Annotated in this window: 42 protein-coding genes and 1 pseudogene (1 of these 43 running past the window's edge); 23 read left to right on the forward strand and 20 right to left on the reverse strand. The window is 68.4% G+C overall.

What is annotated here, in order from left to right; all coding sequences use genetic code 11:
• Window positions 1-44: 44 nt before the first annotated feature.
• Window positions 45-1,718, reverse strand: coding sequence for a PucR family transcriptional regulator ligand-binding domain-containing protein (locus tag AB0N66_RS01555; RefSeq protein WP_365426853.1), 1,674 nt, complete (start codon window positions 1,716-1,718; stop codon window positions 45-47).
• A gap of 363 nt (window positions 1,719-2,081) precedes the next feature.
• On the opposite strand from AB0N66_RS01555, the gene AB0N66_RS01560 reads away from it, so the two are divergent.
• The 5 genes from AB0N66_RS01560 to AB0N66_RS01580 all read left to right on the forward strand — a co-directional run bounded on the left by AB0N66_RS01560 (window position 2,082) and on the right by AB0N66_RS01580 (window position 8,877).
• Window positions 2,082-2,972 (forward strand): xanthine dehydrogenase family protein subunit M, encoded by an 891-nt coding sequence (locus AB0N66_RS01560; RefSeq protein ID WP_365426856.1) that lies wholly within the window; start codon window positions 2,082-2,084, stop codon window positions 2,970-2,972.
• On the forward strand, window positions 2,972-3,553 hold the full coding sequence (locus AB0N66_RS01565; protein WP_266473784.1) for a (2Fe-2S)-binding protein: 582 nt from the start codon (window positions 2,972-2,974) through the stop codon (window positions 3,551-3,553). The genes AB0N66_RS01560 and AB0N66_RS01565 overlap by 1 nt, the downstream gene beginning before the upstream one ends.
• Window positions 3,554-3,555: 2 nt before the next feature.
• Entirely contained in the window at window positions 3,556-5,943 is a 2,388-nt protein-coding gene (locus AB0N66_RS01570; RefSeq protein ID WP_365426860.1) for a molybdopterin cofactor-binding domain-containing protein, read from the forward strand.
• 250 nt (window positions 5,944-6,193) lie between these two features.
• Window positions 6,194-7,651: an NCS2 family permease gene (locus AB0N66_RS01575; RefSeq protein ID WP_365426863.1), complete on the forward strand. Its 1,458-nt coding sequence runs from the start codon at window positions 6,194-6,196 to the stop codon at window positions 7,649-7,651.
• A gap of 62 nt (window positions 7,652-7,713) precedes the next feature.
• Window positions 7,714-8,877, forward strand: coding sequence for an XdhC/CoxI family protein (locus AB0N66_RS01580; RefSeq protein WP_365426866.1), 1,164 nt, complete (start codon window positions 7,714-7,716; stop codon window positions 8,875-8,877).
• On the opposite strand, the gene eccCb is transcribed toward AB0N66_RS01580, so the two are convergent.
• Both eccCb and AB0N66_RS01590 read right to left on the reverse strand, forming a co-directional pair.
• Window positions 8,817-13,154 (reverse strand): type VII secretion protein EccCb, encoded by a 4,338-nt coding sequence (gene eccCb, locus AB0N66_RS01585; protein ID WP_365426869.1) that lies wholly within the window; start codon window positions 13,152-13,154, stop codon window positions 8,817-8,819. The two genes, AB0N66_RS01580 and eccCb, sit on opposite strands and share 61 nt — an antisense overlap.
• Window positions 13,117-13,587 carry a hypothetical protein gene (locus AB0N66_RS01590; RefSeq protein ID WP_365426872.1) on the reverse strand — a complete coding sequence of 157 codons (471 nt, stop codon included), beginning with the start codon at window positions 13,585-13,587 and terminating at the stop codon, window positions 13,117-13,119. Before AB0N66_RS01590 ends, eccCb begins: the two co-directional genes overlap by 38 nt.
• Before the next feature lie 248 nt (window positions 13,588-13,835).
• Here AB0N66_RS01590 and AB0N66_RS01595 point away from each other — a divergent pair, with 248 nt between their 5' ends.
• Entirely contained in the window at window positions 13,836-14,975 is a 1,140-nt protein-coding gene (locus AB0N66_RS01595) for a glycoside hydrolase family 6 protein (RefSeq protein WP_365426875.1), read from the forward strand.
• A 69-nt stretch (window positions 14,976-15,044) separates the two neighbouring features.
• On the opposite strand, the gene AB0N66_RS01600 is transcribed toward AB0N66_RS01595, so the two are convergent.
• Entirely contained in the window at window positions 15,045-15,485 is a 441-nt protein-coding gene (locus tag AB0N66_RS01600; protein WP_365426878.1) for an SRPBCC family protein, read from the reverse strand.
• 244 nt (window positions 15,486-15,729) lie between these two features.
• On the opposite strand from AB0N66_RS01600, the gene AB0N66_RS01605 reads away from it, so the two are divergent.
• Window positions 15,730-15,879, forward strand: a complete 150-nt coding sequence (locus tag AB0N66_RS01605) for a hypothetical protein (protein ID WP_365426881.1) — start codon at window positions 15,730-15,732, stop codon at window positions 15,877-15,879.
• Between the two features lie 98 nt (window positions 15,880-15,977).
• Window positions 15,978-16,106, forward strand: coding sequence for a hypothetical protein (locus AB0N66_RS01610; RefSeq protein ID WP_365426884.1), 129 nt, complete (start codon window positions 15,978-15,980; stop codon window positions 16,104-16,106).
• 70 nt (window positions 16,107-16,176) lie between these two features.
• Here AB0N66_RS01610 and AB0N66_RS01615 read toward each other — a convergent pair whose 3' ends face one another.
• The 3 genes from AB0N66_RS01615 to AB0N66_RS01625 are packed head-to-tail and all read right to left on the reverse strand — an operon-like array spanning window position 16,177 to window position 18,722.
• A complete protein-coding gene (locus AB0N66_RS01615; protein WP_365426887.1) occupies window positions 16,177-16,917 on the reverse strand; it encodes an FAD:protein FMN transferase in 741 nt (246 codons plus the stop codon).
• A 1-nt stretch (window position 16,918) separates the two neighbouring features.
• Window positions 16,919-17,374 (reverse strand): FMN-binding protein, encoded by a 456-nt coding sequence (locus AB0N66_RS01620; protein WP_365426890.1) that lies wholly within the window; start codon window positions 17,372-17,374, stop codon window positions 16,919-16,921.
• Between the two features lie 10 nt (window positions 17,375-17,384).
• Window positions 17,385-18,722, reverse strand: coding sequence for a ferredoxin reductase family protein (locus AB0N66_RS01625; protein ID WP_365426893.1), 1,338 nt, complete (start codon window positions 18,720-18,722; stop codon window positions 17,385-17,387).
• Between the two features lie 151 nt (window positions 18,723-18,873).
• Between AB0N66_RS01625 and AB0N66_RS01630 the strand changes: the two genes are divergently transcribed.
• Complete coding sequence (locus tag AB0N66_RS01630) at window positions 18,874-19,572, forward strand: response regulator transcription factor (protein WP_365426896.1); 699 nt, start codon at window positions 18,874-18,876, stop codon at window positions 19,570-19,572.
• On the forward strand, window positions 19,569-20,993 hold the full coding sequence (locus AB0N66_RS01635) for a HAMP domain-containing sensor histidine kinase (protein WP_365426899.1): 1,425 nt from the start codon (window positions 19,569-19,571) through the stop codon (window positions 20,991-20,993). Before AB0N66_RS01630 ends, AB0N66_RS01635 begins: the two co-directional genes overlap by 4 nt.
• A gap of 58 nt (window positions 20,994-21,051) precedes the next feature.
• Here the strand turns inward: AB0N66_RS01635 and AB0N66_RS01640 are convergent, their stop codons facing one another.
• Both AB0N66_RS01640 and AB0N66_RS01645 read right to left on the reverse strand, forming a co-directional pair.
• Window positions 21,052-23,364 carry an ABC transporter permease gene (locus tag AB0N66_RS01640; RefSeq protein WP_365426902.1) on the reverse strand — a complete coding sequence of 771 codons (2,313 nt, stop codon included), beginning with the start codon at window positions 23,362-23,364 and terminating at the stop codon, window positions 21,052-21,054.
• The gene (locus AB0N66_RS01645) at window positions 23,361-24,074 is read right to left on the reverse strand and encodes an ABC transporter ATP-binding protein (protein ID WP_365426905.1); all 714 of its coding nucleotides are present in this window, start codon (window positions 24,072-24,074) and stop codon (window positions 23,361-23,363) included. Before AB0N66_RS01645 ends, AB0N66_RS01640 begins: the two co-directional genes overlap by 4 nt.
• Before the next feature lie 139 nt (window positions 24,075-24,213).
• On the opposite strand from AB0N66_RS01645, the gene AB0N66_RS01650 reads away from it, so the two are divergent.
• Window positions 24,214-25,170 (forward strand): histidine kinase, encoded by a 957-nt coding sequence (locus tag AB0N66_RS01650; protein WP_365426908.1) that lies wholly within the window; start codon window positions 24,214-24,216, stop codon window positions 25,168-25,170.
• Between the two features lie 95 nt (window positions 25,171-25,265).
• A complete protein-coding gene (locus AB0N66_RS01655; protein WP_365427299.1) occupies window positions 25,266-25,970 on the forward strand; it encodes a response regulator transcription factor in 705 nt (234 codons plus the stop codon).
• 54 nt (window positions 25,971-26,024) lie between these two features.
• On the opposite strand, the gene AB0N66_RS01660 is transcribed toward AB0N66_RS01655, so the two are convergent.
• On the reverse strand, window positions 26,025-27,200 hold the full coding sequence (locus AB0N66_RS01660; protein ID WP_365426911.1) for a helix-turn-helix domain-containing protein: 1,176 nt from the start codon (window positions 27,198-27,200) through the stop codon (window positions 26,025-26,027).
• 185 nt (window positions 27,201-27,385) lie between these two features.
• On the opposite strand from AB0N66_RS01660, the gene AB0N66_RS01665 reads away from it, so the two are divergent.
• Window positions 27,386-29,185, forward strand: coding sequence for an FAD-binding dehydrogenase (locus AB0N66_RS01665; protein ID WP_365426914.1), 1,800 nt, complete (start codon window positions 27,386-27,388; stop codon window positions 29,183-29,185).
• A 243-nt stretch (window positions 29,186-29,428) separates the two neighbouring features.
• Here the strand turns inward: AB0N66_RS01665 and AB0N66_RS01670 are convergent, their stop codons facing one another.
• Entirely contained in the window at window positions 29,429-31,153 is a 1,725-nt protein-coding gene (locus AB0N66_RS01670; RefSeq protein ID WP_365426916.1) for a protein kinase, read from the reverse strand.
• 339 nt (window positions 31,154-31,492) lie between these two features.
• On the opposite strand from AB0N66_RS01670, the gene AB0N66_RS01675 reads away from it, so the two are divergent.
• Window positions 31,493-32,089, forward strand: a complete 597-nt coding sequence (locus AB0N66_RS01675) for a hypothetical protein (protein ID WP_365426919.1) — start codon at window positions 31,493-31,495, stop codon at window positions 32,087-32,089.
• Window positions 32,090-32,262: 173 nt separating this feature from the next.
• Window positions 32,263-32,634: a hypothetical protein gene (locus AB0N66_RS01680; protein WP_365426922.1), complete on the forward strand. Its 372-nt coding sequence runs from the start codon at window positions 32,263-32,265 to the stop codon at window positions 32,632-32,634.
• A gap of 395 nt (window positions 32,635-33,029) precedes the next feature.
• Here AB0N66_RS01680 and AB0N66_RS01685 read toward each other — a convergent pair whose 3' ends face one another.
• Window positions 33,030-33,965, reverse strand: coding sequence for an alpha/beta hydrolase (locus AB0N66_RS01685; RefSeq protein WP_365426925.1), 936 nt, complete (start codon window positions 33,963-33,965; stop codon window positions 33,030-33,032).
• 199 nt (window positions 33,966-34,164) lie between these two features.
• Entirely contained in the window at window positions 34,165-35,616 is a 1,452-nt protein-coding gene (locus tag AB0N66_RS01690) for an amidase (protein WP_365426928.1), read from the reverse strand.
• Between the two features lie 123 nt (window positions 35,617-35,739).
• Between AB0N66_RS01690 and AB0N66_RS01695 the strand changes: the two genes are divergently transcribed.
• From AB0N66_RS01695 to AB0N66_RS01705, 3 genes are all read left to right on the forward strand, one after another.
• Window positions 35,740-36,363, forward strand: a complete 624-nt coding sequence (locus tag AB0N66_RS01695) for a TetR/AcrR family transcriptional regulator (RefSeq protein WP_365426931.1) — start codon at window positions 35,740-35,742, stop codon at window positions 36,361-36,363.
• A 255-nt stretch (window positions 36,364-36,618) separates the two neighbouring features.
• On the forward strand, window positions 36,619-37,299 hold the full coding sequence (locus tag AB0N66_RS01700) for a transposase (RefSeq protein WP_365426934.1): 681 nt from the start codon (window positions 36,619-36,621) through the stop codon (window positions 37,297-37,299).
• Window positions 37,254-37,931: a transposase gene (locus AB0N66_RS01705; RefSeq protein ID WP_365426937.1), complete on the forward strand. Its 678-nt coding sequence runs from the start codon at window positions 37,254-37,256 to the stop codon at window positions 37,929-37,931. Before AB0N66_RS01700 ends, AB0N66_RS01705 begins: the two co-directional genes overlap by 46 nt.
• Window positions 37,932-38,091: 160 nt before the next feature.
• Here the strand turns inward: AB0N66_RS01705 and AB0N66_RS01710 are convergent.
• Window positions 38,092-38,277, reverse strand: a pseudogene (locus AB0N66_RS01710) (CorA family divalent cation transporter); the annotation flags it as partial.
• 448 nt (window positions 38,278-38,725) lie between these two features.
• On the opposite strand from AB0N66_RS01710, the gene AB0N66_RS01715 reads away from it, so the two are divergent.
• Complete coding sequence (locus AB0N66_RS01715) at window positions 38,726-39,103, forward strand: hypothetical protein (protein WP_365426940.1); 378 nt, start codon at window positions 38,726-38,728, stop codon at window positions 39,101-39,103.
• A 6-nt stretch (window positions 39,104-39,109) separates the two neighbouring features.
• Here AB0N66_RS01715 and AB0N66_RS01720 read toward each other — a convergent pair whose 3' ends face one another.
• The 6 genes from AB0N66_RS01720 to AB0N66_RS01745 form a co-directional block, all read right to left on the reverse strand.
• Complete coding sequence (locus AB0N66_RS01720) at window positions 39,110-39,268, reverse strand: hypothetical protein (RefSeq protein ID WP_365426943.1); 159 nt, start codon at window positions 39,266-39,268, stop codon at window positions 39,110-39,112.
• A 61-nt stretch (window positions 39,269-39,329) separates the two neighbouring features.
• Window positions 39,330-39,779, reverse strand: a complete 450-nt coding sequence (locus AB0N66_RS01725) for a hypothetical protein (protein WP_365426947.1) — start codon at window positions 39,777-39,779, stop codon at window positions 39,330-39,332.
• Window positions 39,780-39,797: 18 nt separating this feature from the next.
• Window positions 39,798-40,880, reverse strand: a complete 1,083-nt coding sequence (locus AB0N66_RS01730; RefSeq protein ID WP_365426950.1) for a hypothetical protein — start codon at window positions 40,878-40,880, stop codon at window positions 39,798-39,800.
• Window positions 40,877-42,871, reverse strand: coding sequence for a hypothetical protein (locus AB0N66_RS01735; protein WP_365426953.1), 1,995 nt, complete (start codon window positions 42,869-42,871; stop codon window positions 40,877-40,879). Before AB0N66_RS01735 ends, AB0N66_RS01730 begins: the two co-directional genes overlap by 4 nt.
• Window positions 42,868-43,623 (reverse strand): toll/interleukin-1 receptor domain-containing protein, encoded by a 756-nt coding sequence (locus tag AB0N66_RS01740; RefSeq protein WP_365426955.1) that lies wholly within the window; start codon window positions 43,621-43,623, stop codon window positions 42,868-42,870. The genes AB0N66_RS01735 and AB0N66_RS01740 overlap by 4 nt, the downstream gene beginning before the upstream one ends.
• A gap of 13 nt (window positions 43,624-43,636) precedes the next feature.
• Window positions 43,637-44,821, reverse strand: coding sequence for a transcriptional regulator (locus AB0N66_RS01745; protein WP_365426958.1), 1,185 nt, complete (start codon window positions 44,819-44,821; stop codon window positions 43,637-43,639).
• Between the two features lie 1,434 nt (window positions 44,822-46,255).
• On the opposite strand from AB0N66_RS01745, the gene AB0N66_RS01750 reads away from it, so the two are divergent.
• The 4 genes from AB0N66_RS01750 to AB0N66_RS01765 form a co-directional block, all read left to right on the forward strand.
• Window positions 46,256-49,798: a LamG-like jellyroll fold domain-containing protein gene (locus tag AB0N66_RS01750; protein WP_365427302.1), complete on the forward strand. Its 3,543-nt coding sequence runs from the start codon at window positions 46,256-46,258 to the stop codon at window positions 49,796-49,798.
• Between the two features lie 174 nt (window positions 49,799-49,972).
• Entirely contained in the window at window positions 49,973-56,488 is a 6,516-nt protein-coding gene (locus tag AB0N66_RS01755; protein ID WP_365426961.1) for an RHS repeat-associated core domain-containing protein, read from the forward strand.
• 5 nt (window positions 56,489-56,493) lie between these two features.
• Window positions 56,494-56,985 carry a hypothetical protein gene (locus tag AB0N66_RS01760; protein WP_365426964.1) on the forward strand — a complete coding sequence of 164 codons (492 nt, stop codon included), beginning with the start codon at window positions 56,494-56,496 and terminating at the stop codon, window positions 56,983-56,985.
• A gap of 309 nt (window positions 56,986-57,294) precedes the next feature.
• Window positions 57,295-57,671, forward strand: partial view of a hypothetical protein gene (locus tag AB0N66_RS01765; RefSeq protein ID WP_365426967.1) — the 5' portion only. 13 nt of this gene lie beyond the right edge of the window; 377 of the gene's 390 nt are visible here — the first part of the coding sequence; the start codon lies at window positions 57,295-57,297; the stop codon falls past the right edge of the window.

Genomic DNA, 57,671 nt, shown 5'->3' on the forward strand with positions numbered 1-57,671 from the left:
CACAAAGTCATGGCTGTCACTCGGCGCATCCGAGGAGCCAGAAATCAGCTCATTCGCAGTGCCAGGAAGAAGTCCAGCTTGTCCTCCAGGCGCGAAAGATCACGACTCGTCAACTGCTCGATACGCCCCACGCGATAGCGCAGCGTGTTGACGTGCAGGTGGAGACGGGTGGCGCAGCGCGTCCAGGAGCCGTCGCAGTCGAGGAACGCCTCCAGGGTGGGAATCAGCTCGGCGCGATGGCGACGGTCGTAATCCCGCAGCGGATCGAGCAGCCGGGCCGTGAACGCCCGGCGCACGTCGTCCGGCACGAAGGGCAGCAGCAGCACGTGCGAGGCCAGTTCCTGGTGCCCGGCCGCGCACACCCGCCCGGGGCGCGCCGCGGCGACCCGACGGGCGTGCCGGGCCTCCTCCAGCGCGCCGCGCAGCCCCTCCGCCGAGTGCACGGAGGCGCTGACGCCGAGTGTGAGCCGCCCGTCGTCGTTCAGGCCGGCCGTCAGTGGGTCCCGTACGGCCTCAAGAAGCGTGTCGGCCACCAGCCCGGACTCCGAGCCGTCGTGCTCCGAGGACACCGCGGGGAGCGCCAGCAGGGCGATCGCCTCCTCGCCGGTGTGCGCGACGGCGATGCGGTCGGAGTGCTCGGGGCCCGCCGACCGCGGGTTGACGAGGATCTCCTCCAGGAGGGCCTGGGCGACCGGGCCGCCCGCGATGTCGCCGCCGTCCCACTCGACGCGGGCCACCACCACCTGCCAGTGCGGGGCCGCGCCGAGCCCCGGCAGCAGCACCGGAGCGGCGACCCGCAGCCGCGCCGCGATCTCGGCGGGCGCGGCGCCCGTCTGCACCAGCTCCAGGACCTCCTGCGCGAGCCGCCGCCGCACCGTGCGCGCCGCGTCCCGCCGCTCCCGCTCCACCGAGATCAGCTGGGTGACGCCCTGGAGCAGATCGAGCCGCTCGTCGGGCCAGTCCCCGGCGTCCGCCTCGACCGCGAGCAGCCAGTCGGAGAGCACCGTCTCGCGCACGTCCCGGGACGCACCCGCGGAGCGGCCCGAGGAGGGGACCGGGAAGAGCGAGTACGTCGTCGTGCCGACCGCGACCCGGTGCGGCCCCCGGCGCCCGGTGCGCGCCGCCGCCAGATGCGCGGCGGCCAGCTCGGCGCAGACGTCCGCGGGCAGCGCGGCCCCCGCGAGCTTCGAGCCCGCTATGGGCCGTCCGGTGGGGGAGAGCACCCACGCCCGCAGATCCAGGTCGGAGCCGAGCAGGTCCAGGACCACATCGGGTCCGCCGCCCGCGGGGCCGGACGTCATCATCCGCCGGTGCCGGTCCACCACGGCCGCCAGATCCCCGGCCCGCTCGCCCGACACCTGCCGTACGACGTGCTCGGTGATCGTCGCGAAGGCCACCGACTCGTTCACCCCGAACAGCGGCAGCCGGTGCCGTGCGCAGGCCTGGATCAGATCGTCCGGGACGTCGCCGAGCTCCGCCTCACCCGCGGCGAGGGCCGCGACCCCGGCGCCCGCGAGGATGCGTGCGAAGGGCTCGGAGTCGGCGGCGTCGTGCCGCCAGGCGAGACCGGTGAGGACCAGCTCGCCGCCCGAGAGATAGCGGCTGGGGTCCTTGAGGTCCGTGGTCATCACACCGCGTACGGTGCGGTCCAGCTCGTTCTCGCCGCCGAGCAGCCGCAGGCCCAGCGCGTCGGTGTCCAGCAGTGCGCGCAGCCGCATTCTCGTCGCCGCCGATCTTTGTCTCGAAATCTACGATGGATCTGTATGGCTCTGGGGTGAAGACCCCGCGGGAGGATTCACCACCCGCCTGAGCCTGTGTCCTGGGCTTTCGAGAGCTGTGCTCACTGTTTCCAGGGAAGAACAGGGAGGTTACTGACGGCCTCCGTTCATACGAATCTACAAGATGCGCACCCTGGCCAGCCAACTCCTTCATGGTTTCAGTGACTGACCCCCATGGAGCACGGCGCTGTGTACTGGCCCCACTCCGCGTAAACAACTCATGAACGAGCCGGGCCCGCCGCACCCGATCTGGCTTGATCAGAACCACCGCGACCACCACGATACGAATGAAGAGAGCCACTCATGGACTTCCTTCGCCCCGCCAGCTGGGAGGAGGCGCTCGCCGCCAAGGCTGAGCACCCCACCGCTGTGCCGATTGCGGGTGGCACCGATGTGATGGTCGAGATCAACTTCGACCACCGCAGGCCCGGGTACCTCCTCGATCTGAACCGCATCGGCGAGCTGAGCGACTGGGAGGTCGGCGAGGAGAGCGTGCGCCTGGGCGCCTCCGTTCCCTACACCAAGATCATGGAGCAGCTGCGCGGCGAGCTGCCCGGCCTTGCCCTCGCCTCCCACACGGTGGCCTCCCCGCAGATCCGCAACCGCGGCGGCGTCGGCGGCAACCTCGGCACCGCCTCCCCGGCCGGCGACGCCCACCCCGCCCTTCTCGCGGCGGGCGCCGAGGTCGAGGCCGAGTCCGTCCGCGGCACCCGCCTGATCCCGATCGACGCGTTCTACACGGGCGTGAAGCGCAACGCGCTCGCTCCCGACGAGCTCATCAGGGCCGTACACATCAAGAAGGCCGACGGCCCGCAGCAGTACTCCAAGGTCGGCACCCGCAACGCCATGGTCATCGCGGTCTGCGCCTTCGGTCTAGCCCTGCACCCGACCTCGCGCACGGTCCGCACCGGCATCGGTTCCGCCGCGCCCACGCCCGTCCGCGCCAAGGCCGCCGAGGAGTTCCTGAACGCGGCGCTCGAAGAGGGCGGCTTCTGGGACAACGGCAGGATCATCACCCCGTCGGTCGCCAAGCAGTTCGCGGACCTCTGCTCCGCAGCCTGCAACCCGATCGACGACGTCCGTGGCACGGCGAGCTACCGCCGCCACGCGGTCGGCATCATGGCCCGCCGCACGCTCACCTGGACCTGGGAGTCGTACCGCGGCGCCGCCGCCAGCACGGAGGGAGTCGCGTAATGCGCGTCAATTTCACGGTCAACGGCCGTCAGCAGGAAGCAGACGACGTGTGGGAGGGCGAGTCCCTTCTGTACGTGCTGCGCGAGCGGATGGGACTGCCGGGTTCCAAGAACGCCTGCGAGCAGGGCGAGTGCGGCTCCTGCACGGTCCGCCTCGACGGCGTACCGGTGTGTTCGTGTCTCGTCGCGGCCGGTCAGGTCGAGGGGCGCGAGGTCGTCACGGTGGAGGGGCTCGCGGAGTACGCGAAGCAGCGCTCCTGCGGTACGGGCGCCTGCGGTACGTCGGGCACGTCGCTCCAGGACGCCCAGCAGTGGAACTCCAAGCCACAGGACTCCCACACCGGCGAAGGCGGCGAACTCGCCCCCATCCAGCAGGCGTTCATCGACGCGGGCGCCGTCCAGTGCGGCTTCTGCACCCCGGGCCTGCTGGTCGCGGCCGACGAGATGCTGGAGCACAACCCGACGCCGACCGACGCGGACATCCGCGAGGCGCTCTCGGGCAACCTGTGCCGCTGCACCGGCTACGAGAAGATCATGGACGCGGTCCGTCTGGCGGCCGCCCGGCAGTCTGAGGCGGTCTGACCATGGGAACGACCGGTACACCCACCAACATCACCCAGGGCTCCAAGACCAAGGGCGGCATCGGCGAGTCGACGCTGCGCCCGGACGGCACGCTCAAGGTCACCGGCGAGTTCGCGTACTCGTCGGACATGTGGCACGAGGACATGCTCTGGGGCCAGATCCTGCGCTCCACGGTCGCGCACGCCGAGATCGTGTCGATCGACACCTCCGAGGCGCTCGCACAGGCCGGCGTCTACGCCGTCCTGACGTACGACGACCTGCCGACAGCGGTGAAGAACTACGGCCTGGAGATCCAGGACACCCCGGTCCTCGCCCACGGCAAGGTCCGCCACCACGGCGAGCCGGTCGCGATCGTCGCCGCCGACCACCCGGAGACCGCGCGCCGCGCCGCCGCCAAGATCAAGGTCGAGTACCGCGACCTGCCGGTCATCAGGGACGAGGCGTCCGCGACCGCGCCGGACGCGATCCTCATCCACGAGGGCCGCGACGACCACCACATCGGCCATGTCCCGCACCCGAACATCGTGCACCGTCAGCCGATCATCCGCGGCGATGTCGCGGCGGCCCGGGAGCGCGCCGACTTCATCGTCGAGGGCGACTACACCTTCGGCATGCAGGACCAGGCGTTCCTCGGCCCGGAGTCCGGCCTCGCCGTGCCGTCCGAGGACGGCGGCGTCGAGCTCTACATCGCGACCCAGTGGCTGCACTCCGACCTCAAGCAGATCGCCCCTGTCCTCGGCCTGCCCGAGGACAAGGTCCGGATGACGCTCTCCGGCGTCGGCGGCGCGTTCGGCGGCCGCGAGGACCTGTCGATGCAGATCCACGCCTGCCTGCTCGCCCTGCGCACCGGCAAGCCCGTCAAGATCGTCTACAACCGCTTCGAGTCCTTCTTCGGGCATGTCCACCGCCACCCCGCCAAGCTCCACTACGAGCACGGGGCGACCAAGGACGGCAAGCTCACGCACCTGAAGGCCCGGATCGTCCTGGACGGCGGCGCGTACGCCTCCGCCTCCCCGGCCGTCGTCGGCAACGCCGCGTCGCTGGGCGCGGGCCCGTACGTCATCGAGGACGTCGACATCGAGGCCATCGCGCTCTACACCAACAACCCGCCCTGCGGCGCCATGCGCGGCTTCGGCGCGGTGCAGGCGTGCTTCGCGTACGAGGCCCAGATGGACAAGCTCGCCGACAAGGTGGGCATGGACCGGGTCGCGTTCCGGCAGCTCAACGCGATGGAGCAGGGGACGGTCATGCCGACCGGGCAGCCGGTCGACTCCCCGGCGCCGGTCGCCGAACTCCTGCGCCGCGTCAAGGCGATGCCGATGCCGCCGGAGCAGCAGTGGCTCGCGGCCGGCGAGGCCGCCGACGTACGCCAGCTCCCGGGCGGCCTCTCCAACACCACGCACGGCGAAGGCGTCGTACGCGGCGTCGGCTACGCGGTCGGCATCAAGAACGTCGGCTTCTCCGAGGGCTTCGACGACTACTCGACCGCTCGCGTGCGGATGGAGGTCGTCGGCGGGGAGCCGGTGGCCACCGTGCACACGGCCATGGCGGAGGTCGGCCAGGGCGGTGTCACCGTCCACGCGCAGATCGCCCGTACCGAGCTGGGTGTCACGCAGGTGACGATCCACCCGGCCGACACACAGGTGGGCAGCGCCGGTTCGACGTCCGCGTCGCGCCAGACGTACGTCACCGGTGGCGCCGTCAAGAACTCCTGCGAGCTCGTCCGCGAGAAGGTCCTGGAGCTCGGCCGCCGCAAGTTCGGTACCTACCACCCGGCTTGGGCCACCGCCGAACTGCTCCTGGAGGGCGGCAAGGTCGTCACCGACGGCGGTGAGGTCCTCGCCGACCTGGCGGACGTCCTGGAGGACGAGGCCGTCGAGATCGAGGCGGAGTGGCGGCACCGTCCGACGGCGGCCTTCGACCTGCGCACCGGGCAGGGCTTCGGCCATGTCCAGTACACCTTCGCCGCGCACCGTGCCGTCGTCGAGGTGGACACCGAACTCGGTCTGGTCAAGGTCATCGAACTGGCCTGCGCCCAGGACGTCGGCAAGGCGCTCAACCCGCTGTCCGTCATCGGCCAGATCCAGGGTGGCACCGTCCAGGGCCTGGGCGTGGCGGTCATGGAGGAGATCATCGTCGACCCGGTCACCGCGAAGGTGCGCAACCCCTCCTTCACGGACTACCTGATCCCCACCATCCTCGACACGCCGACCATCCCGGTCGACGTGCTCGAACTCGCCGACGCCCACGCCCCGTACGGGCTCCGTGGCATCGGCGAGGCACCGACCCTGTCGTCCACCCCGGCCGTCCTCGCGGCGATCCGGAACGCGACGGGCCTGGAGCTCAACCGGACGCCGGTACGGCCCGAGCACCTCACCGGCACCGCCTAGCACTCTCCGGGCGGCGCGGGGAACGTCACACTTCGCCGCGTCGCCCGGAGTACTCAAGTACCGCACCGCTCGCGGAACTTGATGCACCACCACGTGTCACACCATCACATGTCAAGAAACGTTCGTCTCGGGCCGTCCCCCGGGTCGTGCGGCCGAAGCACTTTCCCAAATCCCGCAGCCACCCAAGTGGTTGAGCGGCCGTCAGGGCGGCTTGCGCGGGTGTCCCTTTGAACCTTGGGAGCAGGCCCACATGACCCAGCAGTCACTGGAGCCGAAGACCGTCGCGGACGACGCGGGCGCGGGTAGCCGCGTCCCGGCCGGACGGTCCTGGCTCGACCGGTACTTCCACATATCCCAGCGGGGTAGCTCCGTCGCGCGTGAGGTGCGCGGCGGCGTCACGACCTTCATGGCGATGGCGTACATCCTGCTGCTCAACCCGCTGATCCTGTCCGGCAAGGACGTCGCCGGGAACACGCTCGGCCAGCAGGCACTGATCACCGCGACCGCGTTCGCGGCGGCCTTCAGCACGCTCCTCATGGGCTTCTTCGGCAAGGTGCCGCTCGCCCTCGCCGCCGGACTCTCCGTCTCCGGTGTGCTCTCCTCGCAGGTAGCCCCGCAGATGACCTGGCCGCAGGCCATGGGCATGTGCGTGATGTACGGCGTCGTCATCATGCTCCTGGTCGTCACCGGCCTGCGCGAGATGATCATGAACGCCATCCCGCTGGCGCTGAAGCACGCGATCACCATGGGCATCGGCCTGTTCGTCGCGCTGATCGGCCTGGTGAAGGCGGGCTTCGTCCACCAGGGCGAGGCGACCCCGGTCTCCCTCGGCCCGGCCGGTGAACTCGCCGGCTGGCCCGTGCTGCTCTTCGCGGCGACGCTCCTGCTGATCTTCATGCTCCAGGCCCGCGCCATCCCTGGCGCGATCCTGATCGGCATCGTCGTGGGCACGATCCTGTCCGTCGTACTGAACGCCCTCGGTGTCATCGACCCCAAGCAGTGGGCGAGCGGCGCCCCCGAACTGCACGGCAGCGCGGTCTCGATGCCGGACTTCTCGCTCTTCGGCGACGTCGAGTTCGGCGGCTGGGGCCAGGTCGGCGCGATGACGGTCGGCATGATCGTCTTCACGCTGGTGCTCGCCGGGTTCTTCGACGCGATGGCCACGATCATCGGCGTCGGCACGGAGGCCAAGCTGGCCGACGCGCAGGGCCGGATGCCGGGTCTGTCCAAGGCACTGTTCATCGACGGCGCGGGCGGAGCGGTCGGCGGTGTCGCCGGCGCCTCGGGCCAGACGGTCTTCGTCGAGTCGGCGACGGGCGTCGGGGAGGGCGCCCGTACGGGCCTGTCCTCGGTGATCACCGGTCTGTTCTTCGCGGCCTGCCTGTTCTTCACACCGCTCACCGCGATCGTCCCCGGTGAGGTCGCGGCGGCTGCTCTGGTCGTCATCGGCGCCATGATGATGATGAACGCCCGGCACGTGGACTGGGCCGACCGCGCCACCGCGATCCCGGTCTTCCTGACCGTCGTGATCATGCCGTTCACGTACTCCATCACCGCGGGGGTCGCGGCCGGAGTCATCAGCTATGTCGCCATCAAGATCGCCCAGGGCAAGGCCCGGGAGATCGGGGCGTTCATGTGGGGCCTGACGGTGATCTTCGTCGTCTTCTTCGCCCTCAACCCGATCGAGAGCTGGATGGGCGTGCACTGACACGCACGCCCTTCTGGATCCCTCCGCGCAACCGCTGCTACATCGTCCAAGGAGACCGAGACATGCTGGACATCGCCGAAGAGCTGCACCGGTGGGTCGAGCGGGGACGCGACTTCGCCGTGGCCACCGTGGTGGCCGTCGGCGGCAGCGCACCCCGCCAGCCGGGAGCCGCACTAGCCGTCGACTCCGACGGCACGGCGATCGGCTCGGTCTCCGGCGGCTGCGTGGAGGGTGCGGTCTACGAACTGTGCCAACAGGCGTTGGAGGACGGGGAGTCGGCCCTCGAACGCTTCGGCTACAGCGACGACGACGCGTTCGCGGTGGGGCTGACGTGCGGCGGCGTCATCGACATCCTGGTGACGCCGGTCCGCTCCGGCGATAGCGCCCGGCCGGTGCTCGCGGCCGCGCTGGCCGCCGCGGCGGGCGGGGAGGCGGCCGCGGTCGCGCGGATCGTGACCGGCCCCGCCGAACTGCTGGGGCGCGCCGTTGTCGTGCGCCCCGACGGCTCGTACGAGGGGGGCTTCGGCGCCCATCCCGAGCTGGACCGGACCGTGGTGGGCGAGGCGGCCGCCTTCCTGGACGCGGGCCGTACCGGCACCCTGGAGATCGGGGAGCAGGGCTCTCGTTGTGGAGCACCGCTCACGGTTCTGGTGGAGTCGTCGGTACCGCCGCCCCGCATGATCGTCTTCGGTGCGATCGACTTCGCGTCGGCGCTGGTACGCATCGGCAGGTTCCTGGGGTACCGCGTGACGGTGTGCGACGCCCGCCCGGTCTTCGCGACGGCCGCCCGCTTCCCCGACGCCGACGAGATCGTCGTCGACTGGCCGCACCGGTACCTGGCCCGCACGGAGGTGGACGCCCGGACGGTGCTGTGCGTACTCACCCACGACGCCAAGTTCGACGTCCCGCTCCTCCAGCTCGCGCTACGGCTTCCGGTCGCGTACGTGGGGGCGATGGGCTCACGGCGAACCCACCTCGACCGGAACGAACGCTTGCGGGAAGTGGGCGTGAGCGAGCTGGAGTTGACGCGGCTCCGCTCTCCGATCGGGCTGGACCTGGGCGCCCGTACGCCTGAGGAGACGGCGCTGTCGATCGCCGCGGAGATCGTGGCCAACCGGCGTGGGGGGAGCGGGGTTTCGCTCACCGGGGCGCACACGCCGATTCATCATGATGCGGCTTCGGCTTCGGTGTCCGCTTCGGTGGGGCGGATCGGGTCGGTGGCCTGAGCGTACTTCGAGGGGGCATAAGCGAGCTGTATGCCCCGAGGAGCGGAGTGCCGGCTGACCAGGGTCCCGCGCCCGGGCGGCTGCCTGCTCGGCCTGACCGACCCCAGCAGCGTGCCTTCGGACGGATCGCCGGAGAGTACGACGCCCTGCGCACTGAGTTCCCCCATGCGGTGCAGGAACACCTCGTACGTCGACCTCGCGGCCCCGTACGTGCTGCGGGCCACCACCACGCGCAGACCGAGGTCGCGGGCGTACGGCAGATGTTCCAGGAGAGGTACGAGGGGATTGGTGCCGCTGGCGGCCACCAGGTCGTAGTCGTCTACGAGTACGTACACGTCCGGCAGATCGTGCCAGCTGCGGCTGCGGAGTTGCTCGGGCGTCACGTCGGGCCCGGGCATGCGCCGGGTGAGGGAGTCGGACAGTCTTTCCAGCACTTCGAGAAGTGCAGGCCCTGTCGTGCAGTGCTCGCGTACGTGCTCGCTCGGCAGTTCCCCGAGCAGGGACCGGCGGTAGTCGGCCACGATCAGCATGGCCTGCTTCGGTGTATGCGTCGATGCGATCTGACGCGCCAGCAGCCGCAGGAACGAGGACTTGCCGGATTCGTGGTCGCCGAAGGCGATGAACAGGGGGTCGGCCTCGAAGTTGAGGAACACCGGGGACAGCCTGGCGTCGTCGATGCCGATGGCGAGGTGGTGGTCGGGGACGTTCGCGTCGCGGGGCCTGGGCAGCTCGGCGGCGGGCAGCAGTTCCGGGAGGGTACGCACCGGGCGGGCTACCGGGCCCGACCAGTTGTCGCGCACCGAGGCGACCAGTTGGGCCGTCGCCTCGGACAGGTCATACCCGACCTCCAGCGCGTGGGAGTGGGTGGGAAGCGCTGTCAGGAAGTGCAGCTTGTCCTTGGACAGCCCGCGGCCCGGGACGCCCATGGGAACGCGAGCGGCCTGCCCGCGGTCGACTTCCGACTCCGTCGGGTCGCCGAGCCGCAGCTCGACCCTGCTGAGCAGCTGATCCCGCAGCATGGGGCGGACTTCCGAGTACCGTGAGGCGCTGATCAGGAGATGCACCCCGAAGCCCAGGCCTCGCGAGGCGATCTCGGCGATGACGGGTTCGAGGGCCTCGTAGTCATTGCGGAAGGTCGACAGGCCGTCGATGACCAGAAAGACATCGCCCCAGTGCTGGTCCTGCCACTCACCGGCCGCGCGCCCGAGCCGGTACTGCGCCATGGAGTCGATGCCGTGGGCGTGGAAGAACCTCTCCCTTTCTTCGAGGATGCCCGCCACATCGGCCACGGTGCGCCGCACCCGTTCTGTGGCCAGCCGGGTGGCGACGCCCCCGACATGGGGCAGTCCGGCCACCGCACCCAGTCTGCCGCCACCGAAGTCGAGGCAGTAGAACTGCACTTCGAGCGGGGTGTGGGTGAGGGCGAACGCGGCCACCAGCGTGGTGAGCAGGGTGGACTTCCCGGACTGCGGGCCCCCGATGATCAGGCCGTGGCCGCCGGCCCCCGAGAAGTCCAGGCCGACGCCGTCCTGGCGCTGCTCGAACGGCTTGTCGGCCAGGGCGAAGGGCACCCGCAGACCGCCGGCGGTTGCCTCTGCGGCCGGTGCCAACAACCCCTCCACGGAAGGCGATTCGGCCAGCGGAGGCAGCCAGATCCGGTGCGCGGGAGGGCCCGTCGCCGCCAGTTGGCCGACGATGACATCCAGCAGGGTGCCGCCCCCGTCTGCCTTGTCCGCATCGGGGCGCGGGCCGGAGACGTACGCGGCCTTGAAGCGGACCAGTTCCGTGCCGGCCTTGAGGTATCCGGCGCCGGGGTCCGCCGGCAGATGGTACGCGTCGGGGTAACCGAGCACCGCCCGTGACTCGGCGGCGGAGAACGTTCGCAGTCCGATGCGGTAGGAGAGATGGGCGTCGAACCCTCGGAGTCCGCCCTCTTCGAGGCGCTGTGTGGCGAGCAGCAGATGAACTCCGAGCGCCCGGCCGACACGGCCGATCTGAATGAACAGGTCGATGAAGTCCGGTTGCGCGGACATGAGTTCCGAGAACTCGTCGATCACCAGGAGAAGTGTGGGCAGCGGGGGCCGACCGGAGCTCGGGTCGCTCCTCCGGTACTCATGGAGGCTCGTGTATCCCCCTGCGTTCCGCAGCAGTTGCTGGCGCCGGTGGAGTTCGCCGTCGATCGCTTCACGCATCCGCTCGACGAGGGTCAGATCGTCGGCGAGGTTGGTGATGAGGGCCGAGACATGCGGCAGGCCCGCCATGCCGGCGAAGGTCGCGCCTCCCTTGAAGTCGACCAGGACGAAGTTGAGTTCCTCGGAGGAGTGGGTGGCGGCGAGGCCGAGTACCAGCGTGCGCAGCAGCTCGGACTTGCCCGATCCGGTCGCCCCCACGACCAGGCCGTGCGGGCCCATTCCGTGCTGCGAGCTGTCCTTGATGTCGAGCCGCACGGGCCGGCCGTTCTCACCCACCCCGATCGGCACGTCCAGCGGGCCAAGGGCCAGCTGCCGGTGCAGCAGGGCCGGCATGTCCAGCGCCGCGGCATGGTCGATGCCCAGCAGTCCGGTGAACGACGCCGCCCTGGAACTTGCCGGACGAACGACGCCTCGGCCTTCCCGAAGCGGCATCCACCCCTCCCGCACCCGTTCCGCGGTCTCGGTCAGGGACTGGCGCGCCGCGACGGGCCCGGTGCCGTCGTCGAACCGCGGGACCGCGACACGGAAACGCCGGCGCCGGAACAGCGCCCAGCCGACGGTGACGCCCGACGACAGCGCCGGGTCGACGTGGGACTCCTCCGGGTCGTCCAGGGCGAGTTCCACGCGGGTACCGAGGAGACCGAGCAGGTCGGTGGAGAAGTCGCTCCAGCGCCGGGCGGTGACCAGGAGATGGACTCCGTAGTTCAGTCCGGTGTTGGCCAGGCGGTGCACCTCGTCCGCGAACGCGGGGTTCTCCCAGCAGAAGTCGAGCCAGCCGTCGACCACGAGAAAGACGTCGCTCGCCGCGCCCGCCTCGATCCGCTCCGTGGAGCGCAGGGCGCGAAAGGCCTCGATGGAGTCGATGTCCAGATCGCGGAACAAGGTGCGCCGCGTGGAGATGACGGCCTTGACCGCGGTCAAGGCCCCCTCGACGGCGCTGTGTTCATGAGGGGCGGCGAACATCCGTACATGCGGCAGCGAACGCAGCACCCCGAGCCGGTTGACCGCGCCCTCCAGCAGGTAGAACTCGGCTTCGTGCGGGGTGTGTGTGAGGGCCAGCGACATGACCACCGAGCGCAGCGTCGTGGTCTTGCCGCTGCCCAGCTTTCCGACGACTGCCGCGTTCCCGTCCCTGTTGGAGAAGTCGACGCACATCAACTCGCCACCGGAGCCGGTCTCCAGGCGGCCGACAGGCGCCATCAGCCTGGACGCGCCCTCCCACGCGTCGCAGATGAAACCCCGGTCGACGGTCTCCACTGGCGGCGGGAGGATGGAGCCGAGCGTGAGTTCATCCGCCACGGCCGCCCGGGCGGCGGGTCCGGCCGCCGCGTCGATCCAGGGTGCGTACGCCAGCGGAACGTTCCCCTCGCACTGGCCCGACTTGGTCGGTGTCTGCTCGGGCCCGGCCTGGTTGATCACGGTGTCGTGCACATAGGTGTAGAGCTCTTCCGGGGTGATCACTCCGTCGCGGTTCTGGTCCGCAAGGCCGGTGCTCAGCCCCTCGATGACGGCGGAGGTGAACCGAGGCGCCGACAGGCTGTTGTCCAGGGCCAGGTGCTCGCCCTCGTACGCGTACTCCAGCGCGGTCGACGCCGTGATGACGAACGTGCCGCGTCCGACGAGCGCTTTCTCCACGTCGACCGGGGCGGCGGACATGGGGGTGCCACGATGGAAGAGCCCGCTGTAGCAGCAGTCCAGCAGCACGATCTTGGTACGGGCCTGGCACTCGTCCAGCAGTTGGTGGATGAACGCGGCCGGGACGGCGGTGGTGTGCGGCCGCCTGAGCTGGGTCCCCAGGGTGGCGAAGAAGAGCCGGTCCGCGTCGTTCCGGATGCCATGACAGGCGAAGTAGAGCAGGACGAGATCGTCGGGGGAGCGGTCGCTGAGGACTTCCTCGATCGCGCTCTCGATCTCCTCCTTGGGCCGGTTCAGCAGCTCGCGCACGAAGTCGAATCGGCCGACCGCGGGGTCCTCGAGCAGCGCCTTGAGGTCGGAGGCTCCGCGGGCCGGGGCTCTGAGCTGGTTGAGACCGGGGTCCTGGTAGCCGTCAGTCGCGACCAGCAGTGCGATCCGGCGTCCCGCCATCGCCAACTCCCGACTGGCCGCTGATGTTCTGGCTCGGCGTGCCGACCGTTTCGGCGGTGATCCGCGAGGACACCGCCTCGACCAGCGCGTGCTGGTCCTTGGTGGACAGGGCACTGAACGAGCCCTTGTTCCCGTCGAACTCCCACTCGACGGACCGCGCCTTCGAGCGTTGCACAAAGGCCACCAGGACATTGCTCACGGCCTTGAGCGCGGCCGCGGAGAAGGCACCGCTGAGCACCAGCACCCCGAGGTCGTACCCCACACCCGCCATCGAGTCGGCAGGGGCCGCCTCGGTCTTGCGCTCGACTCGCAGCACGCCCAGTGTGCGCAGATCCCGGTACAGGCTGCTGACCTGATGGCTGGTCTGATCGGTGGTTGCCTCGGGACCCGAGTCGATCCGGAGCTCCAACTGGTGCACGGTCACCCCTTTCACCGGTGCTCCCGTGGCACCGGCCCGCAGGGTGATCGTATCCGCATCGCGTGAAAGGTGACCCGAGTTCGGCGTGAGGCATGTGTGCGGGCGACCACGTGGGCGGAGCCCTGAATCGTGGGTGTGCAGTTGTCTTGACGGGCGTGCGATACGCGACCACGCTCAGGTGGGAGCGCTCCCGCAAGTCCCTGGCGACCGTTGCGACCCAGGAGTGACCCGTGATGAGACGTGCCTCAACGTGCCTTGCTGCCATGTCGCTGGGACTGGCGGCCCTCACCCTCGCCCCGACCGGAACACAAGCCGCGGACCCCCTCGACCGTGGCCCCTCCCTGTACGTCCCCGACGCCAACCCGGCGGCATACCGGCAGGCCTTCGACCTGGCCCGCGCGGGCCAACTCCTGGACGCCGCGGGCATCGTGGCCATGGTGAACACCCCGCAGGCCGTCTGGTACGGCGACCAGACGCCGGCCCAGGTGGAACGGCTGATCCGGGAGGTGACGCGGGACGCGGACCGGGAGGGGGCGATCCCGGTGTTCGCGCTGTACAACATCCCCGGACGCGACTGCTCCAACTACTCGGGGGGCGGGGCCTCCAACACGGCGGAGTACAAGGCGTGGATCGACGCGGTGGCGCGCGGCATCGGCGGCCGCGACGCCCTCGTCACGCTCGAACCCGACGCCCTCGCGCTCCTTCCCGCCGACTGCGGCCAGGACGACGCGCAGGGTACGAAGACCGCGGCCCGGTACGCGGAGGTCAACTACGCGGTGTCCGTGCTGGAGCCGCTGTCGGGAACGCGCGTGTACCTCGACACCGGCCACCCCGGCTGGCACACCGTCAACTCCATCGTGCCGCGCCTGATCAAAGGCGGCGTCGCACACGCCTCCGGCTTCTACACCAACGCCTCGAACTACAACACCGACGACGCCAACTCCTGGTACGGCAAGCTGATCTCGTCGTGCCTCGCGTACGTCGAAGGAGGCGGCGACGTCGCCGCGTGCCCCCACCAGTGGTGGCCGCGGGCCGACGCGCAGGCCTGGCTCGACTCCCACGTACACGTGCCCGCGTCCCGGATGAAGCACTTCGTCACGGACTCCAGCCGCAACGGACAGGGCCCCTGGACCCCGCCCGCCGGCAAGTACCCCGACCCACAGGACTGGTGCAACCCACCGAACCGCGGCCTGGGCACCCGCCCGACCCTGCGCACCGGCGACCCCTTGCAGGACGCCCGACTGTGGATCAAGACCCCGGGCGAGTCGGACGGCCTGTGCCTGCGCGGCACGCCGGGTCCGGAAGATCCCGAGCGCGGGACGATCGACCCCGCCGCGGGCGACTGGTTCACGGAACAGGCACTGGAACTGGTGCGGTTCGCCAAGCCGCCGATTCTCGGCTGACGTGCACTGCGACGCGACAGGCTCGCCTGCCTGCGCCTGCCTGCGCCTGCCTGTACCCGCCCATCCCCGTCAGTCCCCCCGCAACAGCCCCTCCACCGCCCGCCCGAACATCCACCGCCCCGCCCACGCCAGCCCCCCGTCGAGGAACCCAGGCAGCCACCGCACCCTGATCTCCTCCCGCCACACCACCCGAGAACCCCCGCCGCCCTCCGGATGCACCTCGATCTCGGCCCATCCCGTCACGAACGAGCCGCGCTTGACCAGTCGGCACATGCCCGGAACGTCTCCTTCCGGGGGCTGCCACACGACCACCTCCATCGGGTCGTCGAAGGCCACGGGGCCGAGCCCCGACCGTGCCACGAAGACGGTGCCCTCATGGGTCGGGGGCGGCGTGATCACGGTGACGCGGGTCAGCGGGACCACATCGGCGTGCCGGGGCCAGTCGGTGAGGCGTCGCCAGCTCTGGTCGACGGGATACGGAGAAACGCGCTCCAGCAGGAAAAGGGCCACGGGGTGATCGTAGGCAGCGGAACGCGAGGGCTGGACGCGGTGTTCTGACGTGGCGCGTGCGGCTGGGCCCTGTCGGTGGCGTCCGCCCGACACATCCCCTCAGCTGCGAGGAGCCCGCGATGACGTTCGACACCTCCCCGCCCGTCGCGCCCGACCAGCTCACCATCGTCCCCGCCAACTAGGCGTCCTGGGACGACCTGCACGCGATCTTCGGTACCGCCGACTACCCCTGGAGGCGTACACGATGATCACCCAGCCCGGCAAGGAGATCACCTGGGGCGAACTGCACGTCGGCAGCCGTGATGTGTTCGCCGACGCCGGGTTCACCGAGGTGAGTCATCCGAGTCCCCGGCGCGTCGTCATGCGCGTCGACTTCTGGGCGCTCCGGTTCTGAGCGCTCCTGTTCTGACCGCTCCGGCACGCTACTTCGCCTCGGGTGCTCCCCGGTGTTCGCCGGAACTCCCCTTGCGTGTGGGGTCAGTTGTCATCTCTTTGCCAATTGTCGACAGTTGGGACACGGCTGTTATTAGGTATGCCTTCGTCCTGGGCGCGGCGGCACTGGCCGCGCTGCTCACGGTGGGCGGCTGGTTCGTCCACCGCCGTGCACGGGTGAAGCGGTAGTCGTACGACGGTGGACGGCAACGAGGGCTTCCCACGCATCTGGGGAGCCCTCGTTGCCGTACGGCAGGGGTCAGGCGGCGACAGGCAGCCCCGGCGTCCGGAACACCCGGTGCTCGGCGTCGACAGCGAACACCTCGCAGCCCTCCCGCGCGGCGGCCCACTCGATGCCCTCCGGGCCCATCGCGAACGCGGCGGTCGCCGTGGCGTCGGCCTCGGTCAGCGAGGCGGCCACGACGGTCATGCTGAGCAGTCCGGTCGCCGGACGGCCGGTGCGCCCGTCGACGATGTGGTCACCGCGTTCGTAGCGCGCGGACGTCGCCACCGCGCCGTCGGTGATCTCCAGCACCGTGCACAGCCGGTCGGCCTGTTCGGGGTGACGTACGCCCACCCGCCACGGGCCGCCCACCGAGGCCACATCGCCACCGGCGTTCAGGCAGAACTTCGCCGCCCCGCGCGCCGCCAGCAGATCCGCGGCCCGCTGCACCGACCAGCCCTTCACCATCGCGCAGGGATCAAGACCGCGGCCCGGCAGCCGCACCTGGAAGGCGCCGAGAGTCGCGACCCGGTAGTCCTCGCACAGGTCGAGGACCTCGACCAGATCAGGGCTGAGCTGATAGGGCGCCAGCTCGCCCCGGTCCAGCCGGGACACCTCGCTGTCGGGCCTGAACGGGCTGAACCGCGCGTCGACCTCACGCAGCCACGCGAACACCGCGTCCGCGGCCTCCTCCTGGGCATCCGCGTCCCCATCCCCATCCCCATCATCGATCCGCAGCGACACCGGGAACCCCATCACCTGCTCAACTCGCCTCACCTCAGGCGCCCTTGGCGTCGATGGCGGCCTGGAGGGACTCCTTGTAACCGTCGCTGGTGATCGTGGCGCCGGAGACGGTGTCGATGTCCGCGCTCTGTGCCTGAAGGGTCTCCTGGATCAGCACGGGCACGGCCGCCGTGGTCTGCGGGTGGTTCGGCTGCACCAGCATCCGTACGGAGGCGATCGTGTCGCCCTCGAAGGTCACCTCGACCTGCACGTCGCCCTTCTCGGTGGCGACGGTGGTGCCCTGTACGACCTGCGTGGCGTCGGCCGACGCGGACGGTGAGGAACCCGATGACGATGACGACGAGGAAGAGGAAGAGGGCGACGACGAGGGCGTAGGGGCCGCCGGCGCGGCGACCGTGGTGCTGGACGTCGTATCGGCGCCCGGTTGATAACGCCACACCGTGATCAGGCCCAAGGCGGACAGGGCGACGACAGGCAGTACTCGCTTCACTGTGTTCCCCTCATCCAGCCAGGCTGAAGCGCTCGGAATGGATCTGCGGTTTGGGCACGCCCAGCTCGCGCAGGGTGCGCAGGACGGCGCCGGTCATGCCGGGCGGGCCGCACACATAGACGTCCCGGTCGGCGATGTCGGGTACGACCTTGACGAGCTCCGGCGGCGCGAGCCGGTCCGGCACGGGCGGTCCGGTGATCAGGTGGAGTACCGCGCCCTTCGCGTGGGCGAGGTCGCGCAGCTCGTCGTAGAGGACGGCGTCCTGATCCCTGGCGACCCGGTAGATGAGGACCACGTGGCCTTCGAGTTCCTCGAGGAGCGCCCGCATCGGGGTGATGCCCACGCCACCGGCGATCAGCAGGGCGTCCGGCCGCGTCCGGTGCATCGTGGTGAAGGCGCCGTACGGGCCCTCGGCGAAGACCCGGGTGCCGACCTTCACGTGCCGCAGGGCGGCGGTGCCGGCGCCGGCCGTCTTCGCGGTCAGGCGCAGCGTCCGGCCGTCCGGGGCGGCCGACAGCGAGAACGGGTTGGCCTGCCACCACCGGTCCCTGGTCAGGAACCGCCAGAGGAAGAACTGGCCCGCCCGCGCGGGCAGTTGGTCCAGGTCACGCCCCGTCATGTAGATCGACACGACGTTGTCGGACTCGGGGACGACCGCCGAGACCCGCAGCTGGTGGCGCAGGTTCCGCCAGAGCGGGAGCACCACCCGGCCCAGGAACACCGAACCGAGCGCCGTGCCCCACATGCCCCACCAGTACGCCGTGGCCGCCGGCGAGGTGGTGAAGGTCGTACCGACCCCGACCTGGTGCGTGAACGCCAGCACCACGGCCACGTACGTGTAGAGGTGTATGAAGTGCCAGGTCTCGTACGCCAGTCGGCGCCGGGCGAACCGTGCCGACACCGCGCCGATCCCGATGATCAGCACCAGCGCCACGATCGCCCGCAGCACGCCCTCGACGGTCTCGGCCAGGTTCACCAGCTGGTCCACCGGACCCATCGACGAGGACTCGGCGTAGCCGAAGGTGATGAAGACGGCGTGCCCGAGCAGCGTCCACAGCAGGCCGAAGCCGACCCAGCGGTGCCAGGATGTCAGCCGGTCCATGCCGATCCGCCGGTCCAGCCACGGCAGCCGGGCGACCAGCAACAGCTGGAAGGCCATCAGGAGAGCGCCGTACAGCCCGGCCACCCGCCCGATCAGGATCAGGGCGTTCGTGTCGCGCGGGGACTGGAGGAAGAAGACGGCCACCACGCCCACGTTCACGGCCAGCAGGGCGTACAGGCCCGCGCGGGCCACCACCTTGGGGCGTACCGCTGTGGGGGGCGGTTGGAGACGTTCGACAGTCGTCACGGACGGGAGCTCCTCGTTCGGGTCCGGGGACACCGAGCCTGCCGGGTGGGAGCTGTCGTTTTCCTGTCGGGCAACTTTCAAGTTCTTACCGATACGCGTCAGGCGAGCCCGCGGGTATGGCGTCCGGAGGCAGGTGAAGCAATATGGGCACGTGGAAAAAGTACGACTTCTCGTCGTGGACGACGATCCGCCCATCGCCGACCTGGTCGCGACGGTCGCCCGCTACGAGGGGTGGGATGCCGTCACCGCCAACACGGGCGAAGAGGCGCTGAGCCGCGCCGCCGAGTTCCATCCGGACATCGTGGTGCTCGACCTGATGCTGCCGGGCCTCGACGGCTTCGGCGTCCTGGACCGGCTGCGTCAGTCCGGGACGATGGTGCCCGTGGTGTTCCTGACCGCGCGGGACGGTGTGTCCGACCGGGTCGCGGGCCTCACCCGGGGCGGCGACGACTACCTGGTCAAGCCGTTCGCGGTGGAGGAGCTCATGGCCCGGCTGCGGACCGTGCTGCGCCGCGCCGCCGGGCCCGGGTTCCAGCGGTCCGTGCTGAGGGTGGCCGACCTGACGATGGACGAGGACACCCGCGAGGTGCGGCGCGACGAGAGGCTCCTCACGCTCACCCCCACCGAGTACGAGGTGCTCCGCTACCTGATGCGCAAGTCACCCACCGTGCTCACCAAGGCCCAGATCCTCGACCACGTCTGGGAGTACGGCTTCGGCGGCCGCTCCAACGTCGTCGAGCTGGTCGTCAGCCGTCTGCGTCGAAAGCTCGACGGCTTCGACGAGGCGGGCGAACCGCTGATCCACACCGTGCGGGGCGTCGGGTACGTGGTGCGGCAGGTCGCCGAGTGATCCGCCGGTTCCGGGAGGCCTACTGCAGGATGCGCCTCGGCACCCGGCTGGCTCTGGGCCTGGGCGTGCTGTCGCTCGTGGCGTTCGCCGTCGTCGGCACGGCGCTTTCGATGTCCATGCGCGACTACCTGGAACGCCAGCTGACCGACCAGATGAAGCTCGTCCAGCTCACCCAGACCGAGCAAGTCAAGGAAAACGACAACATGCACGGCGAGCCGTACTGGGGCTGGTACACGGCCTCGTACGAGGTCTCGGGCGGGACAGCCGAGATCCGCCGGCCCGCCGACGCGCCCGCGGACGACGCCGCACTCGCCGCCACCGCCGAGGCGCTGTCCGCCTCGGGTTCCGAGGACCTCGTCCGTACCGCCGACATCAAGGGCGAGGGCGCCTACCAGCTGCGTGCCTGCGCCGTCGAACCCGGCGTGGTCCTGGTCACCGCGGCCCCCATGAAGGACATCGACAACACCATGCGGCAGCTGGTGACGGTCCAGATCGTCGCGTTCTCGCTCGCGCTGCTCGCGCTCGTCGTGATCGGCCGGGCGGCGCTGCGGCGCGGCCTGAAACCGCTCAGCGACATGGCGCACACGGCCCGCGGCATCACCTCGCACGACTTCACCGAATCGGCCCGGCTGCCGGTCCGCGCCGACCGCGGCAACGGCGGCCCCGAGGTCGAGGAACTGCGCACCGCGTTCAACACCATGCTGGAACACATCGACGACTCCCTCGCCGTCCGAACCGAGGCCGAACAGCGGCTGCGCCGCTTCGTCGCGGACGCCTCGCACGAGCTGCGTACCCCTTTGATGTCGGTACGCGGCTACGCGGACCTCTTCCAGTACGCGGCGGCCAACGAGCCCGCGGAACGCGACAAGCACCTGGCCCGCCTGCGCGCCGAGGCCGCCAGGATGGGCGTACTCCTGGACGACCTGCTGCTGCTCGCCCGCCTGGACGCCGGTGAGGTCGAGGCGCCGCTGCGGCTGGCGGACGCGGACCTGGCGGAGCTGGCACGCGAGGCGGCCGACGCCTTCCGCGCCGCCCACCCCGACCACGAACTGACCCTGACGGCAGGCCCCGACCCGGTCCGGCTCAGCCTCGACGCCCTGCGTATCCGGCAGGTGCTCGACAACCTCCTCACCAACGCCGCCGTGCACACCCCGGCCGGTACGAACGTGTCCTTGGACGTGTCCGTGTCCTCCGGCGCGGCCGTGGTGCGGGTCGCCGACTCGGGTCCGGGCATTCCCGCCGCCGATCAGGAGCGGGTCTTCGACCGCTTCTACCGCGTCGACAGGGCCCGCAGCCGTGACCGGGGCGGCAGTGGCCTGGGCCTGGCGGTCGCGCTGTCCCTGGTGCGGGCGCATGGCGGGACGGTCGAACTGACCAGCCGCCCGGGCGCGACCGCATTCACGATCAGGATTCCCCTCTGACGGGAAGAGCCTCTGACGGGAAGCCCCTCTGAGGGGAAGACCGCCGGCGCCCGTGGCTTCACTCGCTGTGCAGCACCTCCGCGATCGTCAGCCGCGCCGCACCCCGGGCCGGGATGTACGCGCCCAGGACCGCGATCGCGACGCCGGCCAGGGCCATGCCGACCAGCACCGGGGCCTGCCAGACGTCCGTCATGTACGGGGGCAGGGAGGTGGACACCGCGTCCGCCATGCGAGGCACCACCAGGTGGTAGCCCGCGATGCCCAGCGGGATGCCGAGCAGTGAGCCGACCGCGCCGAGTACCGCCATCGAGGTCACCATCATCGCCGTGACCTGCCGTGGCGTCATGCCGATGGACTTGAGCATGCCCAGATCCCGGCGGCGGTCGCGGGTGTTGAGGACGACCGTGTTGAAGACACCGAGCGACGAGACCACGGCGAGCATCAGGGTGAGCACCGTGGCGGAGCCGATGATGGTCTGGGCGATGGTGTTCGGGCCCCTCGGTGTCGGGTTGATCCCGGGGTCGGCGGCGGCTGCCGCCGTTGCGTAGGCGGCCGGGTCCGCACCCTCGCTGAGCTTGACGTGGTACGCGATGGGCTGCTCCTGCGGGGCCAGCGCCGTCATCGTCGACCAGTCGGTGGCGATCAAATCCCCGGCGCTCTCCATGAACTCGCCGACGACGGTCACCTCCTCCCGACGGTCGCCCTTCGCCAGCTCGATGTGGTCGCCGACCTCCAGTCCCTGCCCGCGTAGGAAGCCCGAACCGGCCACGACCTCGCCCGTGCGGTGCATCCACCGGCCTTCGGTGAGTACGTTGTCCAGCTGCGGCCGGTCCCCGCGGCGGCCCTCGAACGTCACCTTCTGCGTGGTGCCCGCGATGCGTACGTCGGCGTCAGCCCGGGCGGTGACCTCGCTCGCGCCGGGCAACGAGCCCAGCAGCGACTGGAGTTCGAGATCGCTGTGGACCGGCTTGATCTCCTCGCCCCGCTGGTATTTGGTCGCGTAGACCGTGACCTGGTAGGCGTCGCGCCCCGCCTCCCCGAACCTGGTCATCGTCGTGGCCAGACCGGTCGCGAACGTCACGGTGGTCACCCCGAGGACCACCGCGGCGAGCGTGAGGCCGCTCCGGCCCGGCCGGGCGAACGGCAGACCCAGCCCCAGACTCACCGACCGCGGCAGCCTGCTGCCCGCCAGCCCGCGCTGGATGCCCAGCGCCCGCCCGGCACGCGGCGCGCTGCCCGCGCTGATCGCCCGCGCCGCCGACAGCCGGTGCGCGCGGACTGCGGGGGCGAGCGCGGCGAGGACGCACACGCCGGGCATGCCGAGCAGCGCGAGAGCGTTCACCCAGGTCGGGATACCGACACTGCCGTGGAACACCCCCGCCTCGGGCCCGGTGAACACGAACTCGAAGAAGGGGCGCGCCAGGACGTTGCCGAGGACGGTGCCCAGCACGCAACCGGCGAACGCGGGGACGGAGATCATCGTGAGGTAGACGGCGACGACCTGTCCCGGCGTGAACCCCACGGCCTTGAGGATCCCGATGTGCCGCAGTCCGGAAACCACCGCGCCGCCCACGACGTTGGCGACGATGAGCACCGCCACCACGATCCCGAGGATGCCGAAGGCCATCAGGTAGGGGGCGTACGCCCGCGCCGAACTGCTTATCGCCTGCTTGAGGGTGAGATACGACTGGGAAGAGGCCAGCGCGTCCTTCGGCAACCCGTCGGTGACGGAGGCCAGGTTCGCGTCGATCCGGCTCTCCGAGGACGCGTCCGCGAAACGGAGGAGCAGCTGAGTGGTGGTCGGGTGCAGGGCCGCCATCTGTTCGGGGGCGACCCATGCATCGGCGGTCCGGCTCAGGTCGAAGGCGAGCCCGACGATGGTGAGGGCCGGGCCCGACGGCACCTGGACCCTCCTGCCCAGGTCGCCCGGCCCCCAGTCCGCATACCGGTTCACGACGATCTCGCCCGGCCCGGTGGCCCAGCGGCCCGCCCAGAGGTCCAGGCGGTCCACCGGGCCCCCGGGTCCAGGGCGGCCAACAACCGTGATCGCGCCGTTCACGGGGTATTCGGCGGGGTCCCTCGGCAGGTCGATGGTGGCCTGGGCGAAGGGCCCCGCGGCGGCCTCGACCCCGGGCCGCCGGGTGGTCTGTGCCAGCTGCGCGTCCGAGACCTTGGCGGGATCGAACGCGGCGACGACATGCGGGCCGCGTTGCGCGGCGAACGCCTTGTCGAACGGCGCGGAGGCCGCGTCGACCAGGCCGAGCGCGACCACCATCGCCCCGGTCGAGGTGAGCGTGACCAGCGCGATGACGAGTGTCTGGAGCCTCCGTCGCCGTACGGCCGCACGGGCTGCCCGCCACACCGCCCTCATGCGGACGGCTCCAGCGTGTGTTCGCCGGTCACGCGGCCATCCGCGATCTCGACCACTCGGCTGGCGCAGCGCCGGGCGAGGTGCTCGTCGTGTGTCACCAGGATGAGCGTCTGGCCGATCTGGTTGAGGTCGAGCAACAGGTCCATCACCTGTTCGCCGGCCCGGCTGTCCAGGGCGCCGGTCGGCTCGTCGGCCAGCAGCAGGGCGGGGCGGTTCATCAACGCCCGGGCCACGGCGACGCGTTGGCGTTCGCCGCCGCTGAGTACCGCCGGATACGCGTTCCGGCGGTCCGCGATGCCGAGTTCGTCGAAGAGCTCAAGCGCACGGCGGCGGGCCTGCCGGGCGGGACTGCCGGTCAACTGCGCGGCCAGGGCGACGTTGTCCAGCGCCGACAGGTCGTCGATCAGGTTGAAGAACTGGAAGATCATGCCGATGCGGCGCCGCCGGTACAGGGCGAGCCCCTTCTCGCTGAGGCCGCCCACGTTCTCGCCGTGCACCACGACCGTGCCGCCCGTCGGACGGTCAAGACCGGCGATCATGTTGAGCAGGGTGGACTTGCCGCACCCCGACGGGCCCATCACGGCGACCGCCTCACCGGCACGGATCTCCAGTGACACGCCGTTCAGTGCTGTCGTCTCGCCGAACTCCTTTCGTACGCCGTCGAGTTGCACGACGGCCTCTTCGCTGCTGTTGCTGCCCACGGTGACCATGGTCAGGACGCTAAGTGGGAGACCGGGCCCAGGGCATCCCTCCCCGGACGGCAAACCGGCCCGCTCCTCATCCTGGAGATGCAGGGCCTGCATCCACAGGCCGATGCGGACCGGTCGGCCTTCTGCGAAGGTGAGCCCCGTGGGGAAGTGGGAGCTGGACGCGCTGGTGGCGGCGCTCGGGGTGGCATGTGCGGCCGCCGGATGGCTGGGGGTCGCGTGGATGCGTACCCGGCGCCGGTGGCAGTCGGCCGTGGGGGAACGCGGCTGGCTCCTTGAGCGAGAGCGGCAGAGCGCCGCCCAGGACGCGGTCGCGGCCGAACGCGAGCGCATCGCACGGGAGTTGCACGACATCGTCAGCCACAACGTCAGCCTCATGGTCGTCCAGGCCGGGGCCGCCCGCGAGGTCCTTGGCACGATGCCCGACGAAGCGGCGAGGTCGCTGCGGGCCGTCGAGGACGCGGGGCGCGGCGCGATGACCGACCTGCGGCACCTGCTGGGTCTGCTGGCCCCGTCGCAGAGCGGTGAGGAGACGGACCAGGACCGGAACCAGTACTCGGGCTCGTACTCGTACTCGTACTCGTACTCGGGTGCGGGTGCGGGTGCGGGTGCGGGCGCGGGCTCAGGTTCGGGCGGTGGGAGAAGCCACTACGGCGGTACGGCGGGACTGGCGCCCCAGCCCGGCCTCGGCCGACTTGGCCAACTCGTCGACCGGATATCGTTCGCCGGGCTGCCCGTCGAGGTGCGGATCTCCGGCGAGCCGCGCCGACTGCCGGAGGGGATCGACGTGACCGCGTACCGGATCATCCAGGAGGCCCTGACCAACGCGCTCAAGCACGGCGACGGCGGCAAGGCCGAGGTGACCGTGCGGTACGCGGACCACGCGCTGCGCGTGGAGGTCCTGAACACCGGCCCGAGCGTCCTGACCGGCGGTGCGTCCGCGCCATCGGTGCCGGTTCCGCGACACCGGAAGGGCGCGGGCCGCGGACTGCTGGGCCTGCGCGAGAGGGTCGCGGTGTACGGCGGGGACCTGGACGCCCGGCGCCGTCTCGGCGGCGGCTACCGGGTCCGGGCGCGCATCCCGCTGGACCGGCCGTGACGGCGGGCGTGGACAGGGGCGCAAGCGTGGGCGTGGGCCGGGACATGGTGGGTGTGGACAGGGGCATAGGCGTGGGTGCGGGTGTGGGCAGAGACATGGGCGTGGGTGTGGGTGTGGGCGGAGGCGAGCGCGCTCCCCGTGTGCTCGTCGTCGACGACCAGACACTGATCAGGTCCGGTTTCCGGCTGATCCTCACCGCCCGCGGTATCGAGGTCGTGGGCGAGGCGGCCGACGGCGCGGAGGCGGTGGCGGCGGCCCGCGAACTCCGGCCGGACGTCGTGCTGATGGACATCCGTATGCCGAACATGGACGGCCTGGAAGCCACCCGCCGCATTCTGGCGCAGGTGCCGGAGTGCCGGGTCCTCATGCTGACGACCTTCGACCTGGACCGCTATGTGTACGCCGCCCTGTCGCTCGGAGCCAGCGGCTTCCTCCTGAAGGACGTCACCCCTGAACACCTGGCCGCGGCCGTACGCCTCGTCGACACCGGCGACGCCCTGCTGGCCCCGTCGATCACCCGACGCCTGGTGGAGCGCTTCGCCTCGGACACCGGTCGCCCATCCGCCCCGCACGCCGATCTCGCGTCCCTGACACCCCGCGAGCTGGAGGTCCTCACCCTGCTGGGCCGAGGCCTGTCCAACACGGAACTGGCCGGTGAACTGATCCTGAGCGAGGCCACGGTGAAGTCCCACGTGGCCCGGATCTTCGCCAAGCTGACCCTCCGCGACCGCTCCCAGGCGGTGGTGCTCGCGTACGAGACGGGGCTCGTCAAGGCGGGGGAACCGGGAGCGAGTTCCTAGTCGCGGATGCGCTGGGCGGGGCTCACCTCGGACACACCGGGTAAACCGGGTTGCTCACCGCCCCAGGGAGTCCCCGCCGGGGCGCAGCCAGGTGGTCAGGGCCCACCACCAGTGCAGGGTGCTCAGTGGCCCTGAGCGGCTCTCCGGTGGGGCGTCGGTCAGTGATTCGCCCGTGATCTGCTGGAGTCGGCCGAGCCGGTAACGGACGGTGTTGGGGTGGGTGAACAGGGCTGTCGCGGTCTGGTCCAGCCGGCGGCCGTTGTCGAGGAAGGTCAGGGCGGTGAGCGCGAGTTGGCGGTGGAAGGTGTCGGACTGATCGAGCCCGTTCAGGAATCGGGCGCTCAGGACCGAGCCCAGTAGCGGCTGTTCCGCCAGGGCGATCTCGGCGGCGAAGTCGGTGAGGTCGTGCGGTCCGCGCCGGCCTTGTCGGCGGCCGATGTCCGCCGCGCGTACGCACAGCCGGTAGAGCGGGCGAAGCTCACTCAGGGGAGCGGCAGGGGAGACGACGACAAGGGCGGTCGCTTCGATCTCCTCGTGGGTGGGCGTGCGGGGACACAGGCCGACAAGACGTCCTTCGACCAGTCCGAAGGTTCCGCGCAGTGCGGCGAGCCGACTCGTCAGCGGACGCGTCCGCGCGGGATCACCCATGTCCCAGACCAGACAGTGGTGTTGGCCGCCGGGGCGTATTCCGGCCCGCACCAGTTCCTCGGCGGACGGGGTGACACCGCCGACCAGTAACTGCCGCAGTATGCGGGTCAGGGCACCGAGCGGCTCGTGCGCTGTGCCCCGCTCCGCGGCACGGTATCCGTTGATCACGTGACGCTCGACCGCGTCGCCGTACTCCTTCAAGCGCATGACCATCGTGAGCAGTGCGCCGTCGGACACCCCGTCGGACCGGCAGCGGTCGACCATGATCTCCGTGGTGCGGGTGAACGCCGCTTGGAGGCCCTGCAACACGGCGGTCATCGGGATGCCTTGACCCGCGCGGTCGGCGCCGAGCAGCAGGGCGGCGGTGAAGTCCTGTTCCTCGACCCGCTCGAAGGTGTCGAACCATAGGTCGGCCGCGCGGATCATGGCGGTGACGTGCGAGCGGGTCTCCGCCTCGGCGAGCCGGGCCAGTTCGGGGGACCGGTCTCTCGCCGCGTCGACGAGGGCACCGCACACGTCCACGTCGACGACCATGCTCCGCAGGATCCCGGCCACCGAGTCGTGCTCGTCGGCGACGTTCACGGTCCCCCTCTCCGTCCGGGCAAGTCACCGGACCACAACGAAGCGGTGGAGCGTTGGAGCCGGGCTCCTACCACACCGCTGTCATCGACTGATTTCCTGAGGGCTACCGAAGGTAACAGGACAGCTGTCGCAGTAACACCCTCCGCGTCTCCCGTGCCCCGCGCATCTCTTCTGGAAGGCAGCCCATGGAGAACTCAGCGACCCCGTCGGACGTCAGCCGCCGGCAGGCCCTGACCGTGGCGGGAGGCGTACTCGCCGGTGCCGCCCTCGCAGCGCACGCGTCACCGGCCTTCGCGGCCGGGTCCTCGTCCTCGTCCTCGGACGCGGACGCGATCGTCGTCGGCGGCGGCCTCGCCGGTCTGGTGGCGACGGCGGAACTGGCGGCCGCGGGACGCAAGGTCTTGCTCCTGGACCAGGAGCCGGAGAGTAATCTGGGCGGGCAGGCGTTCTGGTCCTTCGGTGGTCTGTTCCTCGTCGACTCCGACGAGCAGCGGCTGATGGGCGTCAAGGACTCCCACGAACTGGCGTGGCAGGACTGGCTCGGCACGGCCGGCTTCGACCGCGGCGTCACCGATCCGGGTGGCCAGGACTACTGGGCCCACAAGTGGGCTGAGGCGTATGTGGACTTCGCCGCGGGAGAGAAGCGGTCCTGGCTGTACGAGCTGGGAGTGCGCTGGTTCCCGATCGTCGGCTGGGCCGAGCGGGGCGGCGGCCTCGCGGACGGCCACGGCAACTCGGTGCCTCGCTTCCACGTCACCTGGGGTACCGGTCCGGCGGTGGTCGAGCCGTTCGAGAAGAAGGTACGGGCCGCGGTCGCGGCCGGGAAGGTGACGTTCAAGTTCCGGCACCGCGTCGATGAAGTCGTCACGACCGGAGGCGTCGTGACCGGCGTACGCGGGGCGGTGCTTGAGCCGAGTTCCGCCGCACGCGGCAAGGCCAGTTCCCGCACGGTGGTCGGGGGCTTCGAGCTCAGTGCCCCGGTCGTGATCGTCACCTCCGGCGGCATCGGCGCCAACCACGACCTCGTACGGCAGAACTGGCCGGCCCGACTCGGTACCCCGCCCAAGACCATGATCACCGGTGTCCCGGCGTACGTGGACGGCCGGATGCTCGCGATCACCGAGCAGGCGGGCGGGCGGATCGTGAACCCCGACCGGATGTGGCACTACACCGAGGGCCTACGGAACTACGACCCGATCTGGGCCAACCACGGCATCCGCATCCTGCCGGGACCGTCGTCGATGTGGTTCGACGCCACAGGCAAACGCTTCTCGGCCCCCGACCTCCCCGGCTACGACACCCTCCACACCCTCAAGTCGATCACCGACTCCGGCCACGACTACTCCTGGTTCGTCACGACCCAGAAGATCATCGCGAAGGAGTTCGCGCTGTCCGGCTCCGAGCAGAACCCGGACCTCACGAACAAGGACATCCTGATGCTGCTCTCGCGCATCTGGCAGACTCCCGAGCCGATCGAGCGGTTCAAGAAGAACGGCGTCGACTTCGTCGTCGCCCCGACGCTGTCCGAACTGGTCCGCGGGATGAACAAGTTGACCGGCGAGGGCCTCATCGACCTGGCCGATCTCCAACGGCAGATCGATGCGCGGGACCGGGAGATCGACAACCCGTACACCAAGGACGTCCAGGTCATGGGCATTCGCAACGCCCTCGCCTACCCCGGCGACTCGCTCAGCCGCACCGCGGCGGCCCACAAGATCCTGGACCCCAGCGCCGGACCGCTGATCGCCGTACGCCTCAACATCCTCACCCGCAAAACCCTGGGCGGCCTGCAGACCGACCTCTCCGGCCGGGTCCTGGACGCCACCGGCGCCCCCGTTCCCGGTCTGTACGCGGCCGGTGAGGTCGCGGGATTCGGCGGCGGTGGAGTCCACGGATACCGCTCCCTGGAAGGCACCTTCCTGGGCGGCTGCCTGTTCTCGGGCCGTCAGGCGGGCCGAGCGGCGGCCGCCGCCACGGCGACCTGAGGCATCTTGAGCCCTTCGCGGTCACTCAGCAGGTGTGGGAGAGGCAAGGGTGCACGGGGGATGACATGCGCTCCGGGCGCCCCCTAGGGCCGAGGGGGAGAACCATCTCGCCGACCAGCTCGCAGCTCTGAAGGCCGCCCGCGTCATCGCTGATCGACGACTGGTCGCCGTGCGCTCAGTCATGCCGTTCAAAGCCTGACCTCGTTCTCCGGGGGGAGGTCGGTCAGCCGGTGGAGCTCCTGGTCAACGGAGTGTCCAGTTCTGGTTGTCCCTCCCGTTGCATTCCCAGAGGACTGCCCCCGTTCCGCTCTCTCCCCCGAAAATGTCGACACACTTCTGGGACTGATCAGCCATCAGTTGGACGCCGACGAGGTGGAATTGCTGGCTGGCGTTGCCGTTGCAGGCGGCCAGTTGGATCTCCGTCCGGTCGTCGGTCGCCCCTCCGTCCAAGGCCATGCATTTCCCCGATGACCGGAGGGTCCCACCCGATCCGGTCTGCCATTGCTGCGCCGTGGAGCCGTCGCACGTGGCCTGGAAGAGCTGCGTTCCCTCGGTCCCGGCGCCGCTGCTCAGGCACTTCCCTGAAGCGGCGACCACCAGGGCATGGCCGACCGGAGCGGCCGATGCGTCGGATCCACCCTTCGTGGATGTGTCCTTGCCCGGGGGCTCCGGCTCGGGGTCCTCCTGCGTGGCCTTGGACGTCGAGGGCGCTGAGGTGAGCGGTGTGGGCGGCGTGACGCCGGAAATTGCGGAGTTCGAGGAGTCGGGAGGTGACGTCGCAGGTGCGGGTGTGTCCGCGGACTGCGGCGTGGTGCCGCCAGCCGCGGACGGGACGTCCGAAGCTGTGGCGCTGGTGACGTTCTCCTCCGTCGGCGTGCTGAGCAGCAGACCGACCGCGATCAGTATCAGCGCGGCAACCGATGAGACGAGCGCAATCCGCTTCCTCGAACGGCCCGAGGGCCGCAGCACCTGCATGCCGCTCGTCGCGGACTGCGGGCTTTCCGCGGGTCCCCCGGCAGCGGATGCCTTGCCCGTTTCGCGGCCCGAGTTCCGCCCCGAATCCGAATCCGGGTTTGCAGCCGGGTTCGCCGCCGGAGTCGGAGCGTCGTGGGCCACCGCACGGACCGCGAGCGGAGCAGCAGATGAGCCCGCTGCGCCGATCGGTATTCGCAGGAGGCGCTCGGCGTCCTCGGCCGACAGCCGCTCGGCCGGTTTGCTCGCGAGCAGCCCCTGGATCAGTGGGGTGAGCGGCCCGGCGGTTCGTGCCTCGGGAGCCGGCTCCATGGCAATGGCGTACATCGTCTGCGCCACGCTCTCCCGGAGAAAGGGTGAGCGGCCCTCGATCGCCTGGAGAAGCGTTGCGCCCAGCGCCCACAGGTCACCCTCCGGACCCGGCGTGGTGCCGACGAGGCGCTCGGGGGACATGTAGTCGACCGACCCCACTAGTTGGCCGGTACGGGTGAGATTGGAGGTCTCGGAGGCGTGGGCGATGCCGAAGTCGGTGAGGACCACCCGGCCGTCCTCGGCGAGCAGTACGTTGGCCGGCTTCACGTCGCGGTGCAGGACCCCTGCCCGGTGCGCCGCCTGTAACGCGGCGATCACGCCACGGCCGATCCTGGCGACCTCTTCGAGCGGTATCGGGCCGTGCGTCTTGATCAGATCGGCGAGGGTGGTGGAAGGTACGTACTCCATGACGATGCTGGGCAGGCCCTCGTCGTCCACGACGTCGTGCACGACAACAACATTGGGGTGGCTGATCCGGGCGGCGCTGCGGGCCTCGCGCCGGGCGCGCTCGAAGAGGGCGGCGAGTTCGTCGTCGTCGAGATGCGGCTGGGGATGGAGCTTCTTGACGGCGACCTGGCGGTCGAGGAGATCGTCGTGGGCGCGCCACACGGTGGCCATACCGCCTCGGCCGATCCGGTCGAGGACGCGGTATCGGCCGGCGATCAACCGTCCTTCGTCGGACACCGTGGCTTCCCTTTCGCTGCTACAGGGCTGATTTCGGCCCACGGCACCAGGCGGCCCCGGCGGCCGGGGAGCCACCCAACGACACGTTTTCTGTCGCCTGTTGACGCTACCCGTCTGCTGAGGAGGGATCATATGCCGATACGCCGATGCCAGGCTCGGCGGCACGTCGGAGGGCACGCCGGGCACACCCACGGACGCCGACCACCCGCTCATCGCACAGGCTCATCCTCGGACAGGTGGCCACGCGAGACCTTCTCGTCGCCGACCTGGGGCGGGCCGCCAGAATGCCGGACTTCTCCGAGCAGTTCGTCCCCAGAACCAAGTAAGTGGAGCATGACAGTGGCGCATGACGCATATGTGCGGCAGCTGATCTCACGGGCGAAGGACGGCACCATCCCGCCGCAGGAGGTGAAGCAGATCGCCCAAGCCGTCACCGAGGGCCGGCCCGGGCGGGAGCTGTACCAGCGCCTGTACGCGGTGGCCCGTGCGGGCGGCCCGGCATACGAGCCACTGATCGCCACGTATCTGATCTACCCCGAGGATCCCGAGGTCTCGGCGCTCGCCGTGCAGGTGCTCACGGCGCACTGGAGAGTGGGAGCGAAGTACCGGAAGCAAATCATCGAGTTGCTGGGCTCCCCCGAGTGGGACCTGGATGACGACGCGTTCATCGCCGCGGTCTCGGGGGCGGGGGCGATCCTGCACGACGGGTTCGACGCCGAACTCCTCCGTGCCTTGCTGCGACTCGCCGAGGAAGGCCGCGGTGAGTATGACGACGATCACATGCGGCGTATCGCGGTGGAGGCGATCGCCCGCGCGCTGGGCGCCAGCCACGCCGAGTTGACGAGACTGCCCGAGGGAGTCACCCGTGCGGAGTGGTCGCAGGGCCTGCTCAGGGCCGCGCGTGACCGACTGCACGAGGCGGCACGTCAGCCTTGAATCCGCTGACGGCCGAGCAGACCCGCGGCAGCAGGCTATGGGCATGTGCGATGTGCGCTCCACCGCATTCCGGGGGGCGAGGGAACTCTCGACACTCATCTCCATAAAAATGAGGTGAGTTGAGAAATCTACTATCGCGATTACAACGTGAAGCTGGGTGGAGGGACGATAAGGTGCGAGTTCGCTATCTGGGCGCCCCGGACGCTCCTCCCAACCCTGTTGATGGCAGATACCACTTCATTCCGAGGCAGGAATACGTCGTACTCGAACTGCATGTACGGAGTGACGGCTCTTCCTCCCTGCGGATCGAGCACTCGCCGGGCGACCTCGCCGGCCTGTACAGCGGGAAGTACTTTGAGCAGGTGTCTGACGCCATTCCTTCTCAGTGGAGTGTGGAGATCTATCGGCGAGGCGGGCTGAGCATGGGGCCGAAAGAATGGATCGCAGGAGACTTCTGGGAGCGCATGATGGAACGTGACCCGGAAGCGGAGGCTGCCTTCGAGGTGATACGCGACGCGATCCTGGCCGAGGATCCGGTCGCCTGATCCAGCCAGCGCCGTCAATCCGAAAGAGGCGGAAGTTGCGCGGCCTGCTCGGTCTCTACCTGCTCCCTGGTCCGTCCTCTTCCGTCCGTCGGCCGTCCGCCGGGCGCACGTGCTGCGTCGGCGGCCCGCTAACTGAATCCCGACGGCGAGGAAGTCGCTCGCCTCGGCACTTGAGCAGACCATCTCCGTGCGGGCGAGTGCTCGAATCTAGCCTCGCGCTTTCGTCAGCGCGCTCGTCCATGCCTTGACCAAGCGAGTGGATAGTGCCCCTGATCTGCAACGATGTGGTGTATTCAGAGTCTTGTCAGCTGCAAGGGGAGAGGCACTCGTCAGGTGAGTGAGCGTATCGGTGGTACCCGAGTGTCCGTGCCGAGGCTGGACGCAGCGAAGCGGGCTTACGGGGCGGGGCGGGAGTCGTTCTTCTCGGCGGTCCTGAGGTGGGTGTCGAACCAGTCGATCGCGACCGTGCAAGAGAGTTCGAACTGCTGGGTGTAGGAAAAGAAGTGGTCGCCGTCCGTGAGGACGAGCTTCTTCGGTTCGCGGGCGCGGTTGAAGCCGTCGAGGGCAATGTCGGCGGGGGCGACGTCGTCGCCCTTGGCCACGAGCATCAGCAGGGGGGTGGGGGCGATGCGGGAGATCCACTGACCGGGTTCGTAGGCACGGGCGCGACGGCTGGACTGAAGGGTCACCTCGTTCGTCCACGTGTCGTCCGGTGCTCGGTGCAGGTAGAAGTCGGCCGCCCCCTTCTGTGGGTAGGCCGCCGGGGAGCCAGGGCTCGTGTCGGTGTCGACGAAGGGTACGTAGACGGGCGGCTTGCCGGCCAGCTGGTCGCGTTCGTCTTGGTGGAAGCGCTCTTCCAGGGCGCGTACCTCCTGGGGCGGGACGCGGCGCAGTCCGGTCTCGTAGCCGCTGACGGTGGGGGCCTGAGCGTAAACGGCTTTGATGCGGCGGTCGGTGGCGCCGAGGACCAGGGCGTGACCACCGGCGTAGCTGAATCCCCAGATGCCGATAAGCTGTTCGTCGATTTCCCCGCGTGTGCCGAGGTAGGTGATCGCCCATCGCCAGTCCGCGATCTGCTGGTAGGGGTCGATGTCCTGGCGAGGCGTGCCGCCGCTGTCGCCGAAGTTGCGATGGTCGTGGAGGAGAACCGCGTAGCCGGCCTCGCTGAAGCGGCGGGCTGTGTGCTCGATGCTGTGATGGCGGGTGCCGCCGAAACCGTGGGCCATGGTGATGGCGGGCAACGGCTTCTCGGTCTTCTCGGGAAGGAACAGCCAGGCGGCCAGTTCGATGCCGTCGGGCAGGGGAATGCGCACGTCGATGCGCTCAACCATGGCGGACACTCCTTCAATGGGTCTCTGTTCATGCGTCGTGATGTCACGGCCGCTCAGGTCTGAATGAACGTCGAGGTCGGCAATACCCGCGGCTTCGCCTCGGCATTGAGGGCATCCGCCCCGTGCGCCGCGAGAGTTTTCGGTCCTGGAACCGGCGAGAATCCGTCGATGTCTCTCTGTAGCGTGCCAGGAGCGTTCTTCAGCGGGCCGGGTGGTTCCCTGCCCACACCGTGGGGATTCGGCCTGACCACGGACTTGCCTGTTCGAGTTGTCCGGCGAGGCGGAAGAGGCGGCCTTCGAGGCCATATCCGGCGGCGAACTGCATACCGACCGGGAGCCCCGTCCCGGCGTCGGCCGTCACGGGTACGGACATGGCGGGCGTGCCTGCCACGTTGAACGGCATGGTGAACGGCGACAGGTGGTTGATGCGCTCGATCCAGCCGAGGCCGTCCAGTGTCTCCGCACCCTCCGTATGAGTGCCCAGAGACACGGGAGGATCCGGCAGGGTTGGCGTGAGGAGGATGTCGTACTCGTCGAAGTACTGCGCCAGGCTTCGGGCCACTCGGTTCCGCATCGCGAGAGCGGTGTGGAATTGCGCGCCGCCGACCCGCTGCCCGTAGTGGTAGCCGGCGAGGGTCGCCGGCTCAAGGGTCGAGGAGTCGACGGGACGGCCGAAGGCGGCGGCCAGCCCGTCGACCAGGGTGGTGAGGTTCACCGTCATGAGTCGGGCATTGGCCAGGACGAACTCCTCCCAGTCGGCGCCGAGGTCGACTTCAACCTCCTTCACCTGGTGGCTGAGGGATTCAAGCAACCGCACGGTGCGGGAGAGGGCGTCGGTCACCGGGGCGGAAGTGCGGCGTCCGCCCCACGCCTGGGCGAGGACACCGATTCGCAACGAGCCCGGATGACGGGTGACTTCTTCCGCGTACGGCCGTGACGGCTGCTGGGCGAAGTAGGGGTCGCCCGACTCCGGGCCGCGTATCTGGTCGAGCAGTACCGCACTGTCGCGTACGGTGCGGCTGACGCTGCCGTGCACGGCCAGGCCGTTGAAGACCTCGTCGACGTCGGGCCCCATGGACACCCGGCCACGGGTGGGCTTGATCCCGAAGAGGCCGTTGTACGCGGCGGGGATACGGAGCGATCCGGCGGCGTCGGTGCCATGGGCGACCGGAACCACCCCGGCGGCGACAGCGGCGGCCGCGCCTCCACTGGATCCGCCCGCGCTGCGCTCCAGGTCCCACGGGTTGCGGGTCGCGCCGTACAACGCTGATTCCGTGGAGATGCCATAGGCCATCTCCGGTGTCGCGGTGCGCCCGAACGTCACGAGGCCCGCGCGCCGGAAGCGCTGCATCAGCGAGGAGTCGGCGCCGGCGACGTTACCGGCCGCCAGGCGGCTTCCCAGCTCCATCCGCCTCCCGGCCATGGCCACCGCGATGTCCTTGATCAGAAAAGGGACGCCGGCCAGTGGCGTGCTACCGGGGACAGGTTCGTCGTCGGTCAGCCAGGTCTCCACGACGGCGTTGATCCGCGGATCAACTGCCTGTACAGCCTCGCGCGCGGCTGCCTCCAGTTCGGCGGGGAGCACCTCGCCCTTAGCCACCAGTTCCGCCAGCCCGACCGCGTCGAAGCTCACGTACTCAGAAACTTTCACTGCCACTCCCTGACAAGAATGATACCGTCGAGTTCCGAACGATACTCTACGGTATCGAAGGGGTCTGGCTGGTACCGTAGGGGGGTTGTGGACCGTACGATCGACCGGAGTGACGGAGTACTAATGGCATCGACCCTCAGCAGGCCGGGCAGAGTGGCGAAGCTGCCGCCTCGTGAGCGCATCCTCGACGCGGCCGAAGAGCTCTTCCAGAGGGAAGGGATCCGGCAGGTGGGGGTCCAGACGATCGCCGACAAGGCCGAGACCACCAAAATGGCGATCTACCGGCACTTCGAGACCAAAGACGCGCTGGTCGCGGAGTGGCTGCGGATCGTCGCCGCTGATTACCAGGCGGCCTTCGACCGCGTGGAAACCGAATACCCCGACCAACCCGAGGAGCAGATTCTGGGCCTGGCCCGCTTCATCGCCGAGGGGCTGCCGGCGATCTCATACAGGGGCTGCCCGTTCATCAACTCCCTCGCCGAGCTGCCCGACCGCCTTCATCCGGCACGGCAGGTGATCGAGGACCACAAGGCCCACCAGACCCGCAGGCTGATCGGCATGTGCACCAAGGCCCAGATGCCCGACCCCGGACAGGCCGCAGCCGAGATCACCTTCGTACTCGAAGGGGCGCAGGTCAGCACACAGAACGGAAGCATCGATCAGACGGGAGATCGCCTGATGAAGATCGTCGAGGGAATCGTGGACCGGCACCGCTCCCACCTCGGCGCACACAGGGCGGCTGACTGACCGCCCGCGCCGCCCGACCGGCCACCGCATAACGTGGGCATGCGAGTGGGGCCGGGCGCCCCCGCCCACCTGGAAAGCGTCTTTGACCGGAGCGGGAACAGGGGACCTGGACGATCCTCGTTCTCGCTGGTCGGCTTCGCCTATTACGGGCGCGCTCGTCTATACCTTGATCAAGTAAGTAGAGAGTGCTCCTGACCTGCAACGATGGGACTTGTCTAGGGTCCTGTCGGTTACACGGAAAGAAGCACTTCTCAGGTGAAGCAGCGTATCGGGTCGTACCCGCGTGTCCGGGTAGAGGGCGGCGGCCGTGCGGTGGTCTCGCAGGCTGGCGGCGTGCTGCTGGTCGAGACCGTCCGCAAGGCCGGCTTGGACACGGCGATATCAGCGGCGCTGGCGCCGTGGCGGAAGGCTCGGGCGGTGCACGATCCGGGCAAGATCCTGCTGGACGTGGCCCTGGCGGTCGCGCTGGGTGGGGACTGCCTCGCGGATGTCGCCATGCTGCGGGCCGAGCCGACCGTGTTCGGGTCGGTGGCCTTCGACCCGACGGTCTCCCGCCTCATCGACACCCTCGCCGCCTCCGGGGAGAAGGCCCTACGGGCCATCCGCTCCGCACGGGCTGAAGCCCGCCAGCATGTCTGGCGATTGGCCGACCGGGAAGCGCCCGATGCGGGCGGGATGGTGACCGTGGACCTCGACGGGGTGCTGGTGATCGCGCACTCGGACAAGGAGGACGCCGCACCCACATGGAAGCGGACCTACGGGCACCACCCGCTGATGGGGTTCGTCGACCACGGGCCGGGCGGCACCGGGGAGCCGGTGGCGGCCCTGCTCAGGCCGGGAAACGCGGGCTCGAACACCGCGCCGACCACATCACCGCCGCCCAACTGGCCTTGTCCCAACTGCCGAAGGAGTACCGGCGCGGGCGCCGGATCCTGATCCGCACGGATTCTGCGGGCGGCACACGACTTCGTGGCCTGGCTCGCCCGGCGGGGACGGTGGCTGTCCTATTCGGTGGGCATGGTGATCACCGATGCGATCCACAGCCACGTGCTGAAGGTACCCACCTCGGCCTGGTCACCAGCCGTCGAGGCGGACGGCGAGATCCTGACGGGGCCTGGGGCGCCGAACTCACCGGCGACGTCCTGGACGGCTGGCCTAAGGGCATGCGGCTGATCGTCCGCAAGGAACGGCCGCACCCCGGAGCCCAGTTGCGGCTGACGGACGCGGGCGGCATGCGGCTGACCTGTTTCGCCACCAACACTTCGGGCCGGCCGATCGCCGAGCTCCGGCACCGGCTGCGGGCCCGGGCCGAGGACCGGATCCGGGCCGCCCGGGCCACCGGTCTGCGTAACCTGCCCCTGCACCGCACTGCCCAGAACCGCAACTGGCTGGAGATCGTGCAGATCGCACTCGACCTGCTGGCCTGGATGCCCATGCTCGCGCTGACCGGCAAGGCCCGGCTCTGGGAGCCCCGCCGTCTGCGCCTCCGTCTGGCTCGGCACTGGCCCTGGAGCAGCCACATCACCGCCGCCCTCGACCGGCTCGCGCTCCTACCGAACCCTGGCTGACCAGCAATTTCCCCGTCCCTACGACAGCAGCCCGACACCGGATCAGTGGAACCCGGCGCAACCCCGAGACGATACTCGGGCTCTCGGCCTGCCCACCCTCAGCCCACGGCACGAAAACGGTCCACCGACTCGGTCGGCGGACCGTCATGAAACTTCGAGGCTAGAGCCAGTCCCGTCGCTTGAAAATCACGTACAGACTCGCGCAGACGACCCCCATCAAGCCGATCGCGAAGGGGTATCCGAAGCGCCAGCCGAGCTCCGGCATGTTGTCGAAGTTCATCCCGTAGATCGTCCCCACCAGCGTCGGCGCGAACAGAATCGCCGCCCACGACGAGATCTTCTTGACGTTGTCTACCTGTGGGTGCTGACCTGCGGTGATGCGACTTAACTCGCCTCTGGCCTGTGCGGATGACTCTTTCCGCGCCTTTCAGGGGCGTGCCGCATTACGCAGTCGATTCTCCCCACACGCTCCCCAACGCCGCTCGTACTCCCCAGATTCTCCCCAGAGAACGGGTCGGCGCAGAGGTAGGGAGCGTTGCTTCGGCGCGTGCGAGGCGGAGTGTCCTGATCGCAGCCCATTGCCGACATCGCCGTGGTCTCTGGGCGCTCCGTGGGTGTTGGGCCGCCTCGCTGTAGAGGAGTTGGACGCTAGTTTGGAGGCGTCGTATCGGGGATTCGGTCTGTATGAGGTGCGCCTGTGGTTCGACTGGTCCTGATTTGGGGTTCCGTTGTCAGTGGTGGCCCATATCATCCGCTCACCCGTATGGAGCAGGTTCGGAGCGGAGCGGTACGACATGGCACGACAACGCCCGTGGATCATCGAAGACAGCGCGATCGCCTCACCAGATCAAGACCGTTTTGATTATCGGTCAGTGAGCCGTGAGCTCTTCGGTATCGTCCGCGGCTCCAATCAACTGCTCGCGGTCGGACTCCCCGGGCCGTTCGGCAGCGGCAAGTCCTCCGTTGTCGGTCTCCTCGCAGATGAACTGAGAGGTGATAAGAACTGGGCGATCCTGCACTTGAGCGCTGAGCGACACAGCGGCTCAGCCCGTGCAAGAGGACTGTTGTACGGGCTGCTTGACGGAGCCTGGCGGCAAGATCTGGGTCTGCTGCAGGTTTGGGTGAGGTTGACCTGCTCCACCTCTCAGGTTCCAGTTCTGCTGGCTAACTGACGGCCTTCACGAAAGGTTGCCGGACATGCCCCGCGGCTGCTTGCTCAGGAGTTGTTCTGCTGCCTCGATCGCTCCTTCCTCCAGTGCCTCTACGGAGACACCCCAGCTCTCGTCCCAGTCATCCAGGTTGAGCGCGCACGGGACCGTGCAACGTTTGTTTGGCACTCCCGCCACCTCAGGCGCCCCCGCCTGCTCCACTTGCCTACGCCATCACACTGCCCCGGCCTCAGCCCGGGTTGGACGCTGGGGGGTGGTGGACATGGAAGGTAAGCCCGGTGATTCGGCCTGATTGGATGACGGGACCATGCTGAACGCCACCGTTGATGGAGTTGTGAACGATCTCCCGACGCGTCGCTGGGGCAGCGTCGAGCCGCTGCAACGAGGTGAGCAGGACGCGAAGGTCGTCGCCGGTGAGAGACCCGTCTTCGACGAGCTGTTGCAGGTGGACATGCCACTGAGCTCTGAGGTCGGAGGCGGCCTGCTCGTCCGCTGCAGTGTCGGCGGTGAGCAGCCGGGTCCTTGCATTGTCCAGGTCGGCGAGTGTGGTGGCATCCGAGCCGGTCCGAGCTAAGGACCGTCCGACAAGTTCACGGGCGTGCGTCCAGGAGTCGGTGACCATGAGGGAAACCAGGGTCGTTGCTCCTGACGCGGCGAGAGCGGCCAGTTCGCTGTCCATCGATTCCTCCTAGATGTGTCAGGAACCCGATGTCTCATCGGGCGTACCTGTGGTGGAACGCGGCCCCTCGCGGTTATCCGGTGTGAAGCTCGCCGGCGGGTCGAACCGGCGGCGCAGTCCCTCGGCCGTCTCGTGGCGGTCCTGCGTCTTGATGATGTCGGAGATCTGTTTGGCCAGCATCGCCCGTCGGACGTCTCCGTCCGTAAAGCCCATGGCGTCGAAGAAGCCCGAGAGATGATCCGCAGCCGTCCATTCCTGTGTGGCGGGAGCGCGGTGCGCCTCCAGGAGCTCGGGAGCGGCTCGTTCGCCGGGCTGCTGGGGCACGAGGTTCTGAAGTCGCTCGGGAATGTCGGTGTCATTGGCTGCGGACGTGAGCTGCGCGATGAGAGGGAGGTCTGCCACTGTCCGTTCCACGTGCTCGTCGTTCTTGGCGAGCCACCAGACCACCGCACTGCCTGTGTCCTTCAGCACGTCGTCTCCCAGGTACTGGCGCTTGCTCTGCTCGTATTTGCGCTGGTGCTCCCAGACCGCCTTGTCCTTGCGCACCTCTGCGAGTCTGTCCAAGCGCTCTTGGTCCTGCTCGAGCAAGGTGAGGCTGATGTTCTCCGCCATGGCCTGGAGGTGTCCCGTGGCGTCCGGATGCATATGGCCAAGGACACCGCTGAGCTCGTGTTGGACGAGTGAGGCTCGACCAGGCTCCCGTTTCTCGGTGATGGCGCGGGCACGGTTCAGGACTGCTTCGGCGGCGAGTCCGGCCGGGCTGAGGACGGGGCCGTTTCCGGACGGTTCGACGAGGTACCACCGCACGGTTGCCGAGAACACGAAGCTGTAGTCGTCCCAGTGGCTGGGCAGTGCCACCTGGCTGACGTAGCACTCTGTGCGTTCCACGGGGGAGGCAGTGAGCTGTTCCTCGAAACTGACCGGTATGGAACCGCGGCGCAGCGAAGCAATCCGGAAGGCCGTTGCGGGGATAACGAGGAGGAGCGCGGCCAGTGTCGGCCATGTCCATGTGGGCCACCGTTGTGTCAGGCCGACGATGGTCAGCAGTAAGCCGCACAAGACGGTGAGGAAGACGGTTGTCGTCTTTCTTGCGGTCGTCATGGTTGAGACTCCTTGGCTGATGCCGGCGGGGTGGCCTGGCCCAGGCCCTGGGCCACGCTGATCTTCCGGAGGAGCAGCTCAGTGGCTTTGGCGGAGCGTGCGGGACCTCCCGGAGCAGTGCGCTCGGCTTCGCGGGCACTCGCGTACAGCATGGCGAAAACCGCCCCCCGCCTGTTGTCGCACCGCTCGGCGGAGTGGACGAGGACGTCGAGCAGTAGTTCACCGCGGTGTCCCGTGTCGTCGGCCGCCCAGTGGAGCCAGCGTTCTGTGTGTGGATGCCACGCAGCCTGCGGCATTCTGGTCAGTACCGCATGCCAACAAGTGGTCAGGGAACGCTGTACACCGTTCTCCTCTACCAGCGAGCGTGTGGTGTTGGAGGCATCCGTCAATGGCACCGGATCGCAGACCCGCAGGAAGATTTCGAGGTCGGGCGGCGAGAGGTCGGATCGTGCGAGGCGGTCGAGTAGCCTTCGGCGCAGCCGACGACTCCGTGCCGCCAGATCGCACAACGCTTGCACGGCGCGGGTGGTGTCGCGCTCACGCCGGGCCAGGTAGTACAGCCGGAGCAGGGCCTGGTCGGGGTGGCTGGACGCGAGGACATCGGCGCAGAGTTGGACGAGGACCTGCGCGAACTCTCCTTTGATGTGCCGGTATGCGCACCACTGATAGATCCGTTCGCGGAACTCCCGCCCATGAGCGGGGTCGTTGAGAGCACAGGTGAGTATGTGGACGGCGGCTTCTAGCCGCGCCCTACTCGCGGCCTCGGAACTCCATCGTTCGGCGAGAGACGCCAGACCGTCCCCGCGCCTCGTTCGAAGATACTGATCAGCCATACGCGCCACGAGATCGTCACGAACGGCGGGGACGAGCTGCGGATCGTTCAGATCCACGACCCTCGCGGCCCAGGTGCCGAGGTGGAAGCGTAGGTCAGGCATGTGATCCCAGAAATGTGCGCGGACGGCGGAGTCGTAGTCCAACTCCGCAAACTGGATGTGCCCGTCCGGTCCAGTTGCGGCTTCGATCTCCGCGAGCCGCTCAGCGAGGTCTTTGTGCTGGATCAGAGGGAGCCCTTCGGACGGGGAGTCGAGAGTGCTCAGCAATAGCTGGGCCGCACGGTGAACGACGTCGGCGTGCGCCCCATGGAGCATGGAGACGGCGATCAACAGTGCCCGCTGAGGTGCCTCGCGTAATCCGGCGGTGAGTGTGGCGACTTCCTTCCGCCGGTCGTTCCGTGCTCTCTTGGCTGCGGCGCACCACTGTGCGAAACCTTCGTCCGGTCGAGCGGTCTCGCGGGCGCGGCGTATCAGGTCGGCGAAGTCCGCAATTTCCCGCATCGGCCTTTCGTCAGGCCGGAACTCGGTGACGGTCACGTCGGGCTGGATGTATTGCTCGTACGGTATGCCGTGCACGCGGAGGTGCCGCCGGAGAACGTTCAGGCCCGGCGGTCGCTCGATTTTGACCCGGTAGTACTGAAGGTCGGGATCGACGACGCCGCCGTGTGGCATGACGACCACCAGATGTGCGTGCCGTTCGTGGACGGCCTTGCGGAGGGCAAGGAGGCCGGCCCTTACCGCGGACCACTGGCGGCTGTCTGCGGCCGAGAGGTTCAGCAGCAGTTGGTCACCGGTTTCGACCAGAGCCGGGTCGTGGAGGGACAGTTCGTCTTCCTCGCCGGGAAGAAGTTCGTGGAAAACGCCGCTGTCCCGGTGGTACTCACGCAGGAGTACGCGGGCCGCGGAGGTGCGGCCGCTGCCTGGGGAGCCGTCGAGGATGACGGTGCCGGTGTCGGAGAGAGTGGAGCGGGCCTTGCCCATGTCGACGGGGGCGACCAACACGCGTCGCAGCCAACGTAGTTGGTCTTCAGCGACGCGCCGGAAGGCTGGCTTGTCCGAGTGCTGTAGTTGGGCGCCGACGTTGACGTAAATGTTGCCGGGGCCGGTGTGCGTGAACCCGTGCGGGTTCTCGACCCGTGTGCTGCTGTGCTGGTTCACCGGCTGTCGTCCGCGGGGCGATCGGGCTCGCCGAACCGATGCTGGATGGTGCCGTGGTTGTCGCCTTCGAAGTTCGTCACCCCGTTCCCCGAGATGTGCCGGTCGCCCGACACATAACGGGAGTTCTGGTAGATGTGGCCGTTTCCCGTATGGACGGGGCCGTGGGCGCCCTTCACGATGGTGCCGCCCACGTCTCCGGTGAAGTCACGGCTTTGCACGGCCGTTCCGCTCACGTCCCCGATTGAGTTGGTCACGGTGTCCGACGCGGGCGACGTCTTGTTGACCTGGAGCAGGTCGCGCAGCCCGGGGACCATCTCGAACACCAGGTCACCGATGCGCCTGACACCCGCCTCGGTGTCGTGGGTGTCGAACGGAATGGTTTGGAGGTCGGCGAGCCGTGCCAGTTGGATCGGCAGGTCGGCTTTGCTCAGCCGGTTCGTCTTCCGGCCGTCCAGGATGGGAACGACGGGAAGTTCGCAGGTGAACGCCTCCTCGATCTCCCTGCGCACCCAGTCCTCCGGATCGTGTAGCCGGGTTTGGAAGTTCGTCCAGTCGGGTCCGACGATGGCCAGGAGGAGAGAGCTGTGTCGCAGCGCCGCAAGCAGGGCGTCGGGGTAGGTCTCACCGGGGGTGATGGACTTCGAGGCGCGGAAGATGTGCTCCGGGCCGAAGCGACGCGACAGCTCCTGGTCGATCAGGGCGGCGGTCTTTTCCCCGTCGCCCGTGCGGTAGTTGATGAAGACCTCGCGCATGGTGACATCTCCTTCAGAAAGTGGACAAGCGCGATAACGTGCCGAGCCGCGGCCCCAGCCGACGTACCGATGGGTGATCCGAATGGCGAGCAAGGACCCGGGCGAGGCGTCGCAGATCGGTCGTGACGGTTGCGGACCGCACTACTGCCACGCCGTCGAGCAGTGGTGTCGTCAGCGCACATGCATGGTCGATCTCGCCGGCCGAGGCATAGGCGAGCGCACGGCGCGCGCCGTATCGCACCTGTGTACGCACCGCCTGTTGGCCGACCAGGGCAAGTTGCCGATCGAGTACCTCGCCTGCCTCCCGCGGCCGACCGAGATCGACCAGGCACCAGCCGGTGACCATGCTGACTGGGTCGGGAAGGTGCATGGTGCCGATCACCGGCTCTTCGGAGCCGTCGTCCTGGCGGGCGAAGAACGTACGAGCGCGGTCCAGGGCATGCAGACAGGCATGGAGATCGCCTGCGAGGGCGTGCCCTTGTGCTTCGCGCTGTGCGGCTAGTCCGCGGATCCGCGGTGGGAGCGTGCTGCTCTGCGCACGACGGGCGAGGGCGACGGTCTGCTCGGCGTCGTCCCGGTACAACGTGACCAAGGCTCTACGGACCAGCGCGTAGCCGGCCAGCGACTGATCACCGCTGGCGGCTGCCAGGTCGACCGCGCGCTGTGTCCACCACAGTGCCGCACGCTCGTCTCCGGTTTCCTGCACCAGCCAGCCGACATACTCGGCGTACCGGGAACCAAGAGCCAGTAGTTGTCGGCGGGTGCTGCTGTCGGTTTGAGCGGACGGTTCCCGCAGGGTGTGCGTCTGAGCAATGAGGACGGGCAGGAGTAGACCGGGTTCCACGGACTGGCCAAGTCTCCGGTAGTGCGTGAACAGCGAACGGGACGCTTCCAGCATGCCGACGCCCGAGGCCGGGGAGGCCGGGCCCCCTTCGTCCGACCGCCAGGTCATCAGCGATGCGGCGCCGGCGCTCATCACCGCCCGCCGGCCCATGGACTGGAACCGGTTCGGACCGCCCGGCGACAACTGCATGATCCAGTCCTCCTCGTTGACTTGGGTCGGCGCTGGTTCGGCAGAGGGATCAGCCGCGACCTGGGTGACCAGGGCATTCAGTGCTCCGTCGGCACCGAGGGTGGCGTCGCACAGCCGAACGAGATCACGGCTGGGGGCCTTGATGCCTCGCTCGACTTTGCTCAACTGCGCCTTGTGTAATGCACGGCGCCGGACAAGGCCGTCAGGCTCAGTCCGGCCTCCAGGCGGCGCTTCCTCAGTTCCTCGCCGAACTCGGTGGACGGCAGCGGCACGGAAACCTCCAATGACCATCCGCCCAGGCCGAGGTGCGCTGCACGCAAGAGTGCGGCAATCCCGCCCGGACGGACAAGGCGATCGATGCTGTTTCCCGTTTCCTTCTCCTGTGTCGGGGCGCAGCATTCGCGGGGGCAGGAAGTTGTGCCAGTCGGAGAGCCAGGCAAGTCCCTGCCCCGTCAGGTTGGGGCCGAGTCGCCGTGCAACCTCGCCGGCGGGCCGAACCCAACCGGTGGGGTGTCGGCTCGTACAGGGCCGGGTCGCCGGTCGAGTGCGGGCCGGAAAGCGGGCGTCGGTAGCGCTGGTCTGGCCTGTTTTGGTGACCGCGGACGGCTAGAGGCACCGTCCGCACCGATTTGGACCGTGCCGGGCAAGCGATGCTCGCCGGAAGTGTCACTAGTCGGTTACCTGGTCGATGGCGGGTGACGAGCGCGCACCCGTGCGCTGCGGATGACTTCCCGTCAGCGGCTATCCGACGGTCCGGCCCTGTGCATCACCCGCGTTACGGCCTCTCAGACGGAGTAGGAAAGGCGGGTTTAGATTCGTCATGGGCCGGAAAATCCCCGACGGCTGGATTGCGCCGGTGCGGGACTTCCCCTTCAAGCTCTCTTCAACCCTTGGGGACCGGGAATTCGAAGTGCGTGTGCTTGGTCGGTTCACCATCGGCGGTACCAAGGATGCCGCCGATGGAAGACCACGCGGCCGGGCACTTGTGTCATGCGTTCGATCCTCCCCACACACTCTCCAGATCAGTGCGGGGTGCCGAGATCCTGACGCCGCGCCGTAGTTGGCACTGCATTGCAGACGGGCCGGGTCCAGCAGAGGGCTTGCCGCCCTGGGGTGAGGCTCCGTCAGCGGCAGCCGATCTGCATCCGATGCGCGGCCAGTTGACGGGTGAGGTAGTGCAGGGGCGTGCCCGATGGAAGCTCCTGAAGCGCCGTGGATTTCGGCCGTGACACCGTCGAACAGGAGCTACCTCGTCAACGGTCACCAGCTCAACCGAGACCCGTTACCGGCAAGGTGGCAAGAGGTCAACGTGATACGCCACACCATTGACCTACATGATCAATTAACACATGATCCTCACAAGTTCTTGTAATGAAGAATTAAGGGGATGGGTGGGGCGTGTTTACACGAAGACGGCTGCACGGCTGGCGCCAGGCGGCGCTGAGTGGGGCGATAGCCGTCACGCTCCTGGGGAGCGCGGTTCCGGCCGTCGGGGTCGCGGCGACTCCGGCACTCGCCGATGACGGGGCGGCCTCGGTTGCGGCTGACAGTACTCCGGAATCGGAAGCGAGCGCTCTCGCCGCCGAGACCGGCGAGCGGGTGGCCGTGGATGCGGCCACCACCGAGTCGTCCGAGGTCTTCGCCAACCCGGACGGCACCTTCACACAGGAGATGAACGCGGCTCCGGTCCGCGCCCAGCAGGACGACGGTCGTTGGGCCGCCATCGACACCACCCTTGTGCGCGATGCCGACGGCTCGGTGCGGGCGAGGAACACGACGGCGGACGTCACCTTCTCGGGCGGCGGCAGCGGCAGCGGTTTGGTCACGCTGGCGGACGACGGACACGAGCTGAAGCTCGGCTGGCCCGACGCGCTCTCCGCACCCCGGCTCGACGGCGACACCGCCACCTACGCAGGAGTCCTCCCGGACGTCGACCTCAAACTGACCGCCCTCAGCACCGGCTACACCTCGGTGCTTGTGGTCAAGACCGCTGAGGCGGCAAAGAACCCGGCGCTCGCGACGATCAGAATGACCGTCTCCGGCGGTGGCCTGGAGATTTCCCCGACGGCCGATGGCGGTTTCGTCGCGCGCGACGGCGACGGCTCGCCGGTCTTCGAGAGCCCGGCGGGGCGCATGTGGGACTCGGCCGGTGACACCCAGGACACCGCCACGGGCGGCGTCACCACTCAACTCGCCCGCACCGCACCTTCGATGGAGGCGCAGGCGGAGACAGCCACCGACGCGGAGGCGGCTCCGCTGCCCGCGGCCAAGGGCGAGCTGACCCCTTCGGAGGGCCCCGGCAGCGGTGACGCTTCTGCCAGGCTCCCTCTCAAGATCGCAAACACATCCTTGGAGATCACGCCCGATCCGGCCCTGCTGCACGGCGAAGACACCGTCTTCCCGCTCTACATCGACCCGCCTACCAAGGGCATCGCGCTGGGTGACTGGACGGCCCTGGCATCCAACGGCGCCAAGTACTGGGAGTTCGACGGGGACAAGGGTGTGGGGCGCTGCTCCAACTACGCCGGCTACCTCTGCTCCAACAACCCGTACACCCAGCGCATGTACTTCGAGTACCCGCTCTCGTCGATCCACGGCAAGAAGGTCCTGGACGCGACGATGGAGGTGTACCAGGAGTGGACGTTCACCTGCGATCCGCACTGGTACGACCTGAGCCGCGTGGACAAGGGCATCTCCTCCAGCACGACATGGTCGTCCCGGCCCACCGCGGTGGACCTGATGGGCGACCGGAACGTGGCCTACGGGCGGGGTGGCCTGTGCACGCCGTCGCAGCCAGCGAACTGGGTGCGCTTCAGCGACAACGTGGATGAGACGAACGAGAACCTGACGACTACCCTCGCGTCGTATGCCGCGAACAAGACCCCGCAGATCACCTTCTCGCTGGCCGCGCACGACGAGTCCGACGGGGGCGCCTGGGCGCGGTTCCGCGACGACGCGAAACTGTCGGTGACTTACGTCTCCTACCCGGGCAAGCCGACATCGTACGGCGTCCGGCAGGGCACCACCGGGCGGGTCTGCAATGCATCCACGCTGCCCTTCGCCACCAGTGACACCACGCCGAAGATGCTGGCCACGGTGGAGTCGGCGGACGGGAGCCAGGCCCAGCTGCGCGCTCTGTTCGAGGTGTGGAAGGCCGACGGCTCCAGCCGTGTCTGGTATGCGACCTCGCCGGACGGTGCTTGGGTGGCCGACAACGCCTCCCGCGACGCGTCCTCCAGCGCGTTGCCGGTGCAGACGGATTACCGGATGCGGGTCAAGACGCAGGCGTACTACAAGACGGACCGGGGCGTCACAGGTGTGCTGGACTCGGCCTGGTCGTCCTGGTGCCACTTCCGGGTCGACACCGATTCGCCGAAGGAACCGGTGGTGACCAGCGCGGACGGCGTCTACAAGTCAGCCGAGACCGACGAGGCCGCGGGCGGTGTGGGCACGCCGGGCAAGTTCACCTTCACCCCTGGGGATGACGACTCCACCAAGGCCGGCATCCAGTCGGATGTTGTCAGCTACAAGTGGAAGCTGAACAGCGGCGCGCTCTCCGCTCCGATCACCGTCGCCAAGGGCGCGGCCACCACGCAGACGATCACCCCGAACCAGGCCGGTGAGAACACCATCCAGGTCTGGGGCTACGACGCGGCCAGCCACAGCTCGCACACCGGCTACTACAGTTTCCGAGTGAAGGGCGCCGAGAAGCCCTCGGGGATCTGGCATCTGGACACCGGCCTCACCGACTCCACCACCGCGACCCAGCACCCGCTGACCTCCTCGGGGGCTACCTGGGACCCGCTGGCCCGCAGCGGCTCCGCTGCGGCGAAGCTCAACGGCACAACCGCGTACCTCTCCACCTCCGGTGCGGTGCTGGACACCACCAAGTCCTTCACCGTCTCGGCCTGGGCGCGTCTGGAGAAGAAGGACGTCAACTACACCGTCCTGTCCCAGGCGGGCACTAATGCCTCCGGGTTCCAGCTGTACTACTCCACGGCATACAACGCCTGGATCTTCAACCGGCACCAGACGGACGTCGCCAGTCCGGCGATCACTCGCTCGATCGGAGGGAAACCGCCGGTCCTGAACGCCTGGACCCATCTCGCCGGTGTTTACGACGCGGCGGCGCAGACGATCCAGCTCTACGTCAACGGCGTCCCGCAGGGCGATCCGGTGCCGTTCTCCGTGACCCCGTGGAAGGCGTCCGGCGGACTGCAGATCGGCCGGCTGTCGGCCTCGGGGACCAGCACGGACAACTTCGCTGGAACCATCGACGAGGTCAAGGTCTGGTCCCGCGCACTCGCGGACACCGAGGTCACCGACGACGCCTGGCTGGAGGACGAGGACCTCAGCGACGTCACCGCGGGCGACCCGGTCCCGGCTCTCGTCGCCAAGTGGGACGCCACGGACATGGCCAACGCGACCGGCACCACGGTGAAAGACACCAGTGGCTTCGGCCGGAACCTCACTCTCAACGGGGCCGCGCTCACGCAGTTCACCACCGGTGACCCGGATCTCGGCGAAGAGGTCACCACCCGGCAGACGATGACTTTGAACGGCACCAGCGGGTACGCCACCGCGACCGGTCCGATAGTCGACGATTCCGGTTCGTTCACGGCGACGGCCTGGGTGACGCTGGACCCCGCCAAGCTCGCCGATACCAGCAAGTCGTACGCGGTACAGGTGTTCGGCCAGTCGGGGACGAGCCAGTCCTCCTGGGGCGTCTGGTACGAGCAGCCGGCAGGCAGCACCCAGGGACGGTGGAAGTTCGGCCGCCCGAACAAGGACGGCACCGGAGCAGTCTGGACCGAGAGCGAGTCCACCGCCTCCACAACAGCCCAATTGGGCGTCCCGGTCATGCTGACGGTCGTCTACGACGCTCAGGCCGAAGCCGTCCCCGAAGACACGTCCAAGCTCGGCGGGCTCAAGCTCTACGTCGACAGCGCTCTGATGGGTGACGAGGACGGCGTGCCGTACTCCGCCCCCTGGCAGGGCGGCGGAGTGCTCGAGATCGGCCGGGCGAAGGTCAACGGCGCTGCCGCGCGCTACTTCCCCGGACGGATCGACAGCGTTCGCGTTTGGGCCGGAGCGACCTCCACCGACACCATCGCCAACCGACGCAACACCGAGCAGCAGTAGGAGCGGGGCGCGACAGGACGGGCCAGGAGGTCCGTCCTGTCCCGCCCCGCCTCCTTGTGCTCGCAGCCCTCCGCGTGCCTGCGCGGAGCGTTGTCGAGATCCGGCGTTCCCGGGTGCCGATGCCGCCGCCCGAGCGTTTTCTGCCCACTTCCATTTTCGAAACGGGAAGTCACCGTGTCTTCAGCACCCTTCCGCACGCGCTTGCCAGGGGCGGTCATACGCCGCTGGCTCGGCCGTGGCGCGCTCGCCGCCTCGCTCTCCCTCCTGCCGCAAGTCGTGGCCCCCTCGGGCTATGACTTCGCCGCGCAGGCTCAGTCTCAGACCGCCCGGAAGCCGCTGGAGGACCGGCCTGAGGCAAAAACCGACAAGGTAGGCGTGCTCAAACCCGGCACGTCCAAAGCTCCGAAGGACAAAGCTGCACCGGCGTCCCGCGAAACCAGTGAGCGACTGAAGAAGGCCGCCTGGCCGAAGATTGGGAAGGCCACCGCCGAGGTCGCGGCGACCGGTCAGGCCGCCGTCACCGTCGGCGGGCTCGGCCTGGCCCTGGCCCAGGAGCCCGCCGCCTCGGCAGCCAAGTCGGCGAAGAGCAAGACGGCGGGGAAGGCCACCGGTCCGGCCGAGGAGGTGGCGCTCAGCGTCCATTCCCAGTCGGCCGCGACGAAGGCGGGCGTCAAGGGCGTCCTGCTCACCGTCGACCCGGCGGGAGCCGCATCCGGAAAGTCCGCCGGCGACAGTGACAAGCTACGCGTCTCCCTGGACTACTCCTCCTTCAGCGATGTCTACGGCGGCAACTTCGGCCCCCGTCTGAACCTGGTGTCGCTCCCTGCGTGTGCGCTGACCACCCCGGAGAAGGAGTCCTGTCGCACCCAGACCCCCGTGGTAGGCGCGGACAACGACGCGGAGTCCCAGTCCCTGACGGGCACCGTCTCCGCCCGCACGCTCGCAGCCGGCACCCCGATGCTGCTGGCGGCGGCGGCCGACAGTTCGGGAGGCGGGGGCGACTTCGGCGCCACCCCGCTGTCTCCGACCGCGACTTGGGAGGCCGGTGGCAGCACGGGCGACTTCACCTGGAACTACCCGCTGCGTGTTCCCCCGGCCACGGCCGGCCCGTCCCCGAACCTGTCGATCTCCTACAACTCTGCCTCGGTGGACGGCCGCACGGCCGGGGAGAACAACCAGACCTCGGTCATCGGAGAAGGCTTCTCGATCACCGAGTCCTACATCGAGCGCAAGTACGGCTCCTGCAAGGACGACGGCCAGTCCGGCAAGGGCGACCTGTGCTGGAAGTACGCCAACTCCACCCTGGTCCTCAATGGCAAGGCCGTGGAGCTGGTCAACGCCTGCGCCGACAAGGCGGCCTGCGACACCGCCGCACTGTCCGAGGCGTCCGGCGGCTCGTGGAAGGTGAAGAACGAGGACGGCACCCGCGTCGAGCACCTGACCGGAGCCACCGGCAACGGCGACAACAACACCGAGTACTGGAAGGTCACGGACGCCTCCGGTATCCAGTACTTCTTCGGGAAGCAGCGGATGCCCGAATGGAGCGACAAGGGCACCACCGACACCGCTGACGACGACCCGGTCACCAACTCTGTGTGGACCGCCCCCGTCTTCGGTGACGACTCAGGGGAGCCCTGCTACAAGTCCACCGGCTTCGCCGACTCCTTCTGCAACCAGGCATGGCGCTGGAACTTGGACTACGTCGTGGACCCCCATGGCAATGCCTCCACCTACTGGTACAGCAAGGAGACGAACAACTACTCCAAGAACGCCGACACCACCGTCAACGGCACCGGCTACACCCGCGGCGGCTACCTGAACCGCATCGACTACGGCCTGCGCAGCGAACTGATCTACTCCAAGCCCGCCGCCCAGCAGGTCAGCTTCAGCTACGCCGAGCGCTGCGTCGTCTCAGGCGGCTGCTCCAGCCTGACGGCGGACACCAAGGCCAACTGGCCCGACGTGCCCTTCGACATGATCTGCGCGGCGAACACCAAGTGCACCACCCAGATCGGCCCGGCCTTCTTCACCCGCAAGCGCCTCACCGACGTCACCACCTCGGTGTGGACCGGCACCGGCACCACCCGACGGGACGTGGACACCTGGCACCTGGACCAGAGCTTCCCCGACACCGGCGACGCCTCCTCGGCCAGCCTGTGGCTGAAGTCCATCCAGAACACCGGCAAGGCCAACAGCACTACCGCCGCGATGCCCCCGGTGGTCTTCGGCGGCGTCCAGCTGTCCAACCACGTGGAGGGCAGCGGTCAGGACAACCTGCGCTACATCAAGTGGCGGGTGCGGACCATCAAGTCCGAGACCGGCTCGACCCTCACGGTCAACTACTCCGACCCCGACTGCATCTGGGGCACCAGCATGCCGGCGGACATCGACAAGAACTCCCGCCGCTGCTATCCGGTCAAGTGGTCCCAGTCGGGGGCGACTCCGGTCACCGACTGGTTCCACAAGTACGTGGTCACCTCCACCTTCCAGGACGACCCCTACGGCCACGGCGACACCGGTGAGAAGTACTACGACTACCAGGGCGGCGCCGGCTGGGGCTACGCTGACGACGAGGGCCTGACCAAGGCGTCCAACCGCACCTGGTCGCAGTGGCGCGGCTACGGCAAGGTCGTGGAGACCTCCGGCGACTCCGAGGGCCCGCGTTCCAAGAAGTCCACGCTCTACATGCGCGGCCTCAACGGCGAGAAGGAACTCGACGGCACCGCACGTGTGGAGAAGGTCGCCGACTCAACCGGCACCGCCATCGACGACTCCCGCCAGTATTCCGGCTTCGTCCGCGAGACCATCGTCTACAACGGCACCGAGGAACTCAGCGGCACCATCAACACCCCCTGGTCCCACAAGACCGGCAGCCACACCTACGTCTGGGGCACCACCGACTCCTGGATCGTCCAGGCCGGTGAGACCGTCACACGCACCAAGACCTCCACTGGCACCCGCACCGTCACTCAGAAGACCACGTATGACCCCACGTACGGCATGCCGATGACCGTGGAGGACAGCGGTGACGCAGCCAAGACCGGTGACGAGTCGTGCGTGCGGACCAGCTACGCTCGTAACACCTCGGCCTGGCTGGTGAACACGGTCTCGCGCACCGAGACTTCCTCGGTTCCCTGCGCGACCACCCCGGTGGTCCCCGACGATGTCGTCTCCGACATCACCACGGCCTACGACGGTCAGGCGGTCGGAGTGGCGCCCACCAAGGGCGAAATCACTGCCTCCTACCGGGTCGCGAGCTACAACGCGGTGGACAAGACCCCCGTCTACCAGCAGGTCTCCGGCGCCACCTACGACAAACTGGGCCGCCCGCTCACCGCGACCAACGCCCTCAGCCAGACCGTCAGGACCACCTATGCCCCCGACGACACCGGCTACGGTCCGCTGACGTCCACGACCAGCACCGACCCCAAGACCTACACCTCCACTACTGAGGTGGACCCGGCCTGGGGCTCGGCCACCAAGACCACTGATGCCAACGGCAGCATCGCCGAGTGGTCCTTCGATGCGCTTGGCCGTCTGCGGTCGGTCTGGCAGCCGGACCGCTCCCGCGGTCTCGGCGACGCCGCCAGCATCGTCTACACCTACAGCGTCAACAACGACAAGGAGACCTGGGTCCGCACCGACGCCCTCAAGGCCGACGGACAGAGCTACAACAGCTCCTACGAGATCTTCGACAGTCTCCTGCGGTCTAGGCAGAAGCAGGTCCCCGCGGCGGGCGGTGGACGGGTGATCTCCGAAACGCTCTACGACGACCGCGGCCTGGCCTATATCACCAACAGCCAGGTCCACGACGACAACGCCCCCTCGGGCACTCTGGCCAACACCTACCAGGGCTCCGTCCCCGCTTCCACCGAGACGGTCTACGACGCCGCCGGCCGCGCCACCGACTCGATCTTCAGGGTCTACGACCAGGAGAAGTGGCGCACCAAGACCGACCAGCAGGCCGACCGCACCGCCGTCACCGCCGCCGCTGGCGGCACCGGCACACTGACAGTCACCGACGCCCGCGGTCGGGTGACCGAGCGCCGCGAGTACAGCGGCCCTGTCCCCAGCGGCATCGACTACACCCGCAGCCTGTACGAGTACACCGACGGCGGTCAGCTCAAGAAGCTGACCGGCCCGGACGGGGCGGTGTGGACGTACGACTACGACCTGCGCGGCCGCAAGACCATCTCAACCGACCCCGACAAGGGCCGTATCGACATCACCTACAACGATGTCGACCAGCCGCTGACCGTCATTTCGACTCTCAACGGCGTCTCCCGGACACTGATCACCGAGTACGACGAACTCGGCCGCAAGACCGGCACCTGGGACGGCACGAAGGACGACACCCACCGCCTGACCAAGTTCACATACGACTCGCTGCCCCTGGGGAAGGGGCAGCTGACGGCCGCAATCCGGTACGTCGGCGGCACCGCCGGCAAGATCTACTCCCAGGTGGCCACCGGCTACGACGCGCTCGGCCGCTCGAAGGGCACCAAGACCGTCATCGCCGCAACGGACCCCCTGGCCCAGGCCCTCACGGCCGTTGGGGCCTCACCGACGTTCACTACCTCCACCACCTACAACATCGACGGCACCGTCCAGTCCACCTCGATGCCCACAGTGGCTGGCCTGCCCGCCGAAACTGTCACGAACAGCTACAACAGCCTTGGCATGCTCACCGGCACCGACGGCATGACCGACTACGTTCAGAACATCGGCTACTCCCCATACGGCGAGATCGAGGAGACCCGCCTGGGCACATCCACCGGCGCCAAGCAGCTCCAGATCCTCAACCGCTACGAAGACGGCACCCGCCGCCTGACCAACACCCACACCGTCGACCAGACCAACACCGGCTACACCAGCGACCTCGACTACCTCTACGACGCCTCCGGCAACGTCAAGTCGGTCACCGACAACGCCAACGGCAAGGACACCCAGTGCTTCACCTACGACGGCTACCGCCGTCTGACCGAAGCCTGGACGCCGTCCTCCAACGACTGCGCCACCGCCCGCTCGGCGTCCGCTCTCGGCGGGCCGGCCCCGTACTGGACCAGCTGGACCTACGAGGTCGGCGGCCTGCGCGACACCCAGACCGAGCACACGGCCACCGCTAACACCACCACCGCCTACGGCTACCCCGCCGTCAACACCAACGGCATCGGCCAGCCCCACACCCTGACCTCGGTCACGGTCAACGGCGGCACGGCCAAGGAGTACAAGTACGACGAGCAGGGCAACACCACCAAGCGCTACGGCACCACTGGCACCGTGCAGAGCCTTGTCTGGGACATCGAAGGAGAACTGAGCAGCCTCACCGAAGGCACCAAGACCACCGACTACCTCTACGACGCCAACGGTGAACTCCTCATCCGCCGCGGCCCCGCCAAGAGCGTCCTCTACCTGGCCGGCCAGGAACTCCACTACGACACGGCCGCCAAGAAGTTCACCGCCCAGCGCTACTACCCGGCCGGCGACGCCACCGCCGTCCGCACTGAGACCGGCCTGTCCTGGATGGTCGACGACCACCACGGCACCGCCTCGATGACGGTGGACGCCACCACCCAGGCCGTCACCCGCCGCTACACCAAGCCCTTCGGCGAAGCACGCGGCACAACACCCTCAACCTGGCCCGACGACAAGGGCTTCCTCGGTAAACCCACCGACGCCGACACCGGACTCACCCACATCGGCGCCCGCGAGTACGACCCGGCCACCGGACGCTTCCTCTCCGTCGACCCCGTCCTCGCCCCCGCGGACCACGAATCACTCAATGGCTACGTGTACGCCAACAACACCCCCGTCACCATGTCCGACCCCACCGGTCTGCGGCCGATCACGGACTGCGAGCGTGGGTGCAGTGACGGCAAGGGCGGCAGCTACCACGACTACATGACCATGGGCCCCAACGGGACCTGGGTCTACCACTCCACTAATACCTACACCCAAAGTTTCGTGTACCAGACGCCAGGCGGCGGTCTGGGAAGCGGCACCATGACCGTCTCCGTCCGCACCGACGGAGGACGTTCCTCAACGAGCGTTCAGTTCAAAAAGGGGCCAGATCCGGCCCCGGCGAAGAAGGGCAGCAACCTTAAGACGAACGTCCTGGGCCATCTGGCTGGCATAGCCTACGGCCTTGACGCGGTAAGTGACCTCGCCAATCCATTCTGCTGGTTCGATTCAGGTTCGTGCAGCGCCACTGCAGAAACGAAGGAGACCTACGACGAATGGGCGGACGCTGCTGGAGCAGATACTGGATCCCTTCTCTACGAGGCGGCGTGGAACAACGGTTCACTGGCCCCCATGCTGGCTCTCGGCGGCGGAAGGTTTCCCAAAGAAAATCCCGGACTCCTCCCCGCAGCCGGCGCCAAGACCGATGCTCAGAACCTTGGGATGACCAAAACCGTCGAAAATCACACCTGGGACATCGCTGGTACTCGAGCTGTCGACTCCCCCAACTTCGGTAAGGCTGCACGCCCCTACATGAACGGTAACAACGGGCAACTTCTTCAAGAAATCATGGAAGCAACTGCGCCCAGGATGGATTCCCGTGGAGCTCCTGGGGTTGTCGAGTGGAGATCGCCCGGATCGATGAACGGAAGCAATGGGATCTGGGAGCTCAACATTGACACAAACTCCAACAAGATCGTCCACTTTCTCTTCAAGAGCCAAAAGGGCTAGTCGAAATGAAATTTTCCACCCACGACGGACCCCCTCTTGAGGGTGTTCTAACCTACGACGAGTCCGAGTACGGATTCTCCTTCACCGCACAGAACGGGGAGTCGCTGACCGCGAGGCTCGGCTCGGCGGGGGTTACGAGTGTGGTGATCGACACGCTCCAACTCGAGGTTGATATTGAGTCCCGGGAAGTCCTGTTCGCCTGGGGATATTTCCCGAACGTTCGGGGCGTGGTATCCGAGTTGAATGCTCCACAGTTCACCCCCGGGCGGGTATTCATCTCGTCGGACCACTCCTTCGAGTCTGGGGTTTCTCTCGATGTCCCTGGCAGCAGGTGGAGCGTTTCATACGATCCTTCCTCTGGATGGATCGCCATTGAACTGGACGACGCTGCCGACGCTAAGTTCGTCCAAATTGCCAGCGGAACGGTCTTGGGCATCGATGAGGGCGATCTGGTTTCGATCTGGCTTAGTCCCGTTTTCCAGAGTGATAGGCGATGAGCTGGACGGGTAAGCGGTAGGCTCGATCTTGCATGAGGGTCCGTCGGCTTGCCGACGGACCCTCATGCTCGTTCCGAGAAGCCCGTGACGGCTTGCCCAACTCGGCTTGGGAAACGGGGCACGTCCCCCGGCGATGAAGCTTCCCCTTGATCCTGGACACCTGGACACCTGGAGACTTGGATCTGAGATTCCAGAGGAAGTAGCACCAGGTGGGAAGCAAGTACATGTAGGTCCAGAAATCCGGTGTTGCAACGACCGATTGAGTCCAAGGAGTACACCTCGACTCAATTCCGGGACCGAATAGAGGGGTTGGGTATCCGGCAGAGTTGCGGATGCATTGGATCGTGTTTCGACAATGCCGTCGCCGAAAGCTTCTGGGCCCTGCTCAAGGAGGAAATCGGCACGCGCATCTGGCCCGACCGGGCCACCGCCCGTACCGAGGTCTTCGCCTTCATCGAGACCTTCTACAACCGCCGCCGCCTGCGTAAACGCAAGGTCTTCTGCTACCTCACCCCAGCTGAGACCAGGCAACGCCATCAACACGCCCTCGCGGCGGGTCGTGTCCCGCTTCGTGGTGTAAGCGACCTTGCTCGACGCGTTCCGGTAAGCCGTGCGTCGGCCACCCCGTGGGACACGGCTCCCGGGTCGCGAAGCGGCTTACCTGCCGTCAGCGCCATGCGCGGTAC

Origin of the sequence: Streptomyces sp. NPDC093544, from assembly GCF_040683495.1 — a bacterium.
Classification (GTDB): Bacteria; Actinomycetota; Actinomycetes; order Streptomycetales; family Streptomycetaceae; genus Streptomyces.

What these genes read in the sequence shown, in the direction of transcription:
- AB0N66_RS01555 (WP_365426853.1), bottom strand. Translation starts at nt 1,718, where the DNA reads ATGCGGCTGCGCGCACTGCTGGACACCGACGCGCTGGGCCTGCGGCTG.
- AB0N66_RS01560 (WP_365426856.1), top strand. Translation starts at nt 2,082, where the DNA reads ATGGACTTCCTTCGCCCCGCCAGCTGGGAGGAGGCGCTCGCCGCCAAG.
- AB0N66_RS01565 (WP_266473784.1), top strand. Translation starts at nt 2,972, where the DNA reads ATGCGCGTCAATTTCACGGTCAACGGCCGTCAGCAGGAAGCAGACGAC.
- AB0N66_RS01570 (WP_365426860.1), top strand. Translation starts at nt 3,556, where the DNA reads ATGGGAACGACCGGTACACCCACCAACATCACCCAGGGCTCCAAGACC.
- AB0N66_RS01575 (WP_365426863.1), top strand. Translation starts at nt 6,194, where the DNA reads ATGACCCAGCAGTCACTGGAGCCGAAGACCGTCGCGGACGACGCGGGC.
- AB0N66_RS01580 (WP_365426866.1), top strand. Translation starts at nt 7,714, where the DNA reads ATGCTGGACATCGCCGAAGAGCTGCACCGGTGGGTCGAGCGGGGACGC.
- eccCb (WP_365426869.1), bottom strand. Translation starts at nt 13,154, where the DNA reads ATGGCGGGACGCCGGATCGCACTGCTGGTCGCGACTGACGGCTACCAG.
- AB0N66_RS01595 (WP_365426875.1), top strand. Translation starts at nt 13,836, where the DNA reads ATGTCGCTGGGACTGGCGGCCCTCACCCTCGCCCCGACCGGAACACAA.
- AB0N66_RS01605 (WP_365426881.1), top strand. Translation starts at nt 15,730, where the DNA reads ATGATCACCCAGCCCGGCAAGGAGATCACCTGGGGCGAACTGCACGTC.
- AB0N66_RS01640 (WP_365426902.1), bottom strand. Translation starts at nt 23,364, where the DNA reads ATGAGGGCGGTGTGGCGGGCAGCCCGTGCGGCCGTACGGCGACGGAGG.
- AB0N66_RS01645 (WP_365426905.1), bottom strand. Translation starts at nt 24,074, where the DNA reads ATGGTCACCGTGGGCAGCAACAGCAGCGAAGAGGCCGTCGTGCAACTC.
- AB0N66_RS01655 (WP_365427299.1), top strand. Translation starts at nt 25,266, where the DNA reads ATGGGCGTGGGTGTGGGTGTGGGCGGAGGCGAGCGCGCTCCCCGTGTG.
- AB0N66_RS01665 (WP_365426914.1), top strand. Translation starts at nt 27,386, where the DNA reads ATGGAGAACTCAGCGACCCCGTCGGACGTCAGCCGCCGGCAGGCCCTG.
- AB0N66_RS01685 (WP_365426925.1), bottom strand. Translation starts at nt 33,965, where the DNA reads ATGGTTGAGCGCATCGACGTGCGCATTCCCCTGCCCGACGGCATCGAA.
- AB0N66_RS01695 (WP_365426931.1), top strand. Translation starts at nt 35,740, where the DNA reads ATGGCATCGACCCTCAGCAGGCCGGGCAGAGTGGCGAAGCTGCCGCCT.
- AB0N66_RS01715 (WP_365426940.1), top strand. Translation starts at nt 38,726, where the DNA reads ATGGCACGACAACGCCCGTGGATCATCGAAGACAGCGCGATCGCCTCA.
- AB0N66_RS01725 (WP_365426947.1), bottom strand. Translation starts at nt 39,779, where the DNA reads ATGGACAGCGAACTGGCCGCTCTCGCCGCGTCAGGAGCAACGACCCTG.
- AB0N66_RS01730 (WP_365426950.1), bottom strand. Translation starts at nt 40,880, where the DNA reads ATGACGACCGCAAGAAAGACGACAACCGTCTTCCTCACCGTCTTGTGC.
- AB0N66_RS01740 (WP_365426955.1), bottom strand. Translation starts at nt 43,623, where the DNA reads ATGCGCGAGGTCTTCATCAACTACCGCACGGGCGACGGGGAAAAGACC.
- AB0N66_RS01760 (WP_365426964.1), top strand. Translation starts at nt 56,494, where the DNA reads ATGAAATTTTCCACCCACGACGGACCCCCTCTTGAGGGTGTTCTAACC.